The 41357-nt window shown below is 64.2% G+C and carries 36 protein-coding genes and 2 pseudogenes; 17 read left to right on the top strand and 21 right to left on the bottom strand.

From position 1 onward, the window contains the following. Positions 1–38: 38 nt before the first annotated feature. The 4 genes from J0I79_RS15255 to J0I79_RS15240 all read right to left on the bottom strand — a co-directional run bounded on the left by J0I79_RS15255 (position 39) and on the right by J0I79_RS15240 (position 4243). Complete coding sequence (locus J0I79_RS15255; RefSeq protein ID WP_292860019.1) at positions 39–725, bottom strand: outer membrane beta-barrel protein; 687 nt, start codon at positions 723–725, stop codon at positions 39–41. A 204-nt stretch (positions 726–929) separates the two neighbouring features. Further along, complete coding sequence (locus tag J0I79_RS15250; RefSeq protein WP_292860016.1) at positions 930–2849, bottom strand: PAS domain S-box protein; 1920 nt, start codon at positions 2847–2849, stop codon at positions 930–932. Positions 2850–3051: 202 nt separating this feature from the next. Beyond that, positions 3052–3690 carry an NrsF family protein gene (locus tag J0I79_RS15245; RefSeq protein ID WP_292860013.1) on the bottom strand — a complete coding sequence of 213 codons (639 nt, stop codon included), beginning with the start codon at positions 3688–3690 and terminating at the stop codon, positions 3052–3054. Between the two features lies 1 nt (position 3691). Continuing rightward, positions 3692–4243, bottom strand: coding sequence for a sigma-70 family RNA polymerase sigma factor (locus tag J0I79_RS15240; protein ID WP_292860010.1), 552 nt, complete (start codon positions 4241–4243; stop codon positions 3692–3694). A gap of 341 nt (positions 4244–4584) precedes the next feature. Between J0I79_RS15240 and J0I79_RS15235 the strand changes: the two genes are divergently transcribed. The 3 genes from J0I79_RS15235 (at position 4585) to J0I79_RS15225 (ending at position 8416) form a co-directional block, all read left to right on the top strand. Next, positions 4585–5592 carry an iron ABC transporter substrate-binding protein gene (locus J0I79_RS15235; protein WP_292860007.1) on the top strand — a complete coding sequence of 336 codons (1008 nt, stop codon included), beginning with the start codon at positions 4585–4587 and terminating at the stop codon, positions 5590–5592. A 164-nt stretch (positions 5593–5756) separates the two neighbouring features. Next, positions 5757–7337, top strand: coding sequence for an iron ABC transporter permease (locus J0I79_RS15230; protein ID WP_292860004.1), 1581 nt, complete (start codon positions 5757–5759; stop codon positions 7335–7337). Beyond that, positions 7334–8416, top strand: a complete 1083-nt coding sequence (locus J0I79_RS15225; protein WP_292860001.1) for an ABC transporter ATP-binding protein — start codon at positions 7334–7336, stop codon at positions 8414–8416. Before J0I79_RS15230 ends, J0I79_RS15225 begins: the two co-directional genes overlap by 4 nt. A 15-nt stretch (positions 8417–8431) precedes the next feature. Here the strand turns inward: J0I79_RS15225 and J0I79_RS15220 are convergent, their stop codons facing one another. The 4 genes from J0I79_RS15220 to J0I79_RS15205 all read right to left on the bottom strand — a co-directional run bounded on the left by J0I79_RS15220 (position 8432) and on the right by J0I79_RS15205 (position 12858). Further along, positions 8432–9529, bottom strand: coding sequence for a sn-glycerol-3-phosphate import ATP-binding protein UgpC (locus J0I79_RS15220; protein ID WP_292859997.1), 1098 nt, complete (start codon positions 9527–9529; stop codon positions 8432–8434). A 14-nt stretch (positions 9530–9543) separates the two neighbouring features. Continuing rightward, complete coding sequence (locus J0I79_RS15215) at positions 9544–10458, bottom strand: ABC transporter permease subunit (RefSeq protein WP_292859994.1); 915 nt, start codon at positions 10456–10458, stop codon at positions 9544–9546. A gap of 7 nt (positions 10459–10465) precedes the next feature. Further along, positions 10466–11350: a sugar ABC transporter permease gene (locus tag J0I79_RS15210; protein ID WP_292859991.1), complete on the bottom strand. Its 885-nt coding sequence runs from the start codon at positions 11348–11350 to the stop codon at positions 10466–10468. A gap of 155 nt (positions 11351–11505) precedes the next feature. Next, a complete protein-coding gene (locus J0I79_RS15205) occupies positions 11506–12858 on the bottom strand; it encodes an extracellular solute-binding protein (RefSeq protein ID WP_292859988.1) in 1353 nt (450 codons plus the stop codon). Positions 12859–13357: 499 nt separating this feature from the next. Between J0I79_RS15205 and J0I79_RS15200 the strand changes: the two genes are divergently transcribed. Beyond that, the gene (locus J0I79_RS15200) at positions 13358–15790 is read left to right on the top strand and encodes an EAL domain-containing protein (protein ID WP_292859985.1); all 2433 of its coding nucleotides are present in this window, start codon (positions 13358–13360) and stop codon (positions 15788–15790) included. 13 nt (positions 15791–15803) lie between these two features. Here J0I79_RS15200 and J0I79_RS15195 read toward each other — a convergent pair whose 3' ends face one another. Further along, positions 15804–16484, bottom strand: a complete 681-nt coding sequence (locus J0I79_RS15195; protein ID WP_292859982.1) for a TlpA disulfide reductase family protein — start codon at positions 16482–16484, stop codon at positions 15804–15806. Between the two features lie 37 nt (positions 16485–16521). Between J0I79_RS15195 and argH the strand changes: the two genes are divergently transcribed. The 6 genes from argH to J0I79_RS15165 all read left to right on the top strand — a co-directional run bounded on the left by argH (position 16522) and on the right by J0I79_RS15165 (position 23669). Further along, complete coding sequence (gene argH, locus J0I79_RS15190; RefSeq protein WP_292859979.1) at positions 16522–17922, top strand: argininosuccinate lyase; 1401 nt, start codon at positions 16522–16524, stop codon at positions 17920–17922. Between the two features lie 138 nt (positions 17923–18060). Beyond that, complete coding sequence (locus J0I79_RS15185; RefSeq protein WP_292859976.1) at positions 18061–18267, top strand: lipoprotein; 207 nt, start codon at positions 18061–18063, stop codon at positions 18265–18267. Positions 18268–18322: 55 nt separating this feature from the next. Continuing rightward, positions 18323–19591 (top strand): diaminopimelate decarboxylase, encoded by a 1269-nt coding sequence (gene lysA / locus J0I79_RS15180; RefSeq protein ID WP_292859973.1) that lies wholly within the window; start codon positions 18323–18325, stop codon positions 19589–19591. Between the two features lie 20 nt (positions 19592–19611). Then, positions 19612–20550 carry a threonine/serine dehydratase gene (locus J0I79_RS15175; protein WP_292859971.1) on the top strand — a complete coding sequence of 313 codons (939 nt, stop codon included), beginning with the start codon at positions 19612–19614 and terminating at the stop codon, positions 20548–20550. Positions 20551–20666: 116 nt separating this feature from the next. Further along, entirely contained in the window at positions 20667–23258 is a 2592-nt protein-coding gene (locus J0I79_RS15170) for a TIGR02302 family protein (protein WP_292859969.1), read from the top strand. A 39-nt stretch (positions 23259–23297) separates the two neighbouring features. Continuing rightward, the gene (locus tag J0I79_RS15165) at positions 23298–23669 is read left to right on the top strand and encodes a glyoxalase superfamily protein (protein ID WP_292859966.1); all 372 of its coding nucleotides are present in this window, start codon (positions 23298–23300) and stop codon (positions 23667–23669) included. Here the strand turns inward: J0I79_RS15165 and J0I79_RS15160 are convergent. Then, a complete protein-coding gene (locus J0I79_RS15160; protein WP_292859963.1) occupies positions 23659–24528 on the bottom strand; it encodes a LysR substrate-binding domain-containing protein in 870 nt (289 codons plus the stop codon). The genes J0I79_RS15165 and J0I79_RS15160 overlap by 11 nt on opposite strands. A gap of 201 nt (positions 24529–24729) precedes the next feature. Here J0I79_RS15160 and J0I79_RS15155 point away from each other — a divergent pair, with 201 nt between their 5' ends. Continuing rightward, a complete protein-coding gene (locus J0I79_RS15155) occupies positions 24730–25683 on the top strand; it encodes a DMT family transporter (protein WP_292859960.1) in 954 nt (317 codons plus the stop codon). Between the two features lie 2 nt (positions 25684–25685). On the opposite strand, the gene J0I79_RS15150 is transcribed toward J0I79_RS15155, so the two are convergent. From J0I79_RS15150 to J0I79_RS15130, 5 genes are all read right to left on the bottom strand, one after another. Next, positions 25686–26183, bottom strand: coding sequence for a hypothetical protein (locus tag J0I79_RS15150; RefSeq protein WP_292859957.1), 498 nt, complete (start codon positions 26181–26183; stop codon positions 25686–25688). A gap of 25 nt (positions 26184–26208) precedes the next feature. Beyond that, positions 26209–27807, bottom strand: a complete 1599-nt coding sequence (locus J0I79_RS15145; protein ID WP_292859954.1) for a tetratricopeptide repeat protein — start codon at positions 27805–27807, stop codon at positions 26209–26211. Positions 27808–27907: 100 nt separating this feature from the next. Continuing rightward, positions 27908–28279: a response regulator gene (locus J0I79_RS15140; protein WP_292859951.1), complete on the bottom strand. Its 372-nt coding sequence runs from the start codon at positions 28277–28279 to the stop codon at positions 27908–27910. A 119-nt stretch (positions 28280–28398) separates the two neighbouring features. After that, on the bottom strand, positions 28399–28941 hold the full coding sequence (hpt, locus tag J0I79_RS15135) for a hypoxanthine phosphoribosyltransferase (RefSeq protein ID WP_292859948.1): 543 nt from the start codon (positions 28939–28941) through the stop codon (positions 28399–28401). Positions 28942–28964: 23 nt separating this feature from the next. Next, a complete protein-coding gene (locus tag J0I79_RS15130) occupies positions 28965–29609 on the bottom strand; it encodes a hypothetical protein (RefSeq protein ID WP_292859945.1) in 645 nt (214 codons plus the stop codon). Between the two features lie 298 nt (positions 29610–29907). On the opposite strand from J0I79_RS15130, the gene ftsE reads away from it, so the two are divergent. The 3 genes from ftsE (at position 29908) to J0I79_RS15115 (ending at position 32371) form a co-directional block, all read left to right on the top strand. Continuing rightward, positions 29908–30567: a cell division ATP-binding protein FtsE gene (gene ftsE / locus J0I79_RS15125; RefSeq protein WP_010911739.1), complete on the top strand. Its 660-nt coding sequence runs from the start codon at positions 29908–29910 to the stop codon at positions 30565–30567. Further along, positions 30560–31546, top strand: a complete 987-nt coding sequence (locus tag J0I79_RS15120) for an ABC transporter permease (RefSeq protein ID WP_292859942.1) — start codon at positions 30560–30562, stop codon at positions 31544–31546. Before ftsE ends, J0I79_RS15120 begins: the two co-directional genes overlap by 8 nt. 99 nt (positions 31547–31645) lie before the next feature. After that, positions 31646–32371 carry a YdcF family protein gene (locus J0I79_RS15115; protein ID WP_292859939.1) on the top strand — a complete coding sequence of 242 codons (726 nt, stop codon included), beginning with the start codon at positions 31646–31648 and terminating at the stop codon, positions 32369–32371. A 7-nt stretch (positions 32372–32378) separates the two neighbouring features. On the opposite strand, the gene J0I79_RS15110 is transcribed toward J0I79_RS15115, so the two are convergent. Both J0I79_RS15110 and J0I79_RS15105 read right to left on the bottom strand, forming a co-directional pair. Next, positions 32379–33005: a pyridoxamine 5'-phosphate oxidase family protein gene (locus J0I79_RS15110; protein ID WP_292859936.1), complete on the bottom strand. Its 627-nt coding sequence runs from the start codon at positions 33003–33005 to the stop codon at positions 32379–32381. Between the two features lie 88 nt (positions 33006–33093). Further along, positions 33094–33564: a DUF1348 family protein gene (locus J0I79_RS15105; protein ID WP_292860022.1), complete on the bottom strand. Its 471-nt coding sequence runs from the start codon at positions 33562–33564 to the stop codon at positions 33094–33096. Positions 33565–33678: 114 nt separating this feature from the next. Between J0I79_RS15105 and J0I79_RS15100 the strand changes: the two are divergent. After that, a pseudogene (locus J0I79_RS15100) lies at positions 33679–33906 on the top strand (LysR family transcriptional regulator); the annotation flags it as partial. Here J0I79_RS15100 and J0I79_RS15095 read toward each other — a convergent pair. After that, a pseudogene (locus tag J0I79_RS15095) lies at positions 33868–34998 on the bottom strand (TIGR03808 family TAT-translocated repetitive protein); the annotation flags it as partial. The pseudogenes J0I79_RS15100 and J0I79_RS15095 sit on opposite strands and share 39 nt — an antisense overlap. Positions 34999–35107: 109 nt before the next feature. Here J0I79_RS15095 and greA point away from each other — a divergent pair. Beyond that, positions 35108–35590: a transcription elongation factor GreA gene (gene greA / locus J0I79_RS15090; RefSeq protein WP_292859933.1), complete on the top strand. Its 483-nt coding sequence runs from the start codon at positions 35108–35110 to the stop codon at positions 35588–35590. A gap of 46 nt (positions 35591–35636) precedes the next feature. Here the strand turns inward: greA and scpA are convergent, their stop codons facing one another. Continuing rightward, on the bottom strand, positions 35637–37760 hold the full coding sequence (gene scpA, locus J0I79_RS15085) for a methylmalonyl-CoA mutase (RefSeq protein WP_292859930.1): 2124 nt from the start codon (positions 37758–37760) through the stop codon (positions 35637–35639). Next, the gene (locus J0I79_RS15080; RefSeq protein WP_292859927.1) at positions 37757–39199 is read right to left on the bottom strand and encodes a methylmalonyl-CoA mutase subunit beta; all 1443 of its coding nucleotides are present in this window, start codon (positions 39197–39199) and stop codon (positions 37757–37759) included. The genes scpA and J0I79_RS15080 overlap by 4 nt, the downstream gene beginning before the upstream one ends. Positions 39200–39495: 296 nt before the next feature. Here J0I79_RS15080 and J0I79_RS15075 point away from each other — a divergent pair, with 296 nt between their 5' ends. Further along, complete coding sequence (locus J0I79_RS15075) at positions 39496–41031, top strand: helicase HerA-like C-terminal domain-containing protein (RefSeq protein ID WP_292859924.1); 1536 nt, start codon at positions 39496–39498, stop codon at positions 41029–41031. Positions 41032–41143: 112 nt separating this feature from the next. On the opposite strand, the gene J0I79_RS15070 is transcribed toward J0I79_RS15075, so the two are convergent. Next, the coding region (locus J0I79_RS15070) for a L,D-transpeptidase family protein (protein WP_292859921.1) at positions 41144–41357 on the bottom strand (214 nt) is incomplete at its 5' end.

Below are 41357 nucleotides of genomic sequence, written 5' to 3'. Positions count from 1 at the left end.
GGCGCCTTTCGTTTGGATGGCCCGCCTCGCGTCGGATGTCAGAACTTATAGCTGACCCGCGCGGTCACGGTGGACAGGCTCGCATCGATGTTGGAACCGCAGCCGGTGCAAGGACCGGTATTGAACTCGGAGCCGAGGAACTTCGAGCCGAAGTCCATATGGTCGAATTCCAGCCCGGCGATCCAGTTCGGCGCGAACGCATAGTCCCAGCCGACCCCGATGACATAGCCGCTGCGGCGGGAGCCCTGGTCGCTGGATGTGCCGAACGTGTTCAGCGAATGTGTGTTGATCCGGGCATTGGCGTAGCCGCCGCGCAGGTAAAGGAATGACGTATCCCCGACGGCTGCGCCAACGCGCCCTGTGAGCGTCGCGATGTCGCGGAACCGGGTTTCGCGCGTGGATGATCCGCTTGGCGTCTGTTCCGTCCTGGAAATGTCGGCATAGGACCAGGAGCCCTCTATGCCCAGAACCCACATGCCGCTCTGCCAGTTGTAGCCGGCATGGATGCCGCCCAATCCGCCGCGCGGGCTGACATCGTCATTGGCGGTGCTGTATCCTACATTGTCGCGCCAGTCGCCGCGCCCCCAGCCATAGCCGCCCTGAACGCCGATATAGACCCCGCTCCAGTCGTAGGCCTGCTGGACGGGTGCCGCGGAAATATCCGCGGCCGAGGCATTGGCCGCAGGAAGGGCGAGAGCGAAGACAAGAGCGATAAGACGTTTCATTGAGATTCCTTCTGAGTCGGCATGCCGCCGCATTTGCGCCTGAGAGGGAACCGGCACGAATCTGTCCAAGGGCAACCCACCGATTCCGATTGGAAACGGTAGTGATGAAAAGCGAGCGCCGACACGGACAACTAGGGAAAGGTACGGGTAAACGCGGACACGCCAGCCGCGGCGCTGCCCACGCGATCGGCGAACGCGTTTGCGTCAGGAGGCCGCGGCCATCTGTTCGTTGCCCGAACTGATTTCCTGGTCCGGCGATACCGAGACACATCCACGGCCTGCTGCCTTGGCCGCGTAGCAGGCCGCGTCGGCCCTGGCGATAATCTCGTCGGCTTCGCCGCAGCCTTTGTCGATCGGCGCCAATCCGATGCTGGCGCCGATCTGGTACGGGCGGCCTTCCCAGCTGAAGTTCAGACCTCGGATCGCATCGATGATCGAACGCGCCGCGATGCCGGCGCCGGCAGCCGACGCCGATTTCAGGATGACCGCGAATTCGTCACCGCCCAGCCGCGCAACGATGTCGTCGGGACCGAGCACGCCGCGCATGGCCTCGGCCACCCGCTTCAGCAAGGCGTCGCCGGCGGCGTGGCCGCCTGTATCGTTCACCAGCTTGAAGTGATCGAGGTCGATGAACATGAACTGCTGGCCGCCTCTGGCCGTCGGGCCATTCCTGCGCGCCTGGTCTACAAGGTCTTCCATCGTGCGGATGAAGCTTGAACGGTTGGCAAGGCCGGTCAGCGCGTCATGCGCGGCGGCATGGGCGAGCTGCCGCTGCAGGGCGCGTGCATCGGTGAAGTCCTGGAAGACGATAACCAGACCGCAGAATTCGTTGCGCTCGTTCACGATGGGCGAAACGACCTGACGGATGCTGCAGCGTGTGTCGTCGCGCCGGATCAGAACAGCGCGGCTGTTCTGATCCGCCCGGGCGTCGGCGCCTATCGCGGGTCGCGCCACGCCGATCCTGTGGCCCGTCTCCTCGTCGACCGCCCAGTAGACATGGCCGAGCATCTTGCCGAGCGCCTCGCTGCCGGAAACGCCGGTCAGCTTCTCGGCCACCGGGTTCATGAAGGTGACGCGGTTGGCGGCATCCGTGCAGATGACAGCGTCGCCGATCGACCGCAGCGTCACCCTGAGCCGCTCTTTCTCGTCGGCCAGCATCGCGGCCGAGACGATGAGGCGTTCCTCGGCCTGCTTGCGCTGCGTGATGTCGGTAAGGCTGCCTATCGCCCTGATCAGTTGTCCGTCGCCATCGCGCTCGATCGCCTTGCCGCGATCGAGAATCCAGATCCAATGGCCATCCTTGTGGCGCATCCGGAACTCGGCCTCGAAGAATTCCGTATTGCCTTCCAGATGGGCGCGATCGGCCGCCAGGACCGCCTCGCGGTCATCGGGATGGATCATCGTCAGCCAGTGGTCGGGATCGCCGTCGAGTTCGCCTTCCGCATAGCCCAGCATCTTGACCCAGGTCGAGGAGTAGGTCGTGCCGCCCCTGCGCATATTGAGATCCCAGACCCCCTGGCCGGCACCGGCCAGCGCGAAATTCCAGCGCGTCTCGGCCTCGGCGATGCGCGCCTCGGCCTGCTTGCGCGCGTCGATGTCCTCGATCTGTGAGACCAGATAGAGCGGAATACCGCTCTTCTCGTCGCGAATGACGGAGCCGGCAAGACGGGCCCAGATCGGCATGCCGTCTTTTTTGAGGTAGCGCTTCTCGAAATGGAAGGCGTCGACCGTGCCCGCTTTCATGCCCTCCATGGTTTCGCGCCCGATATGCAGGTCGTCAGGGTGCGTGATCTGGAAGAAGGTCAGCGCCTCGATCTCCTGGCGGCTGTAGCCCAGCATGGCCGCAAAGGCCGGATTGGTTTCGAGGATACGCCCATCGAGGCCGACGATGGCGATACCGATCGATGAATCCTCCATCGCGCGGCGGAACCGCTGCTCGCTCTGCGCGATCTGGCGGCGATCGTCCGAGATCCGGCCGATGACCAGATAGGCGAAGAAAAGCGCGCAGCCGGTCGCCACGACCGACGCTTGCAGACAGAATTTCAGCCCTTCGGGACCGAGGGCAACCCTGGAAAACAGGACGAGGACGGCCACCACGGCAAGGCTGAGCACAAGCAGGCTCAATGCATGTTTGTGGGGCTTCGGCCCGATCATTCCGCGCAATGTCACGACCCGTGCCACCCCCGTGGGCAATCGCTTTTTCCCGTAAAAACCCTGAAGGATCGATTTTAAGGAAAGGTTGCGCCCGGGGTACTGGGGATATGGACAACCGGCAAACAATCGCCGGCATGATTAAGGATCGGTATGCGCGCTCGCGTGCAGCCTGCTACCAGCGCACGAAAAACCTCCCGCCGAGCGCGCCAAGCAAGGCGAGGACCGCGATAGCGATCGTGTACCAGGTGGCGACGAACAGCGGCGAATCGTCAAAGCAGTGTGCGGCATAGAAGGTCGCCGCCAGGCCGCCGGCAAGCAGGCCCGCCACCGTGCCGGCAAGCACCGGGCGCGTCGGCGCGCCGTAGCGCAGCATCCACAGGAAGACAGCCAGCGGGCCGATGCCGATCAGCGGGATGAAGCCCATGCAGATCATCATGTTGGAGCCGACCATGCGCGTGCCCCAAAGTCTCTCCGGCACCATGAAGAGTTCCAGGACCACCGCCAAGGCAACCAGCAGCGGCGCCGCGGCCATCCAGGCCATTGCGCGCCCTGTCGCCGCGCCTGGCGTCGACAGGGTGCGGATCAGGGCAAAGGCGCTGATGGCGAGCACGATGGTGAAAACGAATTTGGAGAGGAAGCGCACCGTGTGCGCGGCCACCATGAAATCCGTACGCGGGCCGATCGTCATCCAAAAGACCGCGGCCGCGATGATAACGGCGGCACCGGCTGCCAGCCACCATGCGGGCCGCAGCGGCATCGCCTTGCTGCTGATGTCGGCGTCCAGCGCCTTGATGAGATCCTCGGTCCTCATGTCATTCCCGCCCGAAGCGCCCCTGGCTGAACCGCTTGGCTATGGCGGCCAACCCCCGATGCAAAGACACGCGCACCGCTGTCTCGGTGATGCCGAATTTCGCCGCCGTCTCGCCGATCGAACGCCCTTCCACCGATACGGACGACACCACCGAACGCTGCGCCGGCGGCAGCCCGTCCAGCGCCCGGTTGATGTCGCGCTCGCTGACGGTCTCGGTTTCGGGCTCGGCAAAAGTCTCGGCGATATCGTCGACGTCGATCTCGATACGCCGGCCACGCCGCCGGAAGGCGTCGATCAGCTTGAAGCGGGCTATGGCATAGACCCACGGCAATACCGGCGCTTCCTGGCGCCAGGTATGCCGCTTCACATGAATGGCCAGCAAGGTTTCCTGCACGACATCCTCGGGATCGACCCCGCCCTGCACGATCTTGCGCCGGACAAAGCCGCGCACCAGCGCGGCGATCCGGTGGAGAAAATCGGCGTAGGCCTTCTCATCTCCCGCGATCGCGGCCCGCAACAGCCGGGAAAGCTCGGCCTCGTCCTTGCCGCTCACAAGAGTTCACTCCCCCGATTTTCGTGTCTCGGCACTGATTTGTTACGTGGCCGGCGAAATAATGTCCAAGCCAAACTGCGGGCAAATCACGAAAGTTTGCGGGCCTGCGACTTCAGCCCGGCCATCCCCGCCGTCGGCGGCATCGCGCCATCGGGGCCCGGGCAACGGCTTGATTCATTTCGCATTCCGCCTCCATCCGGCCGCCGGGAAAAACAATTTCGCGCTGCCCGGAATTATCCGCCCGATGCCGACGTTTATGCCTGTGCGCGGCCAAAAATGTTGACTACTATGGTCATGTATCGATAGGTGGGCGCGCCAACCCCTGGATCAAGGATGACCCCATGAAATATGCTCTTTCCACCTTGGCTGGCGCCACGGCGCTTGTTGTCAGCCTGATCGGCGGTCCGGCGATGGCCGAGGACGATGGCATCGTCGTCTACAATGCCCAGCATGAAAGCCTGGCCAAGGAATGGGCTGAAGGTTTCACCAAGGAAACCGGCATCAAGGTCACGCTGCGCAATGGCGGCGACAGCGACTTTTCCAACCAGATCGTCGCCGAGGGCGCTGCCTCGCCTGCCGATGTTTTCCTGACCGAGAATTCGCCGGCCATGGCGCTGGTCGAAGCAGCCGGCCTGTTCGCCCCGGTCGACGCCGACACGCTGGCCCAGGTGCCGCAGGACTATCAGCCTTCCACCGGCAAATGGGTGGGCGTGGCCGCGCGCAGCACCGTATTCGCCTACAACAAGACCAAGCTCAGCGCCGACAAGCTGCCCAAGTCGCTGCTCGACCTCGCCGACCCGAGCTGGAAGGGCCGCTGGGCCGCGTCGCCTTCGGGCGCTGACTTCCAGGCTATCGTCAGCGCGCTGCTGCAGCTCAAGGGCGAAGCGGCCACCGCCGACTGGCTGAAGGCGATGAAGACCAATTTCACCGCCTACAAAGGCAACTCCACGGTGATGAAAGCGGTCAATGCCGGCGAGATCGAAGGCGGCGTGATCTACCACTATTACTATTTCGGCGATCAGGCCAAGACCGGCGAAAACAGCGGCAATGTCGAACTGCACTACTTCAAGAACCAGGATCCGGGCGCGTTCGTCTCGGTCTCGGGCGGCGGCGTGCTCGCCTCGAGCAAGCATCAGAAGGAAGCGCAGGCCTTCCTGAAGTGGGTGACCGGCAAAGGCGGCCAGGACGTTCTGAAGAACGGAACCTCCTTCGAATACGCCGTCGGCAAGGATGCGCAGTCGAATCCGAAGCTGGTGCCGCTCGCCGACCTGCAGGCGCCGAAGGTCGATGCGGCAACGCTGAACTCCAAGAAGGTCACCGACCTGATGACGGCAGCCGGCTTGCTTTAGTTGCCATTCGTCCTAATAAGGACGTCCGACCGTGCTCCCGCGGTAACCCCGCGGGAGCGCTTTGTTTTTCGAGACCTGTCGATGACGGCATGCTCCCTCTCCGGCCGCGATAGCGGCCATCAGATTGCCGCCACCGGCGCCGCAACGGCCCGGCATCTCGACTGATGCAGTCCGCGGTCGATCTTTCACGCACGAGCCTGCCGCCCAAGACGCGCCGGCGGACGCATCGGCGCGTCGCGCCCTGGATCGTCACTGCCGCTGTGGCCGTCTCGCTGCTGGCGCTCGTGCCGCTCGCCTTCATCATCTGGATCGCGATCCAGACGGGCTGGGAGACGGTCTCGGCATTGGTCTTCCGGCCCCGCGTGGGCGAGCTCCTGGTCAACACCACCCTGCTGGTGCTGCTCTCCGTGCCGATCGCCATCGTGCTGTCCGTCGCGCTGGCCTGGCTGACCGAGCGCAGCGACCTGCCCGGCGGCCGCCTGTGGGCTTGGTTATGTGTTGCACCGCTCGCCATTCCGGCCTTCGTGCACTCCTATGCCTGGATCACCCTGGTGCCCGGACTGCATGGCTTGTGGGCCGGCGTGCTGGTGTCGGTGATCGCCTATTTCCCGTTCCTCTATCTGCCGGTGTCGGCGGCGCTCCGCCGGCTCGATCCGGCGCTGGAAGACGCGGCCGCAGCACTTGGCCTGGGACCCTGGCGCGTGTTCCGACGCGTCGTGCTGCCGCAGCTGAGGCTCGCCATCTGCGGCGGCTCGCTGCTCGTCGGCCTGCACCTGCTGGCCGAATACGGCCTCTATGTCTTCATCCGGTTCGACACCTTCACCACCGCGATCGTCGACCAGTTCCAGTCGACCTTCAACGGGCCGGCGGCCAACATGCTGGCCGGCGTGCTGGCGACCTGCTGCTTCGTACTGCTCGGCATCGAAGTGCTGGTGCGCGGCGAGGAGCGTTATGCCCGTGTCGGTTCCGGCGCGGCGCGCCATCAGCAACGCATGAGCCTCGGCCGCGCAACCGTCCCGAGCCTGGCCCTGCTCGTCATCACCACCTTGCTGGCGCTTGGCGTGCCGTTCGTCACCATTGGCCGCTGGCTCCTTGCGGGCGGCGCCGGCGTCTGGCGCCTCGACGAGATCGGCCTGGCGCTTGGCCAAACGCTGTTCCTGTCGCTTGCAGGCGCGCTGCTCGCCACCATTGCTGCGATGCCGATGGCCTGGATCTCGATCCGCGCGCCGGGACCGCTGCAGCGTCTGCTGGAGGGTTGCAACTATATCGTCGGCTCGCTACCGGGTGTCGTCATCGCGCTGGCGCTGGTCACAATCACCGTGCGCATCGCGCAGCCGCTCTATCAGACGCTGTTCACCATCCTGGTTGCTTATGCCCTCATGTTCCTGCCGCGCGCCCTGGTCAGCCTGCGGGCCTCGATCGCCCAGGCGCCGGTCGAGCTCGAACGCGCCGCGTCCAGCCTCGGCCGGCGCCCGCTCAACGCGCTCTGGTCAACCACGATCCGGCTCTCGGCGCCCGGCGCGGCGGCCGGCATGGCGCTGGTGGCGCTCGGCATCATGAACGAGCTGACCGCGACCCAGATGCTGGCGCCGAACGGCACCCGCACACTGGCCATGGCGTTCTGGTCCTACAGCGGCGAGATCGACTATGCCGCCGCAGCGCCTTATGCCTTCATCATGGTGGCGATGTCACTGCCCCTGACCTGGCTGCTCTATGTCCAGTCGAAGCGGATGGCCGGACGATGAGCTTTCTCGAAATCAGCCGCCTGGAAAAGCAGTACGGCCCCGTCGCCGCACTGGCCGGCGTCGACCTCAATGTCGCCAGCGGCAGCCGCACGGCGATCGTCGGCCCTTCCGGTTGCGGCAAGACCACCTTGCTGCGGCTTATCGCCGGCTTCGAGGCGCCCGACCAGGGCCGCATCGTGCTCGACGGCGAAGTGCTGGCCAATGGCGGCGCCGCCGTACCGGCGCATCGTCGCGGCATCGGCGTGGTGGCGCAGGACGGCGCCCTGTTCCCGCATCTGACCATAGCGGACAATATCGGTTTCGGCATGGATCGCGGCCAGGACAAGCGCACCGAGCGCATCGTCGAACTCGCCTATATCGTGGGACTGGACAAAGCCATCCTCAAACGCCGCCCGCATGAGCTCTCCGGCGGCCAGCAGCAGCGCGTGGCGCTCGCCCGCGCCATGGCGATGAAGCCCAGGCTGATGCTGCTCGACGAGCCGTTCTCGGCGCTGGACACCGGCCTGCGCGCCTCGATGCGCAAGGCGGTGGCCGAACTGCTGGAAGCCGCGGGCATTACCACCATACTGGTGACGCACGACCAGGCCGAGGCCCTGTCCTTCGCCAGTCAGGTGGCGGTCATGCGCGACGGTAGATTCTCGCAGGTCGGCACGCCGCGCGACCTCTATCTCAAGCCGAAGGACAGGATGATCGCCGAGTTCCTCGGCGATGCCATCATCCTGCCGGCCAGCATCTCCGGCGGCTTCGCCATTTCGCCGCTGGGCCGGATCGCGGTCGACACCAAGGACAGCCGCGATGTCGTCCGCATCATGCTGCGGCCGGAACAGATCGGGCTGAAGCGAACGTCGCGCGAGGGCATGTCGGGCACATCGGACATGCTGTTCGGCGAAGTGACGGAATCGGAATTCGCCGGCTCGACATGCACGATCGCGGTGCGGCTTCTGAACAATGCCGATCCGCCCGATGCCGCCGCGATCGGCGGCACGCCGCTGATCCTGCGCAGATCCGGCATGGACGCGCCAGCGGTAGGAGAGATCGTACGGCTCACCGTGTCCGGAAAGGCCCACGTCTTCGCATAAGGTTCCGGTGAGGATTTAGACCGGCTCGGGCACGGATGCCTTGAAGACATCGAGGCGGCTGCCCGTCTCGGAGGAGAAGAAATGCATGTCGTCGGCTGAAAGCTTCAGACCGACCGTGCTGCCGGGCTCGGGGTGGATGGCCTCCGATGTCATCACCGAGAACGGCGCCCCGTCTAGATCGGCGTAGATCACCCGCCCGGCGCCAAGTTCCTCGACGAGGTCGACGGTAGCGTTGAGGGCGCCTGATGTGCCCGGCGCCACCAGCCGGACCGCTTCCGGCCGGATGCCCATGGCGACCTTCGTGCCGACCGGCAGGCCGGCGCGCGCGATCGACAGGCGCCGGCTGCCGTCGAGCAGCGACAGTCCGTCGAGTTCGACGGTGCCTTCCAGGATGTTCATCGCCGGCGCGCCGACAAAGGTGGCGACGAAGCGGCTGGCCGGACGCGTGTAGATTTCGCCCGGCGTGCCGACCTGTTCGACGCGTCCGCCATTCATGACCACCAGCCGGTCGGCGAGTGTCATCGCCTCGACCTGGTCGTGGGTGACGAAGACGGAGGTCGCATTGAGCCGGCGGTGCAGCTTGCGGATCTCGGAACGCATCTGGACGCGCAGCTTGGCGTCCAGATTGGACAACGGCTCGTCGAACAGGAACACTTTCGGCTCACGGATCATGGCGCGGCCCATGGCGACGCGCTGCCGCTGGCCGCCCGAAAGCGCCATCGGCTTGCGGTCGAGCAGATGTTCGAGCTCCAGCGTGCGGGCCACCGCCCGGATGCGCTGGTCGCGCTCGGCGGCGGGGATGCCGGCGACCTTGAGCGAATAGCCGATGTTCTGGGCGACACTCATATGCGGATAGAGCGCGTAGTTCTGGAACACCATGGCGCAGCCGCGCTCGCGCGGCTCGAGCTTGTTCACCACCGTACCGTCGATGGCGATCGTGCCGTCGGAAATCTCTTCCAGTCCGGCGATCATGCGCAAAAGCGTAGACTTGCCGCAGCCGGACGGCCCGAGAATGACGACGAATTCGCCCGATGCGAAATCGAGATCGACGCCGTGCACGACCTGCGTCTTGGCGTAGTTCTTCTTGACGCCGCGTATCGTGATGGAGGCCATTTTCCGTCTCCCTTTTATTTCTCGGTGACGATGAGGCCGCGCACGAACCAGCGCTGCATCAGCACGACGACGATAAGCGGCGGCAGCATGACGATGAGCGTGCCTGCCATAGCGATATGCCACTCCGGAGAGCCGCCGACATTGGGAATGAGCTGCTTCAGCTCGGTGACCGCCATCGCGCGCGACTGGTCGGTGGTGATGAGCAACGGCCACAGATACTGGTTCCAGGCCCACAGGAACATGATGGTGCCGAGAGCCGCCATGTTGTTGCGCGACAAGGGCAGCAGGATATCGACGAAGAAGCGCAACGGACCGGCGCCATCCATGCGCGCGGCCTCGGTCAGCTCATCCGGCACGGTCAGGAAGAACTGCCGGTAGAGGAATGTGCCGGTGGCGGTGGCGACCAGCGGCAATATCAGGCCGCTGTAGCTGTTGAGCAATCCACGGCTGAGCGAGACCCGTACACCTGATATCTTTTCGATCAGCCAGGAGAGCCCGGTCACGTCCAGGATCGCCTGGTAGGGCTCGAGCACATTGGCGACCACGGCATAGGTCGGCACGATACGCACTTCGAGCGGCAGCATGAGCGTGATGAAGATCAGCCAGAACATCAACGTGCGGCCGGGAAAGCGGAAATAGACGATCGAGAAGGCGGTCAGCGCCGAGACGATCACCTTGCCGGCCGCGGCGCCGCCAGCCACGATGAAGGAGTTGAGCAGCTTCGGTCCGAGATCGGCCGTAACCCAGGCGGTCTTGATGTTGACCCAGAAGTCGCTGCCCGGCAGCAGCGACATCGGCACGTCGTTGACATCCTTGAGATTGTGCGAGGCCGCGATCGCCACGATGACGAACGGCGCGACGCAGAAAACGAAGCCGGCGAACAGGATCAGATGGGTGAAGAAATTGAGGAATGGGGTGCGCTCGACCATAACCATCTCACCTGTAATGCACGCGCCGCTCGATGAAGCGGAACTGGACGATGGTGAGGACGATGATGAGCAGCATCAGGATGATGCTCTGCGCGGCGGCGCCCGAGTAGTCGAGGCCTTTGAACCCGTCCGAATAGATCTTGTAGACCATCAGATTGGTCGCGTTGGCCGGCCCGCCGGCGGTCATGATGTCGACGATGCCGAAGGAATCCTGGAAGCTCTCGGTGATGTTGATGACCAGCAGGAAGAAGATGGTCGGCGTGATCAGCGGGAACTGGATGTCCCAGAAGCGCCTGATGACGCCGGAGCCGTCCATCGCCGCCGCTTCGATCAACGAACGCGGGATGGCCTGGAACGCGGCCAGGAAGAAGATGAAATTGTAGCCGACATACTTCCACGAGAAGGCGACGATGATCGAAGCCATGGCATCGGCCCCGTCTAGGCCCGGATCCCAGACGCCGGGCCAGACCTTGTTGACGACGGCCATGAAGCCGGCTTCGGGCGCCAGGATGAAGCGGAACGCCAGCGCGAGCGCGGGTGCGGCGATACCGTAGGGCCAGATCAGCACCACGCGGTAGAGCCATGAGCCGGCAAGTTGCCGGTCGGTCAAAGCGGCAAGCACAAGCGCGATGAACATCGCCAAGCCGGTGCTGATGCCCGCGAATACGAGGCTGGCCGATATCGAGTTCCAATAGTCGGCGTTGGACAGGATCGAGCGGAAATTGTCGAGCCCGACCCAGATATTGCCGCCACCCCAGGGCTGCTGAAGCGTCAGCGACCAGTACACCGCCTGGCCTGCCGGCCAGTAGAAGAAGGTGAAAATCAGGATGAGCTGCGGCACCGCGAACAGGATGCCGATCGTCCATTTGCTGAAAGTGACGCGTTTTTCCATCGATCCGCCGATGCCGTTGAACCGTCAAACCGCCCGGGATGAGACTAAAGCATGTCTCCCGAAAGTGGGAACCGGTTTCGGGAGACACACGCAAGATCACAGCCGATGCGAAATGGCCGCCCGTGTCTGGCGGGCGGCCATTGAACTATCCGGGATCAGGGCAGGGTCTTACCCGGATAGGTCTGCTGGAAGCGGTCGAGGATGGCGTCGCCGTTCTTGACCAGCGTGTCGAGGCCTTCCTGGACGCTCACCTTGTTGGCGAAGATCGCCTGCATCTGCGTGCCGAACTCGGCGCGGATCTGGGTGAAATTGCCCAAACGGATACCGCGGGTGATTTCGGTCGGCTCGGACGCGGTCAGGCTGGCGATCGCGACTTCACGCCCCTTGTAGGGAGCCTTGTCGTAGAAACCGCTGGACTTCATGAAGTCGAAGCCCGACTTGGTCACCGGGATGTAGCCGGTGTTGCTCGACCAGAACAAAGCCGTCTTGGGATCGTGGATGAAGTTCAGGAAGGCGGCCGCGCCCTTGTATTCAGCGTCGGACTTGCCGGACAGCACCCACAGCGAGGCGCCGCCGACCAGCGAATTCTTGCGCTCGGTGCCGGCATAGACAGGCAGTTCGGCGACGTCCCAGTTCATGCCTTCCTTCTGTGTGCGGCCGACCGTGCCATGGTCGCCGACCGAGGTCAGGATTACCTGGCAGGTGCCGGTCGCGAAGGCCTGCACCATGTCCTGGCCGAGATCCTTCGACTTGATCTTGATCAGGCCGGCGTCATACCACTTCTTGAGGTCGGTGACGTACTGGACGAACTTGGTCTTGTTGACCTCCAGGCGGGCGTCGAGGCCGTCATAGCCGTTGTTCTTGGTGGCGATCGGCTGGTTGTGAAGCGCCGAGAACTGCTCCATCAGCTGCCAGCTTTCGTTGGCCGAGATGTTGATGGCCATCGGGCATTCATAGCCGGCGTCCTTCATCGCCTTGAGGTCGGCGCCGACATCTTCCCAGGTCTTGGGCGCCTCGGTCTTGCCGATCTTGGCGAAGGCGTCCTTGTTCCAGTACATCAGCGCGGTCGAGGAATTGAACGGGAAGGACAGCATCTCGCCCTTGGAGGTCGCGTAGTAGCGCGCGATGCCGGGGAAATAGTCGGCGTAGTCGATCTTGTAGCCATTTTCTTCCATCAGCTTGTCGGCGGGCTTGTAGGCGCCCGACAGCATCATCGTGGCGGTGCCGACGTCATAGACCTGGACGACGGTCGGCTGCTTGCCAGCGCGGAAGGCGGCGATGGTGTTCTGCAGCGTGGCGTCGTAATTGCCCTGGCTGGTGCAGACGACCTCGTAGTCCTTCTGCGATTCGTTGAAGTTCTTGCACATCGTGTCGACGACCCGGGCGAGATCGCCCGAAAGACCGAACCAGAAATCGAACTTTACCGGCTCCGCAAAGGCGGGCATCGCCAGCAAGGAGCTGAGCGCGCCGGCGGCAAGGGCGACAGCGCCCCGCTTGATGATGGTCATGGTTTTTCCCTCTTGAGTGGCTGGTGACAAGGGTTCTTGCGCAAGTCCTTGCCCGCTCTCTTAGAGAAGGTATGTGACAGTTCTGTTGTCGGCCCCGGGCCTTTGCACAGCTGTTCGTTTCCTCTCCTTCGGCGGCTTGGCCGGCATCAAAACGTCGGACCGGCAACCAGGTAGCTAGGACGGCGGCCGGAGACGTAAAGGCTAGAAACGGAATGGCCATGATTATCCGGCTAAGCGATCAGCCGGGCGCTGGCGCAATGGCTGGTCATGATGCCTGGCGGTTGTCGGTCCGCGGCTCTGCCCGGACCATTATTCCCCCGGCGGCGGCATCCGCCCGAAAGCGGCGCGTCTCCTGAAACTGCGGCTTGCTTCGACCGGACGTCGCCGTCTGCGCCCGAAAAGCACGCTATGGTTGCAGAAGACTTCATCGATCCTTCAATGGCCAAGCATTAATCAGTCGTATTTCGTTTTTTATTTCCGGCGGCTCGGGGGAAATAAGATGTTGACGGTCTACAACTGTATCGTGAACCAGCACGATCTGAGGCTGGTTGTTCTGGCCGCGCTGGTTTGCGGAATTTCCTGCTTCTCGGCTGCCAATCTGCTTCATCACATCAGTCGTTCCACCGACCGGAACCGTCTTGCCTGGCTGATGATCGCGGCCACGTCGACCGGTTTTGGCATCTGGGCAACGCACTTCATCGCCATGCTCGCCTTCACGCCCGGCATACCCAGCGCCTACGACCCGGAGCTTTCGGTACTCTCGCTCGCCGCCTCGGTCACGTTGACGGCCGCCGGCATGTGGATCGCAACCTTGCGCGACGAACTCGATTATCATCTGGTCGGCGGCGCCGTCCTGGGCGGCGGCATCGCCGCCATGCATTACATCGGCATGGCCGCATTCGAGGTCCAGGGCCGGATCGAATGGAATCTGCTGCTGGTCGCCGTTTCCCTGGTGGCCGGCGTCGCGCTGGCCGCGCTCGCCCTGCGCGTCGTCCTGCGCCGCTCTTCCTTCCCGGCGGCATGCGCCAGCGCGGTGCTGCTGACACTGGCGATCTGCACCTTGCATTTCATCGGCATGGGCGCCGTCTCCATCTTTCCCGATTCCTCGATCGTCATATCCGAATATACGATCGCGCCGACCTCGCAGGCTTTCGCGGCGGCGGCGGCCACACTGGTGATCCTGGTGCTGGCGGCGTCGGCGCTGTGGATCGATCTGCGCTTCCGCCGCCAGAAGCTCGAGGTCGAACGGATGCACGGCCTGGCCAATGCCGCCGTCGAGGGGCTGATCGTCTGCGACGGCACCCGTATCGTCAGCGCCAATGACAGCATGGGCAAGCTGACCGGCACCCCGGCCGAAACGCTGAACGGTATGGAGTTGGGCAGGCTTTTCGAGGCAGGGATCACATCCGATGCCGCCATGCTCGAAGGCCAGCCTCGGGAGGCGGAATTGAAGAACCGCGACGGGACGAGAATTCCCGTCGAACTGATCGCTCGAAGCATCGACTATTGCGGCAAACCCCACGACGTCATTGCCGTGCGCGATATACGCGAACGCAAGAAGGCGGAAGAGGAAATCCTCCGGCTCGCCCATTTCGATCCTCTGACAGGGCTTGCCAATCGCCGCTCGTTTTCATCCCGTCTCGAGGCCGAGATTGCGTCGATGAACCGGACGGCGACCGCCAAAGGCAGGCATCTCGCGCTGCTGCTGCTCGACCTCGACCGCTTCAAGGAGGTGAACGACCTCTATGGGCACGGCGCCGGCGACGCCATGTTGCAGAAGGTCGCAAGCTGCGCCGGAGGCGTCCTGCGCCACGGGCAGATGCTTGCGCGCCTCGGCGGCGACGAATTCGCCATTATCGTGCCGAACCTGCCCGACCCGCAGGCGGCCGGCCGCATCGCCGCTTCGGTGCTTGCCGCCATGCGCGAGGAAAACCGGGCGGCCGTCGGCGGCGGCCTTGTCTCGGCCAGCATCGGCATCGCGATCTATCCGCTGGATGCCGAGGATCAGACCAGCCTTATCAGCCATGCCGACACCGCGCTCTACCGCGCCAAGACCGAAGGCCGCGACACATACCGCTATTTCGAGGCGTCGATGGGCGCCGAGGCCCGCGACAAGCGCGTGATGGAGCATGAACTGCGCCAGGCCGTGGTGCGCGGTGAATTCTACCTCGTCTATCAGCCGCAGAAAGAGATCAGCAGCGGCAGGATGGTCGGCTTCGAGGCCCTGATCCGCTGGCGTCACCCTGAACGGGGTGACGTTTCCCCTGCCATCTTCATCCCGGTGGCCGAGGATAGCGGCGCGATCGGGCAGATCGGCGACTGGGTGCTCGAGGCTGCCTGCGAGGAAGCCGCCAGTTGGGAGAACCCGCTGACGGTCGCCGTCAATGTCTCGGCGGTACAGCTTCACAATCCCAATTTCAGCCGCAAGGTCCACGAGACCTTGCTGAAGTCGGGCCTCGCCCCGGCCAGGCTGGAACTTGAGATTACGGAAACCGCGCTGGTGAAGGACATGCCGCGCGCGCTCGCGACCCTGCGGCAGGTCAAGGCGTTGGGCGTGCACGTGGCCATGGACGATTTCGGGACCGGCTATTCCTCCCTGTCGAACCTGCGCGCTTTTCCCTTCGACAAGATCAAGATCGACGCCTCCTTCATCAAGGCGGTCGATACGAACGGCCAGGTTGCGGCTATCGTGCGTGCCGTGCTGGGACTGGGGCGCGGCCTCGGCCTGCCGGTGCTGGCCGAGGGCGTCGAGACGCTGGGCGAGCTGAAGTTCCTGGACGCCGAGGCCTGCGAGATCGGCCAGGGCTACTATCTGGGCAAGCCGGCGCCGATCGAGGCGTTTGACGATCTGACCGGACATCGCGCTCCAGCCGCGCCCAATCCCGAGGAGCAGCCGCCCGCGATGCCCAGGCAGCGGGTCCGGTCAGCCTAATTCAGCCGGCCGCTCATGAGCCAAGGGCTGTCTCGACCAGCCTTTTGGCGTCAGGGCCTGCCCACTCGGCCGGACCGTTCATATGGGCGATCAGGCAGCCTTCGCCGTCGATCAGCATGGTGACGGGAAGGCCGAGCGCCAGGCCGCGCGTCTTCAGGTCGTTGAACAGCGCCATCGTCGAATCCCGGTAGTAGCCAAGCGTGTGCACCCCGGTATCGGCAAGGAACTTCTTCGGCTTCACATCGTCGCCGGCATCGACATTGACGGCGACAACTTCGAACTTGTCGCTGCCCTTTTCCTTCTGCAGCGCGTCGAGCGCCGGCATTTCGGCGCGGCATGGCGCGCACCATGTCGCCCAGAGGTTCATGAGCACCGTCTTGCCGGCATGACCGGCGATGGTCATCGGCTTGCCGTCCGGGCCGTTGAAGGCCAGGCTTTTCATCGATTGCGGCGGGTCGGCCGGCAAAAGTGCGGCGACCTCGCCGGTGGCGGCGGCCGCGACCTTCTTGGCGCGGTCGCTCTTGGCGGCGCAGGCAACATCGTCCTTGCTGTCGCCGGCCGCCACTTGCGGCGCGGCATTGTTGCCAGACCGGCTCTCGCTGACATATACCGCCACCGCGCCGGCCAGCGCTCCCGCCACCAGGGCGGCGAGGATCAGGCGCGGGGCCGGGAAGAATCTGTTTCCGTCTGCCATGTTCTCAAAACTGCTCCGAAGCACGGGTTTTATAGCGATGAGCGACAAGAAGACCAGCAACCAGATGTGGGGCGGACGATTTGCCTCGGGTCCGGCCGCGATCATGGAAGCGATCAACGCGTCGATCTCGTTCGACCGAAAGCTCTATGCCCAGGACATCAGAGGCTCGATCGCCCATAGCGAAATGCTGGCGCAAACGGGCATTATTTCGGCGGCCGATCAAGAAAAAATAGCGGCGGGGCTGAACACGATCCTGAAGGAGATCGAGGCCGGCACCTTCGAGTTCTCGACGAAGCTCGAGGACATCCACATGAATGTCGAGGCACGCCTCGCCGACCTGATCGGTCCGGCGGCGGGCCGCCTGCACACCGCCCGCTCGCGCAACGACCAGGTGGCGGTCGATCTGAGGCTCTGGGTCAAGGACGAATGTTTTCGCGTCGCCGAGGCGCTGAAAGGGCTGATCACGGCATTGCTCGAACGGGCCGAGGAACACGCTGCCACCGTGATGCCGGGCTTTACCCACATGCAGGCGGCGCAGCCGGTCACCTTCGGCCATCACTGCATGGCCTATGTCGAGATGTTTTCGCGCGACCTGTCACGCGTGCGCGATGCCATTGAACGGATGGACGAGAGCCCGCTCGGCGCGGCCGCGCTCGCCGGCACCAGCTTCCCGATCAACCGCCACCGGACCGCGAGCGCGCTCGGCTTCCGCGAGCCGATGCGCAATTCGCTCGACAGCGTTTCGGATCGCGATTTCGCGCTGGAATTCCTCGGCATGGCGGCGATCTGCGCCACGCATCTGTCGCGTCTGGCCGAGGAGATCATCATCTGGTCGACGCCGCAGTTCGGCTTCATCAGGCTGTCGGATTCCTTCTCGACCGGCTCCTCGATCATGCCGCAGAAGAAGAACCCCGACGCCGCCGAGCTGGTGCGCGGCAAGACCGGCCGCGTCAACGGCCATCTCGTCGGCCTGCTGACGGTGATGAAGGGCATGCCTCTGACCTATGGCAAGGACATGCAGGAAGACAAGGAATCGATCTTCGACGCCGCCGAGACGCTCGACCTGATGCTGGCGGCCACGACCGGCATGGTCTCCGACATGACGGTCAACGCCGCCGCGATGAAGAAGGCCGCCGGGTCCGGCCACGCCACCGCCACCGACCTTGCCGACTGGCTGGTGCGCACGCTGGGCCTGCCGTTCCGCGAGGCGCATCATGTCACCGGCCGTGCGGTGGCGCTGGCCGAAGAGAAGAAAGTGAGCCTGGAGAGGCTTTCGCTGGAGGATTTGCAATCGATCAATCCCGGCATCACATCCGACATCTTCTCGGTCCTGGCGGTGCAGAACTCGGTCAAGAGCCGGGTGAGTTTCGGCGGCACGGCGCCGTCGGAAGTGAGGAAGCAGATCCGCTATTGGAAAAAGCGCATCGCAAAGGCGTAATGCCGGCTGGTGCGTCGCAGTATCCGGGATATTCAATCGGCAATATTCCAGATATTGCGCCCAGCAATATCCGGGGTGCAATGCGCCGAGAACTCGGCTAAAAGCGGCGGCTGGCAAATGTTTCGGACGGATGGATCGATGACCGGAAGCAGGATCTTGGTGACGCTGACGCTTCTGGCGGCGATGGCCGCCGTAACCGCCTGCGGCCGCAAAGCGCCTCTCGACACCCCCTATGCGGCGGCGGTCCAGGCGCGCAAGGATGCCGAGAAGGCCCACCAGCCTGTGCCGCCGGAGCCGGAAAAACCGGTCCAGGACAAGAAGTTTATCCTCGACCCGCTGATCTAGGCCGGTCGGATCGGTTTCACATCCGATCCGGTCCAATTTTTCCGGAACCACTCCCGTGAACCATTTCGACTACCGCGACGGCGTGCTGCATGCCGAGGACGTGGCAATCCCCGATATCGCCGCTCAGGTCGGCACGCCGTTCTATTGCTATTCGACGGCGACATTGACCAGGCACTATCGCGTCTTCGCCCAGGCCTTCTCCGGGCTGGACGCGCTGGTCTGCTATGCCATGAAGGCCAATTCCAACCAGGCGGTGCTGCGCACCCTGGCCAGGCTTGGCGCCGGCGCCGACGTGGTCTCGGAAGGCGAATTGCGCCGCGCGCTAGCCGCTGGCATTCCGGCTGGCAAGATCCTGTTCTCGGGCGTCGGCAAGACGGCGCGTGAAATGGACTTCGCGCTTCAAGCCGGCATTCTCTGCTTCAATGTCGAATCCGAGCCGGAACTTGAACTCCTGTCGGCCCGCGCCACGGCGCTCGGCAAGGTGGCGCCGGTTTCGCTGCGCATCAATCCCGATGTCGACGCCAGGACCCATAAGAAGATTTCCACGGGCAAGGCGGAGAACAAGTTCGGCATTCCATGGCAGCGTGCGCGGCATGTCTATGGCCGCGCGGCGGAGCTTCCCGGCATCAAGGTCACCGGCATCGATACCCATATCGGCAGCCAGATCACCGAACTGCAGCCCTTCGACGACGCTTTCGCCCTGCTGGTCGACCTGGTCGGCGTGCTGCGCGGCGACGGCCACGCGATCGATCATGTCGATCTCGGCGGCGGGCTCGGCATTCCCTACCGCGTCGACAACAATCCGCCGCCTCTCCCCGATGCCTACGCCCAGATCGTGCGCAAGCATGTCACCAGGCTCGGGCTGAAGGTGATGTTCGAGCCGGGCCGGCTGATCGTTGGCAATGCCGGTATCCTGGTCTCCGAAGTGATTTTCGTGAAGGAAGGCGACGCCAAGAATTTCCTCGTCGTCGACGCCGCCATGAACGATCTGATCCGGCCAACGCTCTACGACGCCTTCCACGACATCAGGCCGGTCGTGCAGCCGCCGGCCGACACGCCGCGCATGATGGTCGACGTGGTCGGCCAGGTCTGCGAGACCGGGGACTATCTCGGCCTCGACCGCGACCTGCCGAGGCTGAAGGCCGGCGATCTCGTCGCCGTCTCCACGGCCGGCGCTTATGGCGCGGTGCAGGCAGGCACCTACAACACCCGCCTGCTGGTGCCCGAGGTTCTGGTCGATGGCGACCGCTTCCACGTCGTGCGCCCGCGCCTGACCTATGACGACCTGATCGGGCTTGATTCGGTGCCGGACTGGCTGAAGTAGCTGCAAGGGAGGAGATAGCCATGCCGGAAACCACCATCACCCGCGAACGCATTGCCGCGATGGAGCCGCGTATCCGCCCCTATATCAGGCACACGCCGGTGCTGCGCGTCGACATGGCCGATTTCGACCGGCCGCCGCTGGCGGTCGACCTCAAGCTCGAATGCCTGCAGCATTCCGGCTCGTTCAAGGCGCGCGGCGCCTTCACAAATCTTTTGGAGCGGCCGGTTCCCGAAGCCGGCGTGGTAGCCGCGTCGGGCGGCAATCACGGCGCCGCCGTCGCCTACGCCGCCATGCGGCTTGGCCACAAGGCGACGATCTTCGTCCCCGAGGTGAGTCCGCAGGCCAAGCTGGACCGTATTCGCGGCTATGGCGCCGACCTCGTGGTGGGCGGCGCCCGCTACGCCGAGGCGCTCGCCGCCAGCGAGGATTTCGCCGCAAAGACCGGCGCCTTGCCGATCCACGCCTTCAACCAGGAGCAAACGCTGGTCGGCCAGGGCACGCTGGGGCTGGAGATCGAAGCGGACCTGCCCGAGATCGATACGCTGCTGGTCGCTGTCGGCGGTGGTGGCCTGATCGGCGGCATCGCCGCCTGGTATGCCGGCCGCATCCGCATCGTCGCCATCGAGCCCGAGGGCGCGCCGACGCTGCACCGTGCCTTCGAGGCGGGCCATCCCGTCGACGCGCCGGCGGAAGGCGTAGCCGCCGATTCGCTGGCGCCGAAGCGCGTCGGCGAAATGATGTTTCCCATCGCCGAAGCCTTCGTCGAACGCTCGATCCTGGTCAGCGATGACGACATTATTGCCGCGCAGAAGGCGCTGTGGAACCGGGTACGCATCATTTCCGAACCGGGCGGTGCGGCAGCCTTCGCGGCTGTCCTTTCCGGTCGCTATACGCCGGCACCGGGCGAACGGGTTGCGGTGCTGGTCTGTGGCGCCAACGCCAACCCCGCCACTTTCTGAGCGCAACCCTTTCAACGGCCTTCACGTTTTTACCAATCGCCTCGCCTTTGCCGTGTTTGCTGGTAAACTTCGAATCGTGAGGATCGGGCCGTTCAGCCCGAGTCCAGGAAGGGCCGATGACGCAACGACCCATCTTCAGCAGTGATCGCGGGCTGGCCGGACGCCTGGCTCTGAGCCGGCTGGCGACACGGGTCTCGATGATTGCCGAGCGCGGCTGGCCGCTGCTGCTTCCGCTCATCATTGTGGCCTGCCTGTTTTTGAGCGCCTCGTGGTTCGGCATCTTCTCCCGGCTGCCGGATGTAGCGCGCATAGGCCTTGTCGCGGCGTTCGGCCTGGCTGGGCTCGCCGCCCTCTATCCGTTTCGGTTCTTCCGCATCCCGGCGGCGGCCGAGGTCGACCGCCGCATCGAAGCCGCCAACCAGCTGCTGCACAGCCCCGTGCAGGTGCAGACCGACCGGCCGAGCGGCCGCGAAAGCAGCTTCTCGCAGGCGCTGTGGCGCGAGCACCAGAAGCGTATGGCCGGCAGGCTCGACAGCCTCGGCGCCGACCTGCCGCGCACGCAAGTGCCGGAGCGCGACCCCTGGGGGCTGCGCGCCGTGGCCGCGCTTCTGCTGGTCACCGCCTTCGCCTTTTCCTTCGGGCCGGAAGGCGGCAGGATAGAAGACGGCTTCAGCGCCCAGGGCGTTCACGACGCCGTGCCGCCGCGCATCGACGCATGGGTCACGCCGCCGGCCTACACCGGCAAGCCGCCGGTCTTCCTCACCGCTGACGCCAACCAGGCGACACCCACCTTCCACGTCCCCGAGGGCAGCGATGTCTCGTTGCGGGTGACCGGAGGCTCGGGCGAAGAAACGCTTGCCTATGCCGACAAGGACGGCAACGAGCGCGCCATCGACCCTGCCGCGCCGCAAGCCGCCACCACAGCCAAATCCTCGGCGCCGTCCCCGGCCTCCCCCGCCAAGGTGCGCCAGTTTACAAGTAAGCTCGCCGGCGACGGCACGCTGACGCTGAAATCGGGTGACGAAAACCTTGACCGCTGGGCCTTCGCGGTGATTCCGGACAAGCCGCCGCAGATCCGCTTCGTCGGCGAGCCCAAGCGCGCCGCCAATGGCGCCTTCGAACTCAACTACCAGATCGATGACGATTATGGCGCCGCCACCGCCAAGGCGGTCTTCTCGCTGGCCGACCCACAGGCGCCGGACGCGCATCCGCTCTATGGTCCGCCCGACATGCCGCTGACGCTGCCGCGCCGTGGCGGCAAGTCGAACGCAGCCCGCACCACGAAGGACCTGACCGAGCATGTCTGGGCCGGCAGCAGCATCAAGCTGACGCTGGTTGCCACCGACGACGCCGGTCACACCGCCTCGAGCGAAACCAAGACGCTTGTCATGCCCGAAAGGCCCTTCACCAACCCGCTGGCCCGCGCGGTGATCGAACAGCGCCGCCTGCTGGCGCTCGACGCCAACGCCAAGCCGCGCGTGCTCGACCTGATCGACGCCATCACGCTGAGGCCGGAAGACACGTTCTCCAACATGTCCCACTACCTCGCCATCATGAGCGCGCGCAGCCGGCTGAAGCTGGCGCAGAACGACGACCAGTTGCGCAACGAAGTGGCCTATCTCTGGGAGATCGCGCTCGGCATCGAGGAGGGCAACCTCTCGGCCGCCGAAAAGCGGTTGCGCCAGGCGCAGCAGGCGCTGCAGGACGCCATCAAGAACGGCGCCAGCGACCAGGAAATCGAGAAGGCGATGAAGGAACTGCGCGAGGCGATGAACCAGTTCCTGCAGGAATTCGCCGAACGCGCCAAGCAGAATCCGAATGCGCCGCAGATGCAGCAGAACGGCCAGGAACTGCGCCAGAGCGACATCGACCGCATGATGGACCAGATCGAGAACCTGGCGAAGTCGGGTGACCGCGACAAGGCGCAGCAATTGCTGTCGCAGTTGCAGGACATGATGAACAACCTCCAGGCCGGACGCCAGCAGCAGGGCGGCGAGCAGGACAGCCAGATGCGCCAGCAGATGGACAAGCTCGGCGATATCCTGCGGCGTCAGCAGGAGATGATGAACGACACCTTCCGCATGGACCAGATGCGGCGCGGCGAGCAGCAGCGCGGACAGAACCGTGACGAGCAGCTGGGCCAGGGCGGCCAGGAGCAGGACCAGCAGGGTGGCGGGCAAGACCCGCAAGCCGGGCAGAAGCCGATGACGCCGCAGGAATTCGCCGATGCGCTGAAGCAGCTGCAGGAAGGCCAGGGCCAGCTCAAAAGCGATCTCGAACAGCTGAAGAAGAGCCTCGAAGGCATGGGCATGGAGCCCAATGAAGGATTTGGCGAGGCCGGCAAGTCGATGGGCAGCGCCGAGCAGGCGCTGGGCGAAGGCCAGGGCGACGAGGCCGTCGGCCACCAGGGCCGGGCGCTGGAGGCGCTGCGCAAGGGCGCCAAGGACATGATGAAGCAGATGCAGGCCATGCAGGGCGACCAGGGCGGCAGCCAGGAAGGCGGCCGTCAGCAGAACGCCGACCGCGATCCGCTTGGCCGGCCACGCGCCAGCCAGGGCCCCGACTTCGGCGATTCGGTGAAGGTGCCCGACGAGATCGACGTGCAGCGCGCCCGCCAGATCCTGGAAGCGATCCGCAAGCGGCTCGGCAACGCGCTCAGCCCCGATATCGAACGCAGCTACCTCGAACGGCTGTTGGAGCTGAAATAGGCCCTTCCGTCCAAAACCCTCTCAAGCGATTGTACCGCCGTGCCGAAGCTGAGCACCGTCACTCCCATCCTGCGGATATTCGATGTTGCCAAGGCGCACGAATTCTACGTCGGCTTTCTCGGCTTTAAAGTGCAGTTCGAACACCGCTTCAATGACAACGCGCCGCTCTATACGGGTGTTTGCCGTGACGGCTGCGTGTTGCATCTGAGCGAACATCATGGCGATGGCACGCCGGGCTCCCACATCCGGATCGAGACGACCGACGTTGCGGGGCTCCACCATGAATTGACCGCCAGGAAGTACCGCTTTGCCGGGCCGGGTCTGGAGGAGACGCCTTGGAAGACGAGGGAGGTCACGGTCGACGATCCGTTCGGCAACCGCCTGACCTTCTATGAAGATGTCAGAGACTGACCCTGCTGTTGACGAACGCCTCGCGGATCGCTTCCTCCATCCCATCGATCGCCTCCCCCGAAGCATTCGGGTTGCGGTGCATAACCACATTCGATGAATCGATGTCGCCGAACCCGTCGGCGGCGGTCAGTTCGCGGCAGTCCGCCGGAATGTTGCTGCGCGAGATCGGCGCGATCGCCAGGCCCGACGTGACAGCGAGTTTCAGGCCGCCCGTGGTGTCGCTGGTATAGGCGACGCGGTAGGCGAGCCCGCGCTGTTCCAGCGATTTGATGGCGAAGTGCTTGCACCAGCTGATCCGGTTGTAGAGCGCGATCGGGACCGGACGCTCTTCGTGTGTGTGGTGGAAGGCCGACGTCACCCAGACGGTCGGGTCATGCATCAGCACTTCGCCACCCGAAGGATCCTGCCATTCGAACACGACACAGAGATCGAGTTCGCCAGCGGCGAGCGCGGCGATCTGCGCCTCCGAATGCGCGTAGCGGACGGTGACCTCGACCTTGGTGTGGCGCTTCGAGAAGGCGCCCAGCGCGCGCGACAGGATGGCGTGGCCATATTCCTCGGGAATGCCGATACGCACCGGCCCCCCGAGCGGCGCCGCGGTCATCGAGGCCGCCGTTTCATCGAGCAGCGAAACGATGCGACGGGCATTGACGATCAGCTCGCCGCCTCGCCGCGTCAGCGCGACACCGCGTGAACCGCGCTCGAACAGGCTGTCGCCCACCAGGCTCTCGAGCTTCTTCATCTGCATCGACACAGCCGACTGGGTGCGGCCGGCCAGTTCCGCGGCCCTGGTGAAATTGCCGGCCTCGGCAATGGCGACGAAGGTGCGCAGAAGATCGCTGTCGAGGGTCGGGCGCATAAAATCCGCCATAAGAATTTTTGATCACTGGCATCATCCCAATTCGTTTGCAACATGTCAAACGCCAGATGATAGTCGCCTCACCCATTGGATAAGCGGCTGATTTGTCGGCTGCGGACCAATCAAAGAGTCCTCACTCATGCCCGCTGCCCGAAACGGTGGCGGGTTCTTTTTACCGTAGGTGCGGGAGCCCTGACGCAGATGCAGAACCAGATGGTGCGCGGCATACTGAGCCTGTGCCTGGGGGTGCTGGTGTTTTCGCTTCAGGACCCGCTCGTCAAGGCCGTGTCGGGCGGTTACCCCGTCACCGAGGTGATGGCGATCCGCGCGATCGTCGCCCTGCCGATCCTGATCTTTCTGGTCCACATCGATGTCGGACTGAAGGCCATCTGGTCGAGGCGGTTCGGCATGCTGACGACGCGCGCCTTCATCCAGTTCACTTCCTACACCGTCTACTATCTGGCCATCGCCGCCTTGCCGCTCGCCGACGCCGTGGCCCTCTATTTCATGGCGCCGCTCTGCATCATGGCGATGGCCGGTCCCTATCTCGGCGAGCGCGTTTCCTGGCAGACGCTGGCGACGGTGCTGATCGGCCTGCTCGGCGTGCTGGTCATGCTGCGTCCGGGGGCCGGCCTGTTCGACTGGGCTGCCCTGCTGTCGCTGGGCTCGGCCGTGCTCTACGCCTTCTCGCAATTGATGGCGCGCAAGATCGGCGATACCGAATCGTCGACCGTGATGGCCTTCTACCAGAACGGCGCCTATCTGACCGGCGCGATCGTGGTTGCCGGCGCGTTCCACCTTGCCGGCATAACCCACGCCGTCCACCCAAGCCTGGAATTCCTGGTTCGGCCGTGGGTATGGCCGACGCTGCCGGATTTCCTGAAAATGGCGGCCTGCGGTTTCGTCGCCTCCGCCGGCATGATCCTGTTGTCGCAAGGCTACCGGCTGGCGCCCGCCAACCGCGTCGCCACCTTCGAATACACCGGCATCCTGTGGTCGCCGCTGTGGGGGTTCCTGTTCTTCGCCGAGGTGCCCAGGTCAACGACCGTCATCGGTGCGGCGCTGATCATCGGCGCCGGCTTGCTGGCGCTCAACACGGCACGGCGCAAGAGCGTCGTCCCGGTGCTTGCGTCAGCGGGCGAGACGACTGGCTGAGATCACTGCGGCGGCGGCCCTCTGCCTGTGATGTAGTTGGCGTTGATCGCGAACACGCAGCGCCATAGCCCCTGCCGCGTCTTGAAACATTCGCCTTCGGCATTGTCGATCTCCAGCGAAGTGCAGTTCGATCCCTGATTGCTGTCATTGAGCGGACTGCACGTGTAGGTGATGTACCGCTGCGCATAGATGTCTTGAATCGGCTGGTCCGAATCCGCGGCCGACGGATCGTGATCGATGTTAAACGTACGAGGTTCGCCAACCTCGATGGGTGTGAATTCCGCCAGTTTCAGATCGCCGCTATGCGTGGAATAATATTCGACTTCGCAAAGCACATAGACCGAGGCCTGCTCGGCGGAGATTGGCCCATCACTGGGCTCGCTGGTCGTTTCCGGGCAAACAGCCGGATCCCGCGCGCCGAATTGTTCCCCAATGCCGGCACGCGCGGGATTGACCCAAAAAATTGCCAGCACGACAAAGGCCGAAAAAACTCGCAGCATTCATCACCCCAATATCTCGATTGACTCAGCCGGACAGGATTTCGATGAAGCGCTGGATGACCGGCCGCGTCGGCGAGTTCGACTTGTCCAGTTCGAGGAACTTCTTGTAGGCGGCGATGGCTTCGGGCTTGCGGCCGGTGTCGCGGTAGCTGTCGCCGAGAGCGCTGTAGATTTCGGCCTTTTCCGGCGCGAGTTTCACCGCCGTTTCCAGCGCCTCCAGTGCTTCTTTCTGCTTTTCCAGCGCCTGCAGGCAACGCCCATATTCCAGCCAGTAGCCGGCATTGGCGGGTTCGAGCGTCTTGGCGCGATTGTAGCGCTCGGCCGCCTGGTCCCATTTGTGAAGCAAAGCGAGCAGATTGGCGTCCTCGGCCTGCGCCTGCGCATTCTGCGGCGAATAGTCGGCGGCGTCGCGAAAGACCTTTTCCGCCTCCTCGTAATTGCTGTCGCCGAGATACATCGACGCCAGATAGGCGAACGCCACGAGATAGCCGGGATCGAGTTCCAGCGAGCGGCGCAACAGGTCCACACCTTGCTCCTTGCGCCCGCGATCGAGTTCGATCTTGCCGGCCTTGGCATAGTAGCGCGGATTCTCCGGATCGAGATCGGCCGCCTGGATCAGGAATTTTATCGCCTCGTCCGGCTGCTTGCGCGCCATTGCGATGTCGGAGAAACCTTCGACGGCCAGCGCATTGCTCGCGTCGCGGCTGTGAACCTCGTTGAACTCCGCCTGCCCACCGTCGAGATCGCCGGAGACGCGCAACACATTTCCAAGGTTGAGCCGGGCCGGCAGGAAGCCGGCATCGAGCGCGATCGCGGCGCGAAAATCCTCGGTCGCCGCCGGCAGGTCATTGGCGTTGTAACGGATCAGACCAACGAGATTATAGGCCCACTTCGCATCCTTGTGGTGCGAGCGGATCAGCCGCCGCGCCAGCGTGGTTGCCCGCAAAGGCTCCTTCTCGGCATCGGCCGCGATGGCGATGAACGGGTCGAGTGTGGCCATGATGCTGGAGGCCGCGTCGGCGAAATACTGCCGTTCGGGCTCATCGCCGATAGCAGGCAGATCGATAATTTCGACCGTGTCGCGCACAACCCTCAGGCGCAACCGCAGGCCCGATCGCGCGCAGGCCGCGTCGGAACAGACGAATTCTCCCGAAATGCGCGTCTCATAGGCGTTGAACAGGCGGCGCACATGGAAGATCAGCGATTCGATCGAGAAGCCGGAATCGGGGAAGGAAAACTCGACCCGGCGCGATTGCGGGATGGCGGAGATGCTCGCCTTGCTGGTCTTGGCCTTGGCCGCCACGTCCTGCAGCCCATCCCAGACACGGCTTGCGGCGACATCGGCGGTCAGCCCCTCCTTGCTCAGCGCCTCCGGCACGGCGATCGGTTCGATAACCACCTCGTCGCGGCGGAACTGGCTGACCAGCACCGGAAAAACGACGATCACCGCGACCAGGAACAGCGCGTTGAGGAAGATGCTGCGAACCGTGGTCGACCAGGTGTCGAAGCCGGCAAGCGAGAACCGCTCGCGCAGCCGGGTGCGCGGCTTCGGCGGCGAAGCTCCTGCCTTGCCTCCGGTCTCTTCCGCCACTGTCGATTCAGCCTTGCGACGCTGGCGCGCCATGCCACCCACCCACAATCCCCAAGGCATATTAGGGGATGCGAAGATAGATTGTCACGCAGCGCGGTTTTTTTACGGCAACTTGGTTAGCGCGCGAAATGTCTCAGGCGAAGCAGGCGATCGCCTTTTCGACCCGGGCGCGGATTTCGGCGAGCGTGAACGGCTTCTGCACGACATCGAGGATGATGCCGTTCAACTCCTCGGCGCGCTCGCGCTGGTCGGCATAGCCTGTCATCAGCATGATCTTCATCGCCGGGAAAAGGGCCGCCGCCGCGATCGCCATCTCGATGCCGTCCATTTCCGGCATGCGGATGTCGGACACGACGAGGTCATAGCCGCCCTGCGCGGCGCGTATCTGCGCCAGGCCTTGCGCGCCGTCGGCCGCGATATCGATTGCATGGCCGGCGCGTTCGAGCGCGCGGGCTGCGAGGGTGCGGACGGACTCATCGTCCTCGACGATCAGAAGCTTTGCCATGGCCGGCATATTTGGCGGCGAAACGTTGACTTTTCCTGAAGGCCACGGCGGGCCGGCAGGGCAAATTTTCTTGCCGTCGTTAAGGTCTTTTTCAGCACTCGCGCATCGCGGCGCGGGCCTCAGACATCGCCCTTGACGACGCCTACGAACGGCAGTTCGCGGAAGGCATGCGCCACGTCCATGCCGTAACCGACGACGAAGTAATCCGGGCAGTCGAAACCGACATAATCGGCGTTGAGCGCGGTCTGGCGGCGCATGCGCTTGTCGAGCAGCACGGCGATGGAACAACTCCTGGCGCCGCGCGACAGCATCAGGTCGCGGGTGAAGGTCAGCGTCTTTCCCGATTCGAGGATGTCGTCGATCAAAAGCACATCGCGGCCGGCGACCTCATTGTCGATGTCGCGCAGAACCCGCACCTCGCCGCTGGTGGTGCCGGCGCCGTAGCTGGAAATGAAGATAAACTCGACCTCGGGCGACAGGCCGACATCATGCATGGCGCGGATGAGATCGGCCGCGAAGATGAACGAGCCTTTCAGCACCGAAATCACCAGGAGATCGTGATAGTCGTGCTCGGCGATGTCCTTGGCGAGTTCCAGATTGCGCCGCGCGATGGCGGACGCCGAAAACAGGACTTCGATGTCCTTGCCGCGTACGATGGGCATTGATGATGTTCCCCGGTGGTCGCCTATTCGGCGAAGGTGACCGAAACGGTCTTGACCCCGTTTCTAGGCACGTCGAGCCGGCTGGCAAAGCCGAATCTTTCCCCCGAAGCCAGCAAACGCCCGGATGTCCCCAACGTATAGCGGGTCAGGCGGCCGTCATTGCCTGTAACCCGGATCTCGAGCGGCGGCAGAGGCGTTGGCCCTACCCCGTCATTGGCGGCCTCGCCGTCGACGAACAGCACGGGATTGGGACCGGAGGCGTCGACGCGTGAGGTGACGCCCGAAATGGTCAGCGCGGACGCCGGCGTGTCAGACAGGAAAGGCGTGTGGCGCATCAGCGCATGCCCGCCGGAAACCCAGAAGGCGGCAAGGGCGGCTCCAATGCCTGCGATCCAGAAGATCGGCCCGCCACGCGAGGCGGGCGGCCGCTCCGCCGGCGCTTCCGGCCTGCGCAGCATGTCCATGCCCTCGATGGCCGGCGTTGCGACGACGCGCTGCGGGGACGATACCGCTTCGATGACCGGGGCACGCCGTGGTGTCACCACATAGTCGGCGTCGACGATGTCGGCCGCCGGACCGCGCACGATCCGGTCCGCGACGGCAATTGCCGGCGGATCGGTCATGATTTCGCCGGAAACCGGGCGCGCGGTTCGCTCGTCAGCCATCATGGCCCGTTATTGCACCTGTTCGCTTTTCGTTTCTTTTGCGTAAACATAAATGGTTAACGCTTCCCCACCGGAGCCCTCGTGAGACGCCGAAATAGCCCAGCAATTAACCGCCGGTTAACCATGCCGGCCGATGGTCTTTTCTCACAAACGGCCGGTTCGCCGCCGCCAGGGCCGGATGATTTCAGGTCGATTCGACCTGAAATCCAAATCCGCCTCTGAATCAGAGATAGAGCACGATGTCGCCCGAAACCCGCCCGACACTTTTCGGCATCATGCTCTTAATTGCAGGTCGTCGAAATTGATTCGCTTCGAAAATGTCGGCCTTCGCTATGGCATGGGTCCGGAAATCCTCCGCGACATTTCCCTGCACATACCGGAGCGCTCGTTCCAGTTCCTGAGCGGGCCCTCCGGCGCCGGCAAGACGACGCTGCTGCGCCTTCTGTTCATGTCGCTGAAGCCGACGCGCGGGCTGATCACCATTTTCGGCAAGGACCGTTCGCGCATCTCGCGCACCGAACTGCCGCATCTCCGGCGGCGCATCGGCGTGGTGTTCCAGGACTTTCGCCTGCTGGACCACATGACCACCTACGAGAATGTCGCGCTGCCCCTGCGCGTGCGCGGGCGCGAGGAGGCGAGCTACCGAACCGACGTTACAGAGCTGTTGAAGTGGGTGGGACTGGGCGAGCGCATGCATGTGCTGCCGCCGGTCCTGTCGGGCGGCGAGAAGCAGCGCGCGGCGATCGCCCGCGCCCTGATCGAGCAGCCGGAGATCCTGCTGGCCGACGAGCCGACCGGCAATGTCGACCCGCCGCTGGCGCGCCGTCTGCTCAGGCTGTTCATCGAGCTCAACCGTCTCGGCACCGCCGTGGTGATCGCGACCCACGATCTTGGCCTGATGGAACAGGTCGACGCGCGCCGCATGATCCTGGCGGGCGGAAGGCTGGACATCTATGACTGACCTGTCCGCCGAACATCTTGACGAACAGGAGGCGGAGGTAGCGCCCGCGAGGCAACGCGCCCAGCGCCGGATGGCGCCGATCGTGCCGGCTCAGAACATAGCCGGCCGCGCGCTGGTGCTGGTCATCGCCATCATGACCTTCCTCTCCTGCCTGACTTTCGGAGCGGTGACGCTGGTGCGCGACACCGCCTCGGTCTGGGAGAACCAGATTTCGCGCGAGGCGACGATCCAGATCAAACCGGCCGACGGCCTCGACATGGAGGCGGCGCTTACCCAGGCCTCGCAGATCGCCGGCGAATTCCCGGGCGTGAAGTCAACCCGCATCATCGACCGCGACGCGACCGCACGGCTGCTTGAGCCATGGCTGGGTTCGGGCCTCAACATCGACGACTTGCCGGTGCCGCGCCTGATCATCGTCACCATCGACGAGAACAGCCCGCCCGACTTCACCGCCATGCGCGCCGCGATCACGCCAAAGCTGCCGAGCGCCTCGCTCGACGACCATCGCACCTGGGTCGACAGGCTGGTGGCCATGGCCCGCACCACGGTGACCATCGGCGTCGCCGTGCTGGCCCTGATGCTGTCGGCCACGGTCCTGACCGTGGTTTTTGCCACGCGTGGCGCCATGGCCGGCAATGGCCACATCATCGAGGTGCTGCATTTCGTCGGCGCCGAGGCGGCCTTCATCGCGCGCGAATTCCGCCGCCATTTCCTGGTCACCGGCATGAAGGGCGCGGCCGCCGGCGGCGCGGCCGCCGTGCTGGTCTTCATCGTCTTTTCCTGGTGGTCGTCGCGCAACATGGCGACGCCCCAGGCCGATCAGGCAACCGCCCTGTTCGGCAATTTCGCCATCGGCTCGGCCGGCTATCTCGGCGTGGTCCTCATGGTGCTGGTCATCGGTGCGCTGACCGCCGCGACCTCGCACGCCACCGTCGTCGCCTATCTCAGCGACATCGACGTTCGCCAGCCCGATGCATAAGGCGACCGGCCCATGAGATCGCGCGATCACGGATGGAGAATTGGCGTAACGCAAAGTGCGTCTTCTACCTACCAAAGACCGCATTTCGGGGTTAACCATATGCCCATGGACGCGCGGGATTCGACCGGGACGGCTGGACAGATGCCAGTGGTGGTTGCCCGTTCGCGCGACCACCAGAAGTTTAGCCGCCTCAGGGCCGCGCTGCGTATCTCGGCCTTTTCCCTCATCCTGCTCGCCACCATGTTCGCCGGCGGCTTCGGCTGGTTCGCCAACAAGGTCGGCCACATGACCACGCCGGCCAATCCGGCCAAGGCCGATGCGATCATCGTGTTGACCGGCGGCCAGTCTCGCCTTGACGCCGCGATGGACCTTCTGGCCTCCGGAAAAGGCGAACGGCTGCTGATCAGCGGTGTGCATCCTTCCGCCAGCCGCCACCAGTTGCAGGCCGCGACGGGCGGCGACGTCAGGCTGTTTTCCTGCTGCGTCGACATCGACCGCGCCGCGCTGGACACGATCGGCAATGCCGAGGAAAGCGCCAAATGGGTGGAGAGCCATGCCTACGGCACGGTCATCCTCGTCACCAACAACTACCACATGCCGCGCAGCCTGCTGGAAATGGGCCGGCTGCTCCATAAGGCCAAGCTGGAGCCCTATCCGGTGGTCAACGCCAATCTCGACAATGGCAACTGGCTGACCAAGCCACGGGCGCTGCGCGTGCTGTTCACCGAATACACCAAATATCTGCTGGCGCTGGCGCGCGGCATCGTGCCTGTTAGGCCGACACCCGATGGCATCGCACTGGCCGAGACCGCGGCCGGCGGCTGAGCCCTAATCATTTACTGGCAGAGGCACCTGCCTTCAGCCGCGCGATCTCCTGTTCGAGCCCCTGGATGCGCCTGTCGCGTTCGCCAAGCGCTGCCGCCACGTCGGCGGCCTCGAAGCGCTGCGGGATGTGTTGCGGGCAATTGGCGTCCCAGGCCGAGACGGTGAACAGGATGACCTGCTCGGGGCGGGCTCTGTAGTCCTGTGGCATCAACCTGGCCGTCAGCTCGGCATCATTCTCGACGACACGCGCGTTACCCCAGATCTTGATGCGCTGGCGCATCATGTAATCGATCAGGAACAGGAAGGCTCGTGGATTGTCGGCCAGGTTGCCCTGCGTGATGAACTGCCTGTTGCCGGAAAAATCCGCGAAGCCGATCGTCTTTTCGTCGAGCACCTTGAGAAAACCGGCCGGGCCGCCGCGATGCTGAATGTAAGGCTGGCCCTCGCCATTGGCCGTCGACAGGAAGACGCTGGTCTGCATCCCGATGAAGGCGGCAAGATCCGGCGTGATGACGTCCTGCCAGCCGCCGCGCTCCTCGATCCGGGCATAGGACTGGCGTGAACCCTTGCGGGCCTGGATCGCCTTGACGGTCGGCGTAAAGGCGACGTCGCTGGTAAAGGCATGCGCGTTCATCGAAACGCCTCCTCGGAAGGCTGAGCCAGAGCAATTCCAGGAAAAGTGTGAAACGGTTTTCCGTCCGGAATTGCTAAAAAACAAAGAGCTAAAGTCCTAGCGCCGAGAGCGATGGATGGTCGTCCGGGCGGCGGCCGAGCGGCCAGTGATATTTGCGGTCGGCCTCGGCCATCGGCAGGTCGTTGATGCTGGCGATGCGTAGCCGCATCAGGCCATGCTCGTCGAACTCCCAGTTCTCGTTGCCGTAGCTGCGGAACCATGAGCCCGAATCGTCATGCCATTCATAGGCGAAGCGCACGGCGATGCGGTTGCCGTGGAAGGCCCACACCTCCTTGATCAGCCGGTAGTCGAGTTCACGCGCCCATTTGCGCGTCAGGAAAGCCTGGATGGCCTCGCGCCCCTGCAGGAATTCGGCGCGGTTGCGCCAGCGGCTGTCCGCCGTATAGGCGAGCGCCACCCGCGCGGGATCGCGCGAATTCCAGGCATCCTCGGCCATGCGCGCCTTCTGCGCGGCGGTCTCGGCGGTGAAGGGCGGAAGCGGCGGACGGCTTTCAGACACGGCAATTCTCTCCTGCTCAAGACCGCCTGCACTCAGGCAGCGAATATGGAGCCTTCCATCATCCAGATGTAGCTGGCATATCTGTAACCCTTCCTTCCATTTTACGGAAGAAATATGGATCGTCTGGAGGCCATGTCCCTGTTCATAGGCGCGGTGGAGGCTGGCAGCCTTTCCGGCGCCGCACGCCAGCTGGGCATTCCGCTGGCGACCGTCAGCCGCAAGATTTCCGAGCTGGAGCGACATCTGAACACGCGTCTGCTGACCCGCTCGACGCGGCGGCTGACCCTGACCGATGCCGGGCACGCCTATCTTGCCGCCTGTCGGCGCATTCTCGATGACGTTGTTGGAGGCGATGGTGTCGGCCTCGACCGCGATGCCGACGCCGAATCCCGGCGGGTCCGCGGTGTAGGGGCCTGATGTCGACAGATTGCGCACGATGTTGCCGGAGCAGACGCCCATGCGGCCGCCTTCGTTGAAGTTGACGATCGAGATGCCGTTGGCGGCGCCGTCGACGATGTTGTTGCTGATGACAGCGCCTTCGAACGAGAATTCGGAATAGACCGCCGTTTCACCCGAACGCGAGCAGGTATTGCCCGATATCTGCAGATTGCTGGAACTGTTGGCGCGGATCGCCGAGAAAGCGCAATCCGAAACCACATTGCCCGAAATGACGACATTGCCGGCGCGGAAGGCGTTGATGCCGTTGCCGTTCTGGCCGGTTCCGCCGCTGCGCGCGCCGATGCGCTCGACGCGGTTGCCGGTGACCATGGTGCCGTCTTCGGCCGCTTGCCAGCGGTGCACGAGGATACCGCCATTGGCGCAGTCGGAGACCGTGTTGCCTGTGATCGCCAGCCCGGCCGCCTCGACCGAATAGATGCCGGCGTCGGCGGCGCCCGATATGTCGGAGCGTTCGATGCGGCCCGCTGCATGTTCCAGGGAAAGCCCGTTCTTGCCGCTGCCGGTGATCTGGCAATTGTCCACCACCAGATGCCCGACCCGGCGCAGATCCAGCAGCCCCTGCGCGTAATCGCCGATCGAGCGGTTCGATCCGTCGAAGACCAGGCCGCTGAGCTCGATATGCTCGGCCTGTTCGGCCATGAAGAGATGGCCGTCGCCCCCATAGACGATGCGGGTCGCGCCCGGCACGCCCGAGAGGCGCACGCGGCTGGGCAGCGAGAGGTTGGACACGACATAGGTGCCCGCCGGCAGGAACACCGCCATGTCGCGGCTGTTCGCATCGCGCAGCAGCTTGGCGAAGGCCTTGCTCTGATCGTCAAAGGTTCCGGGCTGCACGCCAAGTTCGGTGGCGTTGATCGAGCCGCGCATCGAGGCTTTCTCAATGCCGGTCAGGCTGGCGGCGGTCGCCTTGCCGAGCGCGAGGCCCATGACGGCAAAGCCGGTGGTCCCGGTCAGCAGCGTTCTTCTGTTCAACATCGGCACAGGGTCCTGGTGTCCGCCCCTGGCGTCGCAGGAATCATGCCAGCCATCGTGTCTCGTCGGCCAATGGCTTGCCGAGCAGCCCACAGGTGCCTAAGTTCAGGAGATGAGCAGAGCTTTTACCCGAGAAGAAGACAGCGAAAACGCCATCGCCGGGGTCGGCGAGCGGCCGATCAGCCAACACCGCAATCTGGTGACGGAGCGTGGCCTGGCGCAGATCGAGGGCAATCTGGCCGATCTGCGCGATATCCTGGCAAAGGCCGAGAAGAAAGCCGACCGCGAGCGTATCGCGGTCGTGTCGCGCGACCTGCGCTACTGGACCGCGCGGCGCGAAAACGCCGAGCTTTCCGTGCCCGAGCCCGGCAGCGACGTCGTACGCTTCGGCATGGGCGTCACGCTGGAAGGCGACGACGGCAAGAAGGTGCACTGGAAGACCGTCGGCGAGGACGAAGCCGACCCGTCGAAGGGCAGCATCTCACATGTTTCGCCAATGGCGGTGGCGCTGTTCGGCAAGAAGGTAGGCGACGTCGCCGCCGTCAACGGCAAGGAGTGGGAGATCGTCAAGCTTTCAGACAAGCTGGAGAACTAGTCGTCCAGCTTGATTGAGTTTTCATGAATTGGGCTTGCGGTAACTGCTATTCGGCTCCCAGCAACCGATCCAACAACCGGTCTGCCGCTTCCGGAATGACCGTGCCCGGCGGGAATATTTCCGCCGCACCGGCCTCCAGCACCGCATCGTAGTCCTGCGGCGGGATGACGCCGCCGGCGACGATCAGCATGTCGGCGTGGCCGAGCTTTTTCAGCGCATCCCTGAGTTCCGGGATCAGCGTCAGGTGCCCCGCCGCCAGCGAGGAGGCGCCGATGATGTGGACGTCGTGCTCGACCGCCAGTTTCGCGATCTCTTCCGGCGTCTGGAACATCGCGCCGACGGTGACGTCGAAGCCGAGATCGGCGAAGGCGGTGGCGATCACCTTCTGGCCACGGTCGTGGCCATCCTGTCCCATCTTGGCAACGAGGATGCGCGGCTTGCCGCCGGTCTTCTTCTCGAAAGCATCAAGCTTGTCCTGCAACCTGTCGACCACGGGACTGTCGCCAAGCGCCTTGCGGTAGACGCCCGAAATGGTCTGGACCGTGGCGACGTGGCGGCCGAAGGCTCTTTCCAGGGCAAAGGAGATTTCGCCGACCGTCGCATTGGCGCGCGCGGCGCGGATGGCGAACTCCAGCAGGTTTTCGTTTCCCTGCGCTGCACGGGTCAACGCATCCAGGGCGCTTTCGACGGCCGCGACGTCGCGCGTGCCCTTGAGCCGCTGCAGCTTCGACAATTGCCGGGCCCTGACCTCGGCATTGTCGATCTTGAGCACGTCGACCTCGATATCGTTCTCCGGGCGATGTGCGTTGACGCCAACCAGCATCTGCTCGCCGGAATCGATACGCGCCTGCGTACGCGCCGCCGCTTCCTCGATACGCAGCTTTGGAATGCCTTGCTCGGTCGCGGCGGCCATGCCGCCGAGGCTCTCGACCTCCTCGATATGGCTCAGCGCGCGCGCCGCCAGATCATGGGTCAGCCGCTCCACATAGGCCGACCCTCCCCAGGGATCGATCATGCGCGTGGTGCCGGATTCCTTCTGCAGGATGAGCTGCGTGTTGCGCGCGATCCGTGCCGAATGGTCGGTCGGCAACGCCATCGCCTCGTCGAAGGAGTTGGTGTGCAGCGACTGGGTGTGGCCCTGGGTCGCGGCCATCGCCTCGAGCATGGTGCGGATGATGTTGTTGTAGGGGTCCTGCGCCGTCAGCGACCAGCCTGATGTCTGGCAATGGGTGCGCAGCGACAGCGAACGCTCGTCCTTCGGCGCGAAATTCTTCTTCATCAGCGTTGCCCACAACAGGCGAGCGGCCCTGAGCTTGGCCACCTCCATGAAGAAGTTCATGCCGATCGCCCAGAAGAAGGACAGGCGCGGCGCGAAGCGGTCGATGTCGAGGCCTGCCGCGACACCGGCGCGGGCATATTCGATGCCGTCGGCGATCGTATAGGCGAGTTCCAGGTCGGCCGTCGCGCCGGCTTCCTGCATGTGGTACCCGGAGATCGAGATCGAGTTGAACTTCGGCATGTTCCTGGAGGTGTAGGAGAAGATGTCCGAAACGATCCGCATCGAGGGTTTTGGCGGATAGATATAGGTGTTGCGGACCATGAACTCCTTCAGAATGTCGTTCTGAATGGTGCCGGCCAGATCCTTCTGCGCCACGCCCTGTTCCTCGGCCGCCACGATATAGAGCGCCATGATCGGCAGCACGGCGCCGTTCATGGTCATCGACACCGTCATGTCGCCAAGTGGAATGCCCTCAAACAGCTGCCGCATGTCGAGGATGGAATCGATGGCGACGCCCGCCATGCCGACATCGCCGGCAACCCGCGGATGGTCGCTGTCGTAGCCGCGATGCGTGGCCAGATCGAAGGCGACCGACAGGCCCTTCTGGCCGGCGGCAAGATTGCGCCGGTAGAAGGCGTTGGACTCCTCGGCCGTGGAGAAGCCGGCATATTGCCGGATTGTCCAGGGTTGCTGGACATACATGGTCGGGTAGGGGCCGCGCACGAAAGGCGGCAGGCCAGGATAGGTATCAAGATGCGGCAGACCCTTGAGGTCGCCCTGGTTGTACAGATGCTTGACGACAAGGCCCTCCGGCGTCGTCCGCTGCCCTTTGACCTCGATCGGCGCGCGGCGTGGCGGCACCCAACCGATCTGGCTGAAATCCGGAATCAAGAGGCGGCCCCGATGGCTTGGTCAATACGTGTCGGCACCAGCGGTTCGCACAAGACGACACCTTCGGTGAAAGCAGGCCGCCGTTCCGCGTCGAGCGTCTCGACCGGACGCTCGCTTTTCTGCGGATAGAGCGTGGTGCCGATGATGGTCTTCTCTCCGGCCCTGAAGGCGGCGTCGCGTCGCGCGGTGGCAGTGCGGACGCGCTGCTGGATGTGTCCGTCGCGCAGGCTTGACAGAACGCCCCCCTCGGCCTCGATCGTCTGCAACTCCCTCCAGGCTGCCTCGCAAAGGTCCGACGTCAGCGCCTCGACCGCGCCCGACCCGTAGGCTGGGTCGGCGACATGATCGATATGGCTTTCATTGGCCATGATCAGCTGAGCGTTGCGGGCAACGCGGCGCGCGAAAGCCGCGGGCAGGCCGTGCACGATCGTGTGCGGGAGTATGGAGATTGAATCCGCTCCGCCAGCCGCCGCGCCGAAACCGGCAATGGCCGTGCGCAGGATGTTGGTTTCCGGATCCAGCGACGCCATCATGCGAAACGATGTCTCGGCATGGATGTTGGCCGCCGAATTGGGGATCGAGCAGGCCTCCTGCGCCCGTGCCCACAGCCTGCGCAAGGCGCGTACCTTGGCCATCGACAGGAACTGGTCCTGGTCGACGCTGAGCGCGAAGCCGATATGCGGCGCCGCGTAGACAAGCGGCTGCCGGGCCTTTTCGAACATCCTCAGATACGAAACCGCCGAAGCCAGCATGATGCCGAGTTCCTGCGCCTCCGTGGCGCCGGCATTGTGGAAGACGCGACCATCCGCCTCGAGAAGCACGCCAGGCACGCCCATCGAGAAGAAATGCGCCAGCGACTGCGGCATGGATTCCTGTAGCGCCTCGATCGACATGCGCAGCCGCCCGGTGCCGGCAAGGATAGCGGCGGGATCGATGCCGAAGGACAGATTGAGCTTTGCCGGATCGGAGCGGCGCTTGCTCAGGAATGCCACCAGCCAGTCGGCCATCGGCCGGCTCCACGGATGGGTATCGATACGAATCTGAACCCGATTGAGGGGAACACCGTCCAGCACCGTCTCGAGCGCCTGCGGCGTCCTGGGCAAGCCGTAGCCGAAGGCGTTCGGCGCGCCTTCGAAGACAAGCGACAACCCTGTCGCGCCTTGCGCGATATCGTCCAGCGCCTGAGCCTTGGCGCGATCGATGTCGGGGTCGTCGACACGCTGGCTGACGATCCAGGGCGATCGCGGATTCGTGCGCACGATCGGCTCGGCTCCCGTCGCGCGGTCGTAGAGCGGCTCGATGCGGATGTTGTCGTCGGTGTGCGAAACCAGCTTTTCCTCGAAGGATGCGCCGGCCAACGCCTTTTCCGCCAGGGCCAGCCATCGCTGGCGCTCGGCATCCGCTCGTTCGACATCCCTGGTCAAGGCTCCGGCGCCCATCCATATTCCTCGTTTTCTCGCGGCCGCATCAGCCGGGAGCATTCAGTCTAAGGTCCCCGGTACATTACCGCAATGCAAAGCACTTCCGCAGGCCAACCGTCATCCATCAGATATAGGATGGCCCGCGTGGACGAACCATGAACGATTGCCAAACACCAGCACAATCCGCAAGTTCCAAAAAACCGATTTTCGGCGATTGCCCGTTTGGACGATTGGCATTGTAGCTGCCCGGCAGCCTCACTATACCTTTGGTTAAAGGCTGGCTTTGGACACATCGATTTGCGGAGACCCTGGATATGGCTGACGACACCAGTATTTTCATCGGCGCCAGCCGCAAGCCCGACGACAGTTATCAGCGCCCCGAGCAGCTGTTGTTGCAGTATGGCAATCGCCACGGCCTGGTGACCGGTGCCACGGGCACCGGCAAGACCGTCAGCTTGCAGATCCTGGCAGAGGGGTTTTCCAATGCCGGCGTGCCGGTCTTCTGCGCCGATATCAAGGGCGACTTGTCCGGCATTGCCATGATGGGTACGGCGCAGGATTTCCTGGTCAAGCGCGCCGAGCAGGTCAAGCTCGATCCTTACGACTTCCAGGAATTTCCAGTCATATTCTGGGACTTGTTCGGGGAGCAGGGCCACCCCATCCGGGCCACGATTTCCGAAATGGGCCCGCTGCTTCTGTCGCGGCTGATGAACCTGACCGACGCGCAGGAGGGCATCATGAACATCGCCTTCCGCATCGCCGACGAGGAGGGCCTGCTGCTGCTCGACCTCAAGGATTTGCAGGCGCTTCTGGCCAACATCGCCGAGCGCGCCGACGAGATCAGCGCGCGCTACGGCAATGTCACCAAGCCGTCGGTCGGTGCCATCCAGCGCACGCTGCTGGTGCTGGAGCAACAGGGAGCCAAGAACTTCTTCGGCGAACCGGCCTTGCGCATCGCCGATATCATGCGCACGACCCGCGACGGGCGCGGCGCCATCAGCGTTCTGGCCGCCGACAAGCTTATGATGAATCCGCGGCTCTACGCGACCTTCCTGCTCTGGCTGATGTCGGAACTGTTCGAGGAACTGCCCGAGGTCGGCGATCCCGACAAGCCAAAGCTGGTCTTCTTCTTCGACGAGGCGCATCTGCTTTTCGACGAAGCACCCAAGGTTCTCATCGACCGCGTCGAGCAGGTGGTGCGCCTGATTCGCTCGAAAGGCGTCGGCGTCTATTTCGTCACACAGAACCCCCTGGATATCCCTGAGAAGGTGCTGGCCCAGCTCGGCAATCGCGTCCAGCACGCGCTCCGCGCCTATACGCCGCGCGAGCAGCAAGCGGTGAGGACGGCGGCCGAAACCTTCCGGCCGAATCCGGATTTCGACTGCGCCACCGCCATCACCCAACTCGCCACCGGCGAGGCGCTGGTTTCGACGCTGGAGGCCAAGGGCATTCCGTCAATGGTTCAACGCACCTTGATCCGCCCGCCTTCGTCGCGGCTTGGACCGATAACCCCTGCCGAGCGGCAGAAGCTGATCCAGGAAAGTCCTGTCGCGGGCCAGTACGATGAGGTCATCGACCGCGAATCGGCCTTCGAGATATTGCAGAAGAAGGCCAAGGAGGCACAGGATGCCGAGCAGCAGGCCGGGAGCGGCGGCTCGCGCTGGACCATTCCTGGCTTCGGCAACGATGATCCGCCACAGTCTGGCGGCCGCCGCGCGCCTGCGCCGCGCCCCTCCAATCGCCAGACGGTGGCGGAAGCCGCGATCAAGTCGGTGGTGCGCTCGGTCGGCTCCTCGGTCGGACGCGCGATCGTGCGCGGGATTCTCGGTAGTCTGTCCAAGGGGCGCTGAACTCTAGCCGTAAACGTCGAAGGGCGCCGGTGGCGCCCTTCGATTTCAGTCTCTCTTGGCTCCGGATGACAGGCGGCCTTCTTGGCTTGGTCGCCGGCCATGGGTATCCGTATCAGAATATGGCGTTGGTGACCGCCTTGACCGGTCCAAGCAGCACCGACCCCGCCGGCACGCCGGCATCGATCGGAATGGCCTGGTGGTTCGCCGTCGCCACCATCGAGTTGCGGGGGTCGCTGGTCACGATAACAGGGGTTTTGGAGGGCACGCGGTCGTAGAGATCGATGATGTCCTGGTTCATCAGGCGCACGCAGCCCGACGACACGGAT

This window comes from Mesorhizobium sp., assembly GCF_017306585.1.
Lineage (GTDB): Bacteria > Pseudomonadota > Alphaproteobacteria > Rhizobiales > Rhizobiaceae > Mesorhizobium.
The sequence above is the reverse complement of the archived record's forward strand: the minus strand, read 5'-3'. Positions and strand labels throughout refer to the sequence as shown.

Bases quoted from the DNA above. Each gene is read 5' to 3' on its own strand.
- J0I79_RS15255 (WP_292860019.1), bottom strand. From the start codon at position 725: ATGAAACGTCTTATCGCTCTTGTCTTCGCTCTCGCCCTTCCTGCGGCC.
- J0I79_RS15245 (WP_292860013.1), bottom strand. From the start codon at position 3,690: ATGAGGACCGAGGATCTCATCAAGGCGCTGGACGCCGACATCAGCAGC.
- J0I79_RS15235 (WP_292860007.1), top strand. From the start codon at position 4,585: ATGAAATATGCTCTTTCCACCTTGGCTGGCGCCACGGCGCTTGTTGTC.
- J0I79_RS15230 (WP_292860004.1), top strand. From the start codon at position 5,757: ATGCAGTCCGCGGTCGATCTTTCACGCACGAGCCTGCCGCCCAAGACG.
- J0I79_RS15225 (WP_292860001.1), top strand. From the start codon at position 7,334: ATGAGCTTTCTCGAAATCAGCCGCCTGGAAAAGCAGTACGGCCCCGTC.
- J0I79_RS15220 (WP_292859997.1), bottom strand. From the start codon at position 9,529: ATGGCCTCCATCACGATACGCGGCGTCAAGAAGAACTACGCCAAGACG.
- J0I79_RS15215 (WP_292859994.1), bottom strand. From the start codon at position 10,458: ATGGTCGAGCGCACCCCATTCCTCAATTTCTTCACCCATCTGATCCTG.
- J0I79_RS15210 (WP_292859991.1), bottom strand. From the start codon at position 11,350: ATGGAAAAACGCGTCACTTTCAGCAAATGGACGATCGGCATCCTGTTC.
- J0I79_RS15205 (WP_292859988.1), bottom strand. From the start codon at position 12,858: ATGACCATCATCAAGCGGGGCGCTGTCGCCCTTGCCGCCGGCGCGCTC.
- J0I79_RS15200 (WP_292859985.1), top strand. From the start codon at position 13,358: ATGTTGACGGTCTACAACTGTATCGTGAACCAGCACGATCTGAGGCTG.
- J0I79_RS15195 (WP_292859982.1), bottom strand. From the start codon at position 16,484: ATGGCAGACGGAAACAGATTCTTCCCGGCCCCGCGCCTGATCCTCGCC.
- argH (WP_292859979.1), top strand. From the start codon at position 16,522: ATGAGCGACAAGAAGACCAGCAACCAGATGTGGGGCGGACGATTTGCC.
- J0I79_RS15185 (WP_292859976.1), top strand. From the start codon at position 18,061: ATGACCGGAAGCAGGATCTTGGTGACGCTGACGCTTCTGGCGGCGATG.
- J0I79_RS15175 (WP_292859971.1), top strand. From the start codon at position 19,612: ATGCCGGAAACCACCATCACCCGCGAACGCATTGCCGCGATGGAGCCG.
- J0I79_RS15170 (WP_292859969.1), top strand. From the start codon at position 20,667: ATGACGCAACGACCCATCTTCAGCAGTGATCGCGGGCTGGCCGGACGC.
- J0I79_RS15160 (WP_292859963.1), bottom strand. From the start codon at position 24,528: ATGCGCCCGACCCTCGACAGCGATCTTCTGCGCACCTTCGTCGCCATT.
- J0I79_RS15155 (WP_292859960.1), top strand. From the start codon at position 24,730: ATGCAGAACCAGATGGTGCGCGGCATACTGAGCCTGTGCCTGGGGGTG.
- J0I79_RS15150 (WP_292859957.1), bottom strand. From the start codon at position 26,183: ATGCTGCGAGTTTTTTCGGCCTTTGTCGTGCTGGCAATTTTTTGGGTC.
- J0I79_RS15145 (WP_292859954.1), bottom strand. From the start codon at position 27,807: ATGGCGCGCCAGCGTCGCAAGGCTGAATCGACAGTGGCGGAAGAGACC.
- J0I79_RS15140 (WP_292859951.1), bottom strand. From the start codon at position 28,279: ATGGCAAAGCTTCTGATCGTCGAGGACGATGAGTCCGTCCGCACCCTC.
- hpt (WP_292859948.1), bottom strand. From the start codon at position 28,941: ATGCCCATCGTACGCGGCAAGGACATCGAAGTCCTGTTTTCGGCGTCC.
- J0I79_RS15130 (WP_292859945.1), bottom strand. From the start codon at position 29,609: ATGATGGCTGACGAGCGAACCGCGCGCCCGGTTTCCGGCGAAATCATG.
- J0I79_RS15120 (WP_292859942.1), top strand. From the start codon at position 30,560: ATGACTGACCTGTCCGCCGAACATCTTGACGAACAGGAGGCGGAGGTA.
- J0I79_RS15115 (WP_292859939.1), top strand. From the start codon at position 31,646: ATGCCCATGGACGCGCGGGATTCGACCGGGACGGCTGGACAGATGCCA.
- J0I79_RS15110 (WP_292859936.1), bottom strand. From the start codon at position 33,005: ATGAACGCGCATGCCTTTACCAGCGACGTCGCCTTTACGCCGACCGTC.
- greA (WP_292859933.1), top strand. From the start codon at position 35,108: ATGAGCAGAGCTTTTACCCGAGAAGAAGACAGCGAAAACGCCATCGCC.
- J0I79_RS15080 (WP_292859927.1), bottom strand. From the start codon at position 39,199: ATGGGCGCCGGAGCCTTGACCAGGGATGTCGAACGAGCGGATGCCGAG.
- J0I79_RS15075 (WP_292859924.1), top strand. From the start codon at position 39,496: ATGGCTGACGACACCAGTATTTTCATCGGCGCCAGCCGCAAGCCCGAC.